This is a genomic window from Paenibacillus whitsoniae (assembly GCF_003955665.1).
GTDB classification, from domain to species: domain Bacteria; phylum Bacillota; class Bacilli; order Paenibacillales; family NBRC-103111; genus Paenibacillus_E; species Paenibacillus_E whitsoniae.
Window position 1 is genome coordinate 1 of the sequence record NZ_RXHU01000004.1, and the last position, 57671, is coordinate 57671.

Consider the following 57671-nt stretch of genomic DNA (forward strand, 5'->3'; position numbering starts at 1 on the left):
ATGCTTGGGTTCAAGAGCCGAACGCACTCGCACAGGCGGTACGGCGACTTCAAGGACGAGGGCGGCATGCTTGGGCATTCGGGTTCAGGAGCCGACCGGCAGCACCGCGATGCCGCTGCTTGCGAGCAGCGCGCGGATATCGCGCGCGAACTCCACTGCGTGCGCCCCGTCGCCGTGCAAGCAAATCGTGTCCGCATGAAGCGGAAGGTCCTCTCCATCCAGGGAGCGGACCTTCCCCTCGCGGACGAGGCGCACCAACTGCGCCGCCGCATCCGCGGCGCTCTCGATCAGTGCCCCGGCTTCACCGCGGGGCGTCAACACGCCGTCCCGCCGGTAGGTGCGGTCCGCGAACGCTTCGCTCGCGGTCCGCAGCCCCGCGGCGGCGCCCGCCCGCAGCAGCTCGCTGCCGGGCGGGCCGTACAGCGTCAGCTCCGCGCTGACGCTGGCAGTTGCAGCCGCAATCGCGGCCGCAAGCTCATGGCGCTTCGCCGCCATGTGGTAGAGCGCGCCATGCGGCTTCACGTGCTGCAGGCGTCCGCCTTCGGCGTGGACGAACGCCTGCAGCGCCCCGAGCTGATACAGCGTCAGCTCGTAAGCCTCGTTCGGCGTGATGGCCATCTCACGCCGGCCGAAGCCGTTCAGATCGGGAAGGCCCGGATGGGCCCCGATCGCAACGCCCTTGCGCACGCACAGCTGCACGGTCGTGCGCATCGTGGCGGGATCGCCGGCGTGGAACCCGCAGGCGATGTTGGCAGAGCTGACATAGTCGAGCAGCTCCGCGTCGCGGCCAAGGCGATAGGCGCCGAAGCCTTCGCCCATATCGCAGTTTAAGTCAATGCGCGACATATGGCTTCCTCTTTCCATCGTTTATTGTTAAGATCGAGCTTCTTCCCACTCAGGCGATGAAGAAAGTCGTCAAGCATAAGTTGGTTGAACTGGAATTCCTCCAGCTGATTTCGACCATTTCCAAGTAAACTAACAGCTGAACTGGAATTTCTCCATTTCATTTACCCCAAGAGGCCGATTTTGCGCAAAATGGCCCATATTCAACTGTAGGTTTTCCAGTTCATCGCGGCAAACTGGCGTTCATCACCACAATGAACAGGAGAAATTCCAGTTGAGCCCTTACCTGCAGTAGCGCTGTAAATTGCGGGTTAATACTTTTGCGAGCAGAAGTCATGTGTACTCAATTCCCGGCGCGGCGAGCTGATTTGACAAAGATAAGCACTTCGTGTGCTTAATTTCCGAAATCGGGCGCTCGACGGCTCAATAAGCCCACCGCATGTGCTTATTGACTCGACTCCTGATGGGCCGATTCGACAGAGATACTTTTTGACGAGTGCTTACTCCGGCGCGACACCTACACCCCCGCGTCCTTCCGCCACGAGCGGACGCCCGCGGCCAGGTGCCGCAGCTCAAGCTGCTGCACCAGCAGCGCTTCCTGCGCCTCCTGCAGCGTAACTTCTGCGAAGCGCGCTTGCCGCCTGGCCGCACCTGCGCGGCGAGCGGGAGATCGGCCGTGATGACGTGGCCGATGCGCGGGTAGCCGCCGGTCGTCTGGCAGTCCGCCAGAAGCAGCAGCGGCTGCCCGCTTGGCGGCACCTGCAGCGTGCCGGCGGCAACGGCCTCCGAGATCTGCTCGGTCTGGACGCCGTCCACTCGCTCCAACGCTGCTTCGCCTTCCAGCCGAAAGCCCATGCGGTCCGACTGCGGCGTCACGGCGTACGCTTGCTCCAAGAGCTGCGCCCAGCTCGCCTCGCGGAACAGCCGCTGCTCCCGGCCGCGCACGATGCGCAGGGTCGGCTCGTCCGCATACGGCGGTCTGCACCGCGTGCTGACGGCTCGCGTCTGTCGCACATAGCGCTGCATGGCTTCAGGCTCCCAAGTCGGCTCGTGGACAACGAGCCGGTCGCCCGCCTGCAGCCCCCTGCCGGCCAAGCCGCCGATGCCGGCGCGCAAGAACGTGCTGCGGCTCCCGAGCGCTTCGTCAGCGCGGAAGCCCCCGCCGACAGCGAGATAGGCCCGACAGCCTTGTACAGCGCGCTTCAGTTCCAGCGTGCTCCCGGCTCTAATCACCAAAGGCCGCCAAAGCTGAACCGGCTCGCCGTCCACACGTGCGTCCAGGTCCCCGCCGCATATCGCAAGCAGCATGTCCGAGCGAGCGATGAGCAGCGGGCCGTTCCATGTCATTTCCAGCGTCGCAGCTCCCGTCGGATTGCCGACGAGCACATTCGCGGTCCGATGCGCAAAAGCGTCCATTGGACCGGATACTATCACACCATGCTTGCGATGCCCGAAACGGCCTTCATCCTGCAGCGTGGATAACAGGCCGGGTTTGATCACGTCAAAAACCATGTCCCGCTAGTTCCTTTCACAAGCAGTTTCGTACTCATCCGGCGCAATTGGCACGAAGCGGACAACATCCCCCGCTTGCAGCAGGGAGGGCGGATCCGCGTCCGGCCGAAACAAAGCGAGCGGCGTTCGGCCGATCACGTGCCAGCCACCCGGCGTCATCAGCGGATAAATGCCAGTCTGCGCGCCGCCAATGGCGACTGATCCGGCCGGAATCTGAGTCCGCGGCACCGATCTGCGCGGCGTTGCCAGCCGCTCGTCCAACCCGCCCAAATATGGGAAGCCGGGAGCAAAGCCTATCATATACACGGGGTAATCCCGCGAGGTATGTAAGTCAATCACTTCGGCTTCCGATAGTCTTCGACAGGCTGCCAGTTCCCCGAGATCAGGCCCATATTCGCCTCCGTAACAAACGGGAATACGTACAATCCGATTCACAGCGGATGGCTCAACCTTGCGAGCTGCCGACGATTCGTAAACGTCCAATAAATGCTGCACCATTTGTGCAACCTGATCATAGGGGGACGGCACGGCGGCGGACATGAGCGTATACCCAATGGCATTCGCATTTGCATTTGCATTTGCATTTGCACCTGCACCTGCACCTGCACCTGCACCTGCACCTGCACTCGCACTCGCACCGACACTTGCTCTTGAACTTGCTCTCGCACTTGCACTGGCACTTGCTCTCGCACTTGCTCTCGCACTTGCACTAGCACCGGCACTTGCTCTCGCATTTACCCCAGCCGCATGCTCCGCCACGCCCAAGACATCATAATAGATCGTAATCGTCGTATACGCCGGAACCAGCTCGATAAACCCCGGAAAACGGTGCCGCTCCAAAAAGTCCGCCAACGTCCGAATCACCGGGAGCAGCGCAGGCTCAATCGTTTCGCCGAGCTTCACGACGATGGCCGAATCCCCCAGCGGATAACAGGTATAAGCGCGGACCATTAGACAAATTGCTGCTTGCGGAGCCAGTTCGCACAGACCTCAGGCCAGACATAGGCTTCCGAATGATTGGCCGCAATGCCGATGCCATGTACGCCCGATTCAAAAACATGCAAATCAAACGGCACCTTGTGACGGCTCAGCGCCGCCGCGAACATCAGGCTGTTTTCCACGGGTACCGCGGCATCGTCTGCCGTATGCCAGAGGAATGTCGGCGGCGTATCGGAAGTTACTTGCTGCTCGTTGCTCAAGAGTTGAATTAACTCTTCTCCCGCGTCTTCGCCGATGAGGTTGTTTTTGGAACCTTGATGTCCGAGCGCCATCATTGAAATGACCGGGTAGCAGAGAACCATCAAGTCAGGACGACTGCTTTGACGGTCGATCGGGTCTTCCGCTTCCGGATTGCCCGCGTCGTAATGTGTGCCTGCCGTTGAAGCCAGATGTCCCCCAGCCGAAAAGCCCAAAATCCCCACGCGCTGCGGATCGATTCCCCAGGCTTCGGCATGATGGCGTACGGTGCGGATAGCACGCTGAGCATCCTGCAAAGGAATCGGATGGCGATAAGGCGCCACGCGATAATTTAATACAAAAGCGGAAATGCCCAACCCGTTCAACCAGCACGCAATCGGCTCGCCTTCATGTGCGGCGCGCCCGCCATACCCACCGCCGGGACATACGATAACGGCGCCATACGGCTCCTCCCGTCCCTCTGCCAAATACAGTGTCAGGCTCGGACAGCCTTCATTTTTCTCCCCAATCGTGCCCTCTGTCGCACCTGGCCATAGCTCAATCGTTTGATTTTCCTGCAACTCTGAAACCCCCTTCATAAATTGGCGTACTACTCTTTATAATAACGAATCCCTTCAGGGGTGGAAAGCATCTATTTGATAGTAAAAGGAGCGAAAGCAGATGATCGTCGTCACAACGGAAAATATTCCTGGTTATGAAGTTACGGAAGTGCTTGGCAGTACATTCGGGGTCGTCGTTCGGGCAAGAGGCATCGGGGGCGACATTCTGGCTTCCCTCAAAGGGCTCGTCGGCGGAGAGGTCACGCAGTATACGCAAATGGTGGAGGACGGACGCAGACAGGCGATGGATCGACTGGTGAAAAATGCAGCTGCGATGGGCGGAGACGCCATCGTTATGATGCGCTTTGACAGCGGCGACATCGGTCAGAACATGACCGAAATCGTCGCCTACGGCACCGCGGTTAGGACGCGTCGTCTATGAGCGGGTGGGCCCCGGTCCTTATCTCTTATTATGCGTTCTGGTTTATCGGACTTATTGTTCTTTTTCTTCTCGGTTATCTTGTTTATGACAAACGGTATAAAAGCAGAGGCGCGCAAACGCCGGACACGCCGCCAAATGGCTACCTGCATACCTCCGAAGTGTTCATCGATCCTAAAGACGGCTACACCTATCGGGTATATTACAATCCTCGAACAGGCGACCGCGCCTATATACGTGAGCGCTAGAAGCACCGCGCACTCGTCTAACGGCCTGCCGGCACAACAAAAAGACGCCCATTCCACTTCCTCAGTGGCGATGTAGGCGTCTTTGCTTTTTACTCCCAAATAACTTTCCAGTTCCCGTTCACCGTAGCCTCAATCGTGCCGCGCTCCATAATGTAGCCTGCGAGCAATTCGGCAACGTCCGTCGGAATGTCTTTGACAACCGGCTTGTCCTGGAACATGGCGTAATTGCCGCCTCCCGCCGCGCGGTAGTTGTTCATGACCACGTCGAACTCCCCATCGGGATCGATCGGCACCCCATCATACAGCAGTTCCACGACACGTGAACCGAGCGGCCGGGTAATATTGAGCGTGTAGGTGATCCCTTCCCACATGTCATAGTTGTAATGCTGCGGCTTCGGCTCGCGGAATGATGCACTGATGCCGACTTCTCCATCCGGCGACAACTCGAAGTAACCCGCAGACTGCTCCAGCGCCGACCGAATATCCGCCCCGGATATCCGGATCACTTTCAACGTGTTCGGGTAAATATAGTTCGATACAATATCCCGCATCGTGATATCGGAAGGAAAGCCGGGCGAAATATTATCGAACAAAGCCGTATTCGAAATGCGCGCACCCGAAAGCTCCATCTGCACTTTATTGATAAACTCAATCAGGGCATTATCGCGAAGACGGGTCTGCATCGGGTCTTTCACAAGCATGTCGCCGGACAGCTTGCCGATTGGCTGATCCAACCAGACTTGGGCTGCCGATTCATACGGCGAGACCATCTCAACCAGCTTCGCGTCAGCCTCTACGTCTTGCACGGAGAGCAGCTCCGAGCTTTTAGAAGCTACGTGCCATTTGCCTGCCTCCTGCGTCAGCGTCAGGCTTACTTTGCCGAGCACCGCTCCCGCTACGCCCGGCTGCACGATTAGCACGCCGTTCACCTCGATACCGGCCAAGCTGCGATGCTGATGTCCCGTCAGCAGAACGTCGATGCCGGGAACCTCCATGCAGAGGCGGTAGCCTTGATTTTCGCCGGTCAGCGGTTCAGTCGGCTCGCCGGTCGCGAGATCCCGTTCAAACCCGCCATGATAGGAGACGACGATCACGTCGGCTTGCTCTTCCTCTTTTAACACACGAACCCACTGATGGGCCGCTTCCACCGCATCAATAAACCGCAGGCCCGCAATGTTCTTTGGCTCTTCCCAATTCGGTATGTATGGCGTCGTCAAACCGAGCACCCCAACGCGAACGCCTTCCGGCAGCTCACGAACGAGATAAGGTTTGCCGAGAAACGGCTCCCCGCTCTTCTCGTCCACAATGTTGGCGCACAGCCATGGAAACGCCGATTCCCCCACGGCTTTGCGAAGCGTATCCAATCCGTAGTTGAATTCGTGGTTGCCGACGACGCCTGCGTCAAACCCTGCATAATTAAGTGCAAGCACCATGGGATTCACCGGCTGACGATTCAGCTTGGCATGGTGATAAGCGAGCGGCGTTCCCTGAATCAGGTCCCCGTTGTCGATGACCACAACGTTCTGAGCAGCTGCGCGCTCAGCGGCGATGAGCGAGGCGATTGTGGCGATCCCGACCTGGTTCGGCTTGTTATTGGCATAATGAATCGGCAAAAAATTTCCGTGCAAATCGCTCGTTTCCAGGATCGTTAGCTGGCACTGAGGCCTTTTGTCCGCATGCAGCATGAGGCAGTATCCCCTCTATTCCAAAATTTGTATTTGACCACATAAAGGCTGTCATTTTTACAAATACTAAACACTATCTTCCATATCTCTTATGTTAATGTTATAGTACATCATAGATTATATGAAAATATTTAAACGGAGGTCAAATGAAATGAAAAAACTTACTGTCCTGGGCTTGTCCATGGTCGTGGCGGCAACAACGCTTGTCGGCTGCGCAAAAAAAGAAGAAACCAAACCATCCGCTTCTGCCGCTGCAACAACTGCAGCTTCCGCAGCGCCAGCAGGTGGAACTTTCGTCCCTAAAGAGCTTAAAGTGCAATTCGTTCCTTCCCAAAACGCTGAAACGCTCGAAGCGAAAGCGAAACCGCTGGAGAAGCTGCTTGGCGACAAATTGGGCATCCCTGTGAAAGTATCCGTATCTACCGACTACAACGTCGTTATCGAAGCGATGGCTTCCAAGCAAGTTGACGTAGGCTTCCTGCCTCCGAGCAACTACGTTGTTGCGCACGATACACGTAAAGCCGCTGATCTGCTCGTGCAAGCGACTCGTTTGGGCGTTGACGATGCAACTGGCCAATCCACGAAGGATCTGGTTGACTTCTATAAAGCTGAAATTCTGGTGAAAGCTGATTCCCCGATCAAATCCGTTGCTGACCTGAAAGGCAAGAAAATGGGCTGGCAAGGGGTTACTTCCGCAGCAGGTTACGTATACCCTGGTTATGTTCTGAAAAAAGCCGGCGTTGACCCTGTGAAAGACGTAACGGGCGTTCAATTCCAAGGTCACGATAAAGCGGTTATCGCGCTGCTGAACGGTCAAGTTGACGCTGTCGGCGTCTTCCAAGACATCCGTGCCAACATGACGAAGGACTATCCGGACGTATTCAAACAAACAAAAATCCTTGCGTTCTCCGATAAAATCCCGAATGACACCGTAGCGGTTCGTTCCGACATGGATCCAACTTGGAAGAAAAAGCTGACTGACGCATTCATCGCAATCGGCAACGATCCGGAAGGTCAAAAAGTTATTTTCGACGTATACTCCCACAAAGGGTATGTAGCTACAGACGATTCGAAATTCGACATCGTGCGCAGTGTCAACAAAGAAATGGGCTTGAAATAATAAAACTCCGCTCGATAGCGAATGCCTCATCCCGGTTGATCCAAGCCTGGTGAGGCTTTTTACATTCTATTCCTTTCTTTCCTTGCATATGATGAATGTGGCGTGCCGGATGGTCGTTTCATAACTCTGAGTGGGGTGAATGTTAGAATGTTTGAAAGGCTTATTCGCAGTAAACAACGCGTGAAAATCCGGTGTGGCAACGACGAGATCGACGGGGTGATTTCGCATTTTTATGCAGAATTCGGCCTGCTGCGCGTTGGCAAGCTGATGATCCCGATCGCCTGTATCGAGCAGATGGAGGAAGTGGAACCCGAACAGCAAGATCAGCTTCCTGTCCGAACAAAGCGCGAACCCTTTCTCCGTCTCGTATCGGACGGCAGACACACCCATTAGCGCCTGCTGGGCGCTTATATAAGCAGAAAAGGCTGTCTTCCTGTCCGTCTGAAACGGACGCGGAGACAGCCTTTTCTGCTTGTCTAGACGATACGCTTGCGCAGCGTACCTGAAATATAGTCGATGATCGAGACGGTTATGATGATCCCGATGAGAATGATGCCGACGCGCGGCCACTGTCTCGCGTTCAAGGCGAAGATCAGCGGCGTCCCGATGCCGCCGGCGCCGATAATGCCGAGCAGCGTCGCGGAGCGGACGTTGATCTCAAAGCGATACAGCGTGTACGAGATGAAATCCGGAATAACTTGCGGAATGACGGCGAACGACATCCGCTGCCAGAAGTTCGCGCCCACGGCGGTCATCGCCTCGGTCGGGCCCATGTCCATATTTTCGATGGCCTCCGCATACAGCTTCCCGAGCATCCCCACGGAATGCAGGCCAAGTGCCATAACCCCGGCGTAAGCGTTCGGGCCGACCGCTTTGATGAAGATGAGCGCCATGATGATTTCCGGGATCGTCCGAATGACGCTCAGGAAGAACTTCCCGGTGCCCGATACGGCGCGGAACCGGCTCATGTTCGCTGCAGCCCAGAAGGCAAACGGCAAGCACACAATCGCGGATACGAAGTTGCCGAGATACGAGATCGACAGCGTTTCGAGCAAGGTACGGAGCAAATCCTCGCCGTCCGCATTATAGATATAGCCCCAGTCCGGATGAAACAGGCCGGTGAACATCGCTTTGGTCAGCTGCCAGGTCGTCGGCTGGAAGCCGGTAAGCTCGAGACCGGTCAGCGCCCAAACGATTAGCGCGACGACAGCGAGAATGCCGATGATACGGTACGTGCGGGCACGGGATTCGGACAACGGCTTTTTGCTGCCTTTAAGCAGGTACGTACGGAAACGCGTGCTCACCAGGTCAATGATGACGACGACGAGCAGCGTATAGATCACGATTGCGCAGGACTGGTCGTAGCGGAACAGGTCCAGCGTGTTTTTGAGCAGCAAGCCGATACCGCCGGCGCCGACCAGACCGAGAATCGCGGATGCCCGGATGCTGACTTCGAACGTGTACAGGAAGTGCGCCAGATACGTCGGCGCCACCTGCGGCAGCACCCCGAAGCGAATCAGCTTCAGCTTGCTGGCGCCGACCGCGGTCATGGCCTCCAACGGGCCGGGATCGATCGCTTCGGTGGACTCATAAGCAAGTTTCGATAAAATGCCGAAGGTAAAGAAGATAAGGGCAAGTGTACCTGCCGTCGGCCCAAAGCCGACCAGGACGGCGAACAGCGCCGCGTACAGTAAATCCGGGATCGTCCGGATCAGGTTCATGAACAGGCGTGCCGGATAGAACAGCCATGACGAGCTCGTGACGTTGCGCGCCGCCAGCAAAGCCATCGGGTAGGCGAAGAGCGCGCCGATCACAGTGCCGAGGATGGACATTTGCAGCGTCTGCGCCATCGGCTTCCAGATGTCGCCGAAGAACGCCCAGTCCGGCGGGAACATTTCGCCGATGAATTTGAAAATCTCAGGCGTGCCTGAAGCGAGCTGCGTCAAGGTAGCGCCGGTTTGATAAATACTGCCAACCAGGAACAGCACCATCAGCAGCAGCGTCATGTAAAAGCGGGTACGTGGCGGCCTTTTGGCTGCGGTAGCACTCATCACGCCTGGCCTCCCAGCAGCTCGTCTTTCTTGATCGCGCGGCCGTAAATGCCGGAGAACACCTCATCCGTCGCTTCCGCAACCGGACCGTCGAACACGACTTTGCCGGCGCGAAGTCCGATAATCCGGGTCGCATATTCGCGCGCCAGATCGAGGAAGTGCAGATTGACGATCGTCGTAATGCCCAGATCGCGGTTGATGCGCTTCAGGTCGTCCATCACCTGACGTGTCGTCAACGGGTCAAGCGAAGCGACAGGCTCGTCCGCCAGAATGATTTTCGCTTCCTGCGCCAACGCGCGCGCGATCGATACGCGCTGCTGTTGACCGCCGGACAATTCATCTGCGCGCGCATACGCTTTTTCACGGATATTCACACGTTCCAGCGCTTTCAGCGCCAGCTCGGTATCCGCTTTCGGGAACAAGCCGAATATCATCCGGAGCGTCGAATGGTAAGCTACGCGGCCGGAGAGAACGTTGCGCAGTACTGTGGATCTTTTGACCAAATTAAATGTCTGGAAAATCATGCCGATGTCTCTGCGCATCCGGCGAAGTCCCGCGCCATTCGCCTTGGTAATCGACTGGCCGTCAATCAAAATTTCCCCGCTCGTCGTTTCATGCAGCCGGTTAATCGAACGCAGCAGCGTCGACTTGCCCGCGCCGGACAACCCGACAATGACAACGAACTCGCCGGGATGAATCGTGAGGTTAATATCATCCAGCCCGACAGTCCCGTTCGGGTACACTTTCGAAATATGTTTGAATTCAATCATTCAGCATCCTACTTTCCTACCACAGTCTAATGTACCTATATAGTATACGACAAAATACTTTCAACGAGCGACAATAAAATCCTTTTTTCTAGGATAACCTTTAGAAAAAATTCATATCCCGTTGTTCAACGTGACAAAAGATGAGACGAAACAACCCCGGTTCGCTGCCGCGAAGCCGGGGCTGTCTACGTTACGAAGGGGTTTTCGCGCCCCATCGCTCTTCAATCTTCATGCCTTTCCAGACTGCCACGGAGACGATCCACGCCACGATGAACAACGCAACAAGGATAAAACCGAGAATGCCGAAATCGATGTCCTGCAGCCACGTCCAGAAGCCGCCCTCCATGCTGAACTCTTCCGACAGCACCTGTCCCAGCTCAATGACGCCGATGATCAGCGCCGCGACGACCGCCAGCGCCGTAACCGTCAAGTTGTAATAGAGCTTGCGCACCGGAGTATGGAATGCCCAGCGGTACGCTTTGGTCATAAACATGCCGTCCGCCGTGTCGAACAAGCTCATCCCCGCCGCGAACAGCAGCGGCAGCGAAATGATGCCGAAAAACGGAATCGCGTCTTTGGCGGCATGCGCCGAAATCGCGAGCAGCGCAATTTCGCTGGCCGTGTCAAAACCGAGTCCGAACAGGAAGCCGAGCGGGTAGACGTGCCAGCTTTTGCCGATGAAACGGAAGAACGGCTTGATCAGACGCGCGATGAGACCGCGGGATTCCAGCAGCTCCTCGAATTCCTCCTCATTTTGCTTGCCGCTGCGGAATTTGCGAAACATTTTATAGAGAGAAATCAAGATGACAAGGTTGAGCACCCCGATGATGACTAGGAACAAGCCGGACACCGACGCCCCGATGATGCCGCCCATACTCTGCATCCAAGGCAATTCCCGCTCCGCCCACTGCACGGAGAATGCTGTGATGAGCGCCATCACGAACACGACCGAGGAATGGCCGAGGGAGAAATAAAAACCGACGCCGAGCGGGTTGCGCTTCTGCTGCACCAATTTGCGAACGGTATTGTCAATCGCCGCGATATGGTCGACGTCGAACGCATGCCGCATGCCGAGTGTATACGCCAATAGGCCGATGCCCCAGAAAGCCGGCGACGATTGGGCGACGGTAAAGAGGCCGATAATGCCGAGCACGTGCAGGAGAAGGATGAAGAGGACGTATCCTCCCCAGCTTTTACGCTGCGCAAAGATCGATTTCCACATGAGTATGTATCCACACCTTTCATTTCGTGTTACGATTCAGATCATATGTAACACACTTCTGAGATCAGTTTAGCACACGTGTGCATAGAAGAAAAGCATTTGTTTTAGGCAGGAAATCCAGCTTGCTGGTTGGAATCTGTTATAATGAGTAACGGTTCTTGGGAGAACCGCAATTTGGAGCAAAGGAGTCGATTCCGGCCTATGTCCCTTGGCAGATACAAGTGGTTCACGATTCTCGCACCCGTGCTGATTATCGGCGGGTTTGAATATATTCGGCACGCCTTTCTGCTGCGCTATTTGACGATGGAGGCGGGCAACTTTGTCATTACGGTCATTACGCTTCTGCTCTCTTTTCTTTTTGCCTCGTGGATGTTCGGCCGCATCGAGCGCAGCAACGAGCTGATGCTGCTCGGCGAGGCCCGCAGAGCCGTCTACGAAGAGCGCGAGCGGTTGGCGCAGGAGCTGCATGACGATCTCGCGCAGACGCTGTTCTTTTTGAATGTGAAGCTGAAGCAAGGCGATCTCGAGGAAGCGAAGGCCGCGGTATCGGAGATCGATCAATCGCTGCGGCAGGCGATTTTTAATTTGCGCACCGCTCCGGAGGAGGGGACGTCGTTCGGCCAGCGCATCCACAAGTTCGCGGCGAACTGGTCGTTGATTTCGGGCATTGAGCTGACGCCTGATCTGGCGCTTGCGCCCGGCAGCTTCACTTCGGGCGAAGAGGTGCAGCTGTTCGGGATCGTCCAGGAGGCGCTGACGAACATCCGCAAGCACTCGATGGCGTCCAACGCCACACTGAAGCTTACAGCGGACGAGGCGGGCTGGCGCCTCGAAATTACGGACAACGGCTGCGGGCTTCAACCTACAGCGAAGCGGTCCGGCAAGACGTACGGTCTGGATCTGATACGGAAGCGTGCGAAGGAGCTCGGCGCCACGCTCAGCTTTACAAGCTTGGGAGCAGCGGATGTGGATGGCGGCGGTACAGATCCAAAAACGGGCGCCTCCGCCGGAGGAAGTGCGGTTGCAGCCGTCTCCGCGACCGGCACGCGGCTCGTTGTAGTGTGCGAAAGGAGTGAAAGTTAGTGACACCGATCGTCCCTTTTCGAATCGTCATTGTCGACGATCATCCCTTGGCCCGCAGAGCGATTCGCAGCATGCTGGAGCCGGCCTCGGATTTTGAAATCGTCGGCGAAGCGGATTCCGGCGAAGCCGCGATTCGCCTGTGCCAGGACGTCGCGCCTGACGTCGTCCTCATGGACATTCACATGTCCCCGATGAACGGGCTGGAAGCTACGCGGCACATTAAACAAACCTATGCCGCCATTCGGATTGTGATGCTGACGGTATCCGACGATGTCGCCGATCTGTTCACGGCGTTGCAATTCGGCGCGCAGGGCTACCTGCTCAAAAACATGGACCCCGACGAGTGGCTGACGTATTTGCGTGCCTTGCTCGACGATAATTCCGAGGTTGCCCGCGGCATGGCGGACAAGTTGTTCGCCCGCTTCCGAGCGCCGGTGAATGCCGCCCCACCCGGGCCTGTGCCCGGTATGCTGACCGTGCGCGAGCAGGAAATCACGGCATATGTGGCGCAGGGCGACAATAACCGGCAGATCGCCGAGAAGCTGCTCATTTCCGAGCATACCGTGAAAAACCACATGAAAAACATCCTCGTCAAGCTCGGCCTCGAAAATCGTGTCCAGCTGACAGCGTTTGCCATTAAGCATGGCATGACACGAAAATGACATATTCAGTCGGAAAAATAGCCCACTCGAGTCATATGCGGTAGCTTGTCTTTGGGGTAAGATGGACAACGTGATACAGAGTTCAAATCTGAAAGGGGTCTATGCTTCATGTTTAAAAAGTTGCTCATTAACATCAGCTTGCTGATGATCGTGTCCATGCTGGTTGCCGGACTTGCCAGCGCCCACGTTGTGGTGTATCCGAAAGAAACGACGCAAGGCACTTATGAAGTGTTTACTGTGCGTGTACCTACCGAAAAAGATGTCCCAACTACAAAAGTCGAAGTCAAATTTCCTGCCGAGGTAGCCGTTTCCCGCTTCGAACCGAAAACTGGTTGGAAGTATGACATTGCGAAGGATTCCGCCGGCAAAATTACTGGCGTCACATGGACAGCCACTGGTGAAGGCCTATCTAGCACAGAGTTCGGTGATTTCAACTTCCAGGGCAAGGTAGGCGACACAGCGACGCAAATCGTGTGGAAAGCATACCAAACGTACAAAGACGGCAGCGTCGTGGAATGGGTTGGCGCCAACGGCTCCGACAAGCCTGCTTCGGTGACAACCGTGAAAGCGAAAGCAGGCGCAACGACAGACAGCCATGGCATGACAACCGGTGCAGCCGACGCAGAGAAATCCGAGTCCAATGCTCCGCTGATCTTGTCCATTGTAGCGGTTGTGCTTGGTGCCCTGGCGGTAGTTGTCGCGTTTGTAAGAAAGCGCAGCTAAGCTTGGCCCTTCCCTCAATTTGGTGCCTTCCAGTCTAGCCTCCAACGCGGGGCTGCCGAAGGGCACGCTACTAAAAAAAAGAGCCTCATCCCCGAAAATCGGCGGATGCAGGCTCTTTTCACTCACTACGCTTCGTTGCGCTCATAAATGCGGAAGGCGTAGTCGTACGGGTTCTTCTCATCGCGGACGCCCTGCTCGCTGGACACAAGCGTCCAGCCGGACAGGTCGAGCTCGCTCATAAACGTATCCGCTACGAACTCATGCTCGATGAACGTGATGTACATCTTGCTCACGCTCCCGCTGAATAGGCGGAAAATTTCCGCGCCGCCGATGACGAACAGCTCCTGGTCGCGGAACGCTTCGACCACTTCCTCCACGCTGTGCATGACGTCGCAGCCGTCTGCGGCATACGTGGCATTTTGCGTTAAAATGACGTTGCGTCTGCCCGGGAGAGGCTTGCCGATCGACTCGTACGTCTTGCGGCCCATCAGGATTGGATGCCCCATCGTAACCGCTTTGAAAAACTTGAGGTCAGCCGGTAAATGCCACGGCAGCTTATTGTTCACACCGATGGCACGGTTCCGATCCATGGCAAAAATAAAGGAAATGCTCATCCATCTCTTCTCCTTTAGCGATAATTATTTGACTGGAATGATAAAGGACACTGTCGTGCCTTCGCCGGGACGGCTGACAATGGACAAGCCCTGCCCGTAGTGCCGGATCAGTTTTCGGTTCGTATTGGCGAGGCCGATGCCTCCTTTTTCCCGGAAAGCAGGGTTCAGCAGTTCAGCTGCTTTATCAGGCGGCAAGCCGGGACCGTTGTCTCTGACTTCGACTTCAACGCCGGCGGCTTCGCGCACGACCTTCAACTGGACAGTTCCTCCGGTAACGCGGCCCATAGCGCCATGCCGCACGGCGTTTTCCACCAAGGGCTGAATGGACAGCGGCGGCAGAAATAGGTGCAGCTCCGGATCGATATTCAGTATGACGTCCAGCTTGTCTTGGAAACGCTCCTTCTCAATATACAAATAAGCTTCCACCAGCTCAAGCTCACGAGCCAAATCGACAAGCTCCCCCGAATTCAAATAATCGAAGGAGACCCGTAAAAAGGACGTAAATGCCTCGCCGAGGTTCCGCATTTTCTCCTGATCGATCTCGCTAAGCACCATGAGCGAATTAAGCGTATTAAACAGAAAATGCGGCTGAATCTGCGCCTGCAAATAGGAGGCCTCGATTTTCAGCCGATCATACATCGACTGCTTCAAGGAAATCAGCGCTCGAATTCTATAGCGCAATTCAACAGCATCCGCCGGCTTAACCACGTAATCGTTCGCCCCCGACAAAAATCCCGTGTAGATGTCCTCAGGCTGGCTGCGCGCCGTAAGCAGCAAAATCGGCAGTTCCGATATGGTGTATCGTTCCCGCACACGCTGGGTCAACTCGTACCCTGACATCCCCGGCATCATGACGTCGGCGATCAGCAGGTCCCAACTCTGCGTTGTCAACAAGTTCAGCGCCGCTTCTCCCGTCCGGGCCGTCACCACATGATAAGAATCGGCAGAGAGAATGCCCGTCAGCACGTTCAAGTTACTCACATCGTCATCCACAGCTAAAATATGAACGGGAGCATCCTTCAACAGATTAGGCAGCTTATTCGGGACAGGAGAATGCTGGGTGACGATTTCGTCCGAGTTGCGCAAATATTTTTTGAACCAGTACAGGGAAAAAGCGGAGACGGCAATCAGGAGGTCGATGGGATAAAAGACGCTCGTGATATCCATAATAGTTTCCAGTATACTCCAAGCTAGGCTGGAAATGATGCTGATTCCCGTTATCAGCAAATAAGGAACATCCGGCTCGCGCTTCTCCCGGAGCGACATTTTCGCCACCGTCCAGATAAACCACGCACACGTAAATAGATAAAGACCAGGAAATATGAACCAATCATAAATGACGTTCACATAAGAGACGGGTCCCACCAGGATCACGCCGGTAAGCGCGGATAGCCGCATCGTCTGCAGGATACTTGAGAACATGCCCAACAACAGCAGACATAATAGAAAGTAGCGATACTGGCTTACCAATCGCCTGCCTCCACTCATGCGTGAGCTCCTCCCGCAACTTTCCACTGTCTGTACCAATCCGAGATTTCTTCGCTCAGCGGAAGCTCCAATTCCCGCTCCATTCTTTCTTTGAGCAGCCAGTACTGCTCCTCAACGCCGGCCTGATGATGAAGCGAATGATACAATTTCATAAGGGCAAAATAGCTGTCTTCCTCATCCGGGCACATCTTCTGAATCGTTCTGAACACCTCGATCGCCTTGTCTGCATGGTCATTTCTCTCGTAAAACTCGCCCAGCATCTTCATATGATGGCGCCACAGGAGCCGCAGCCGTTCGCGCTCATGTTCCGCCCAAAGATAAGCATAGTTTCCCATGTAGTCTTCCGAATAGCCTTCAAGCGCACTCTCGTAGCGACTCACCGTTCCCTTATCTAGCACGCCGAGCCCTCTCATCTCCTCTTCCCAAACGTCTACGTCCACGCGTGTATTGCCGAGATCCAGCCGATACCCTGTCTCCAAATCGCCAATGCGGATCGAAATCGTTTCTGCCAGACCGCAGGTTTTCAAGGTTTGGCGGATATGATAAATCGTTGTGTACAAGTGCGAAGCCGCCTTCGCCTCGTCGACATCCGGCCACAACAGCTCAAGCAGCAAGCTGCGATAAACCATTTGACTTCGGTGATGGAGCAAATAAGCGAACAGCTCCTGCGCTTTGCTTGTCCGCCACTTGGGCACGACCGGTTCCGAACCCGGAAGCTGAAACCGAATCGGTCCGAAGCAGCGAATCACCGGGACGTTCGCGTCTGGCGCTGCTCTCAACATTTTTTTCATCTGCAGCTTTTCCTGCACTCGCTGTATGGTTTGCCGCAGGCGCTGGCTTTGTATGGGCTTCATGATGTAGTCTAGCGCATAGAGCTGAAAGGCCCGCACAGCGTAGTGATCGTAGCTGGTCACGAAAATAATTTCAATCCCCGGCACAGCCGCCTGGAGCTGCCAGCCGAGCCTCAAGCCATCGACTTCAGGCATGTGAATATCGAGAAATACCGCATCGGGGCGATGCAGCAGGGCCCCTGCGATCACTTCTTTCGGATTGGTAAACGAAGCCGCGATCTCGATGTCGCGCGCTTCACGTTCAAGTGCTCTTTGAAGTCCAATTAACGCTAACGGTTCATCGTCGACCAACATGACTTTCACAACTTACGCCTCCTGCATTTCTTCTACACGTTTCCTGGAAGTTCTCTTTCTTCATGTTGCTGACCATATCTCTTTATTAACTGCCCGGGAAATCCCGCGGAGCTCCGCTCCAAGCTTGTGTTTTTCAAGCCTCTCTCCTTCGAAGTGTAAAGCACGTTACGGGCAAAATCAATAAGCGCACCCACTAACTGGACTGCCGTGCCAGCGCGTGTGACGGTTCCTCCTTAGGGAAAGCGTGAAGTACAAGCCGCGTATCGTCGGTTTCATTGCTGCACGTCACCAGCGTAAGAAGGCGGTCGGGGTTGTGAGGGAAAGGCGGCGCTGGAAACAACGATTTCTCGCGATAGCTGAGCGCGGCCTGAAGCAGCCCTTGTTCATTTGCGTAAGCCACATCGACTCGATCTTTCTGTGCATTAATCGTATAGACCGAGAAAATTTCCCACTCCGTCTGTTGAGACGGGGTCTCTAGCGTAATCACCCGATGCTCGTTGAAAAAGGCCCGGCTTTTATATCTTTGTAAACTGCCGAACATGGAGCCGTCGAGCATGTTATGCCCGTAAATGACGATATTTTGCTGTGATCGTTCGAAATCGGAACGGTAGTCCATGAAAATACTGCCGTACATCGATTGTCTGCCTGCCGCATCGACATTCAGGTAGTAATCGTTATCCGCATGCTGCAGGATCGGATAATCGACTTCGGTGCCATCGACATGCAGCCAGCCGACCACTTCTTGATTTATCGTACGCAGGCGTTCCCAGCGTTCCGGCTGCGCTGCTTCGGAGGAAACTGCGCGTTCTGACGGCGCTGGATCGCCTGCAGGGATTGGCGTAGTTAATGAAGAGACAGCCGCAGGCGAATCTGCTGCCGCCGCATGGACTTGCAACAGTTCTTTTTTTAACTGTGCGGCTTGTTTTCTTTCTGTATGCTGCTTATGGGTATCCACCGTAATAAGTGCGATGCCGCCCGCTAACAGCAGCACGGCCAGCCAATACAAGCGTGTATAACGTTTATCGGTTACAAACAAACTTCTATGCAAGGTCATCCCTCCCGGGCGTGATCTGAAAAGAAGCAGGGACACCCTCAAGTGCCCCTGCTTGTCTTATTTCTCTCGGCGTGAGCGCCAATAGGTCGTGCCCACCACGGCTAGACTTGCGAAAATCATCGCTAAGCCTGCCAGATAAGCTTTGCTGTAAGGCGCTTGTCCTGTTTTTGGTACAAGCGAGGCAACCGGCTTGGCTGCTACGGCTTGCCCGTTTTTCGGATTGACGCTGACAGCTACGCCTTGATATTCTTTGCTGCCGTCCCCATTGCCAACCGCAACGGTAAACGAATCATCGCCTGTAAATCCTTCGTTCGGGGTATACACCCAGTTGCCGTCTTCCGTAAGCTGAACGGTGCCGTTCTCAGGCTGCTTCTCAACCGTGAAGGTCGGAGGAACTTCTCCCACTTCCTTCTTCGGATCGGTTGGAATCGAGCCTTGAACAGGCGTATCCTCATCTGTTGTTACAGCTTTCGGCGGTGTCACTGGCGGTTCTACCGGAGGTGTCACAGGTGGTTGCACTGGCGGCGTTACCGGTGGTGTTACCGGTGGTATCACCGGCGGTGTTACCGGTGGTTTCACCGGCGGTGTTACCGGTGGATCTACCGGCGGTTTCACCGGCGGCGTGCCTCCGTCGTCGTCATAAACATAAATCCCGGCATCAATCGTGCGATTGTCGTCACCGGACTGCAGAACAATACTGTCCGTACGACCGGATGCGTTCGCATTCGAATCGACCGCCATGTCGGAACCTTTGTTCTTGTAGGTAAGAGCATAGCCACTCGGCGTGATGAACTGAACAACGTAAGATCCCGGGACCAACTGATTGAACAAATAATTGCCGTTCGTATCTGTTGTCGTCGAAGCCAGCGGTGTCAATAAGTCATCTGCTGCGAACAGCTTAACCGTTACGTTCTGTACGCCGGCCTCCGCCAGGTCCTGAATGCCGTTCATATTGGCATCGAGAAAAACCTTGTCCCCTAGTTGCGCCGGGATGTAGAAACCGGCATCCACCGTCAGGTCATTCACGACAGTTAACAAAGATACCGTGTGGCTGAATCCTGTAGTGAGATCACGGTCGGAATCCACGCTGTCATCCGAGCCGACGTTAGCACGGCTTCCTTTATAGCCGGAAGGCACAAGGAATTTTACCTTATAGTTGCCAGTAAGCAAGAGGTTGGTAAAGAGATAATGCCCGTCGACGTCAGTCGCCGTGGTTTTCAGCAGCGCATCGGTGTCGGCGTCATACAGTTCAACCGTTGCATTCGACATGCCCGGTTCTCCGGCGTCTTGAACGCCATTGCCGTTTCGGTCGTGCCAGACGAGATCACCGATCTTGCCAAGATAGAAGCCGGCATCGATCGTATTGTTCGTTTCGTCTGAACGCAGAACTACCGTATCGCTAAACCCGGTGATTGCATCCCCATCCGAGTCTCCGGAAGGTTCCCCTTGGTTTTTCACCGTTGGCTTGTACCCCACAGGTTTGATGAATTTCACCTTATAAGTGCCGGGCACCAGGTTCGTGAAGCTGTAGTTCCCATTCACGTCTGTTGTCGTACTTGCAAGCGGTGAGATCAGATCAGCCGCAGCATACAGTTCGACTGTAACACCGCTTATGCCGGATTCACTAACATCCTGCCGACCGTCTGCATTATCATCAAGAAACACCTTATCGCCCAGTTGTGCCAGCTTGTAGAAGCCCGCATCCACCGTCAAGTCATTGACGACAGTCAGCAAAGATACTGTGTGACTGAATCCCGTTGTGAGATCGCGGTCGGAATCCACGCTGTCATCCGCACCGGCATTCGCCGGGCTTTCCTTGAAGCCGGCAGGCTTCAGGAATTTCACCTTGTAGTGAGCGGAGAGCAGCAGATTGGTGAAGAGGTAGTGGCCTCCTGCATCCGTCGTCATTGTGTTCAACAGCGCATCCGTATCAGCGTCATACAGCTCAACCGTTACGCCCGATAGCCCAGGCTCACCGGCATCCTGAATTCCGTTGGCATTGAGATCATGCCATACGATGTCACCCAGCGTACCATTCGTGAGCAGGAACAGCCCGGCATCCACTGTCGTATTGTTATCCTTCGACAACAATGTGATGGTGCTCGTACGACCTGTTACCAGATCCGCGTCCGAGTCTAGCGTATCGTCTCCGCCTTGATCCTTCGAGGTCATGCCATATCCGTCAGGCGGCGCAAATTCTACGATATAACTGCCGGGATCCAGATTTGTAAACTGGTACAGCCCTGCCGGATCCGTGGTCGTTGATGCGATCGCGACGGCAGGCGCCGAAGCGTTATAGAGCTTCACCGCTACATCCGGCACACCGGGTTCACCCGGATCTTGAATGCCGTTCTTGTTCACGTCAAGGAACACTTTGTCTCCCAGACTTGCTGGACCATATACGCCTGCGTCGAAGGAATAGTCCCTGCCGCCGTCAACCAGCGTAATGCCGCTAACGACGGCCTCGCTATCCGTGCGCACGGTAAAGACGGCATCGCTGTCTTTGGTATCATCGGCGCCTTGATTGCTTGGCGAGAAGTACGCGTATCCCGCAGGACGTGTAAATTTGACGACGTAGTTGCCCGGCATTAATCTCGTAAATTTGTAGTTGCCGCTGGCATCGGTCGTAGTCGTTTTAATAACCGTGTTCAGATCTCCCGCATCGTACAGTTTCACGGTTGCCCCGGCAATGCCCGGCTCGCCGGCATCCTGTACGCCATTCCCGTTGCGGTCATGCCAGACCCGATCGCCGATCTCGCCGAGATAGAAGCCGGCATCGATGGAGTTGTCCGTTTGGCCCGAGGTAAGCGTGACGGTATGACTGAAGCCCGTTGTCTCATCCCGATCGGAATCCTTGGCATCGTCTCCGCCTTGATCCTTGAGCGTCGGCTTGTACCCCGTAGGGTTAAGGAATTTTACTTTATAATTGCCAGGGTCTAAATTCGTAAAGCTGTATTTGCCGCTGGCATCGGTCGTCGTCGTCCCACCTGGAAGCGGCGTCGTTAGATTCGCTGCATCGTAGAGTTCGACCGTTACACCGCTAATGCCCGGTTCCCCGGCATCCTGTATGCCGTTCGCATTAAGATCTTCCCACACAAAATCGCCAATGGAGCCTTTCGTATAAATGCCGGCATCCAGCGTCATGTCCGTTTCTCCGCTACCAAGCGTTTTGTTCACGCGATAGGTACGAGTAGCGGTGTCATACAACGTAAAATCGCTGTCCTTGGTGTCATCTCCCTGATCGTTCGGTGAGAGATAATAGCCGCTAGGCATCACGAATTCCACTGTGTAATCGTCCGGAGGCAGGTTCGGGAACTCATAATAGCCCGGCTTGCCAGAGATATGATCGTTGAACGTGCGCGTATACGAATAAGGGGTCGAGAGATCGACGCCTTTATACAGGTTAACCAGAACGCCGTTAAGACCGTTCTCCCCTGCCTCCTGAATGCCGTTCGCGTTCGTATCAAGCCAGATAAAATCGCCTAGATTGCCGGTTCCAGCCGGATCCGTATTTTGAACGAGGAAGCCGACTTTAATCGGTTCCGACGGGAGGAATGCTTGCGGACCGCCTTCATCCGGATACGTCGCACCGTAGCCGAAGGAGTTCCACGCAATCTTGTTTCTCGGCGCGTTCACCGGCGCACGCATATCCCATTCCAGCGTGACCGATTCGCCTTGATTCAAGGTAATATTGCCAAAATCAAACTTAAGTGCCGTCACCGTTGTAATATCCGCCGGCACCGTTGTCGTCCAGTTGCTGTGGTGTGTCCGGTGCAATGGATCGGTAAGGTCGCCTAGATCTGGCGTATTCGATGTAGAGTAGTACACCTTGATCTGTGGATCAAGTGCCGCTCCGCCCGGTCCCGTTACCTTATTCACCAGATACGGCCGCCAGTCAGAGTTTCGCGGGTTGGTGTCTATAACGCCGATATCGCTAATGCGCGGCAGCTTATCGATAATGACAATGTTGGAAATCGGCCCATTGGAGTCGGTGTTGCTCACCACTAACTGGTACATCGCTTTCCCGCCGGGCAGCGTCACGCCGTTCGCCGGGTATTTCGTGAACACGCCGTCCAGCTCCCCTTTTACCCACTTGACCGATTCAAGGGAACCAGAGAACTTCACGTAGACATTTGCCGTGGATGTCACAAACTTATGCGTAGCCGCATTGTTGTCCCGATCATCGGTCGTGTCGTCAATCGTCGTCCCTTTGTAATCATCCGTAACCGCCGTCGTGGCAAACATCGTGTTGCCGAAGCTGCCGTTCGGCGCTCCATGCTTCACTGTGCCTTTAACGGTCACGTCGATGTACTCGCCAGGGAGGAGCACCGCACTTGCAAACGTCCACAGCTTCGCTTTATACGTCGTCGAACCGATGGCCTTATCGTATTGCGTAGCTACAGGAGCCATATCCTTTGTGGTGACATGCGTCTGATCGACGCTGACTACCGAGTAGTTGTCCAGCTTATCCTCCGGGAAAAAATCCAGAATCTCCGGCGCCGTCAGATTGCCTGTCGCGAACGGATGATTTTGCACTCTCAGCTTGTACGTGACTGTATCGCCTTCCCGCACCGATGCCGAGCCGACAACCGATTTCTCGGCAACGACCCATGGCTTAGGATCGACAACCTTGATTACCACGCTGTCATTGCTGGTCAGGGGAGTCGCCCCATACGCTGCGTTCAGAGTAGCCGTGTTCGTAATCATGCTGCCCACCGGCACCGCCGCACTTGCATGGTCGACGCTAAGCAGCGTCCCGTTCACGCCAATGTCTGAAGCGATGCGGAATCCGACCGGCACCGCGCCGAACACCCAGCGCACTTTGGATACGTACTGTCCGCCCCCCAGGCCGAGCGCAGACACATCCAGCGTCTGATTGCTGCTCGTGCTAAGGCTTGTCCCTCCAGCCCAGTCATACCAAGTATTCACCTCGTTAAGCTGGTATTGCACTGTGACGTTAACGTTCGTGTTATTGGTATAAGAGCCTGTCGATACACTCGTCAAATCGATCTGTTTCGGAATCGCATCTTCAACCGCAATCGTGTCCAGATCGACGTTCCCTTGGTTGCCAAAACCGTTGATCTTGTACTGCACGGTTTGTCCCAGTGCGTACTCGTCGTTGTTTTGACGGGAATCCTTGTTGATTCCGTAAATGCCCGGTGTCGCCGCGGCAAGCTGGTGAGTGGCTGTGGCCGTATTCGTCACCAAGGCTGTGCCGGTAAGCGATGTCCCTGTAGCATAAACGGAGTTGGTGACCGTATCACCGACATGAAAGGTCGTACTCGGATAGCTCAGTACTACGTTGTACGAGACGTTCTGTCCTGCATTCAATACCGGCAAATCCCAATAGACGCTGCCGTATACGGAATTGTACACCCCGCCAGCGGAAGCCGAGACGAAAGCAGCGCCAACAGGCAAGGTGTCAAACACGCGAACATTCTGAATGTTCGTTCCGCCCAGCGCGCTGTTTCCCTGCAGGTTCACCTGATACGTGACATTGCTGTCCAGAATTGGATCAACGACAGGAGACACTTTGCTTTTGGAAATCGACCAGTCAGCCCCATTCACCTGAGCCGTAACGATCGGCGCCGTCGAAGATACCAGCGTACTGTTATCCGCTTTAGCCGTAGCCGTATTCTGAGCCGTATCTCCTTGCTGCGTCGTGCCTGATTTGAACTTCGTTTTTAGCTTGAGTACACCTGTCTTCCCGGCAGCAAGCGGCGTTACCATTACAAACTTAACCGTACCCGGTGTACTGGTATCGACGCTGGCCACATCGGGTGTCGTATCCACGCCTACATAATCCAGCGCAGCAGGCAAAACATCCGTGATCACCATGTTGACCGCATCGTCCGTTGTGCTCGGATTCGCATACTTGATCGTATACGTAATCGTTTCACCCGGCAATGCCGTCGTCTTGTCGACTGTTTTCTCAAGCGTCAGAGAAACTGCCCCTGCAGCCGAAACAATGAAGTTGTAATAGGGCAAGACAGAGAGCGATATGGCCAGCATCAGGAACAGCACTCTTTTACCAATCGATAAAAGGTTGCGTCTGCTGCTCGGCGATCGCCGCATTCTTCTCATACATTGCTCCCCCAAATCTGTCGACATGAGCCGGCCATGTATGTTCTTTGCAAAAATAGTCCACACTCATGCCTTACCATAAAATAGATCAACCATTCTTCTTATGGCACCAGGTAAACCCTCTATCGCCAACACATCGGCAACTTTTTTCGACAAATCCCCCCCGCACAAAAGTGTTTACCTTGTAAAATTTTGTCATAAAAAGAACCTTTTCTAGCATATCATAGGGACCTAGACAGAACCTATACAACTAAAAACTCCCTGTTCCGCAAATGGAAAGGGAGCTTGATCTTCTTCTATGCGTTCTCAATATGGATAGGTAAAACGATAAGTACCGGAACCAATCGAAACACAAACGCCATTAACTGTTTCTTTATGGGGCAATGCTCCAGAAATTGCAGTCAATCCGATACCGCTCTCTCTGACTGAATTCATGTTTGCCCCAGGCAGTGTTATCTCTGCCGTCGTATTGACCGGAATACTTACCTGAACCTCAGCTACGCCGCTTGTAATGTTCCACTGGGATTCAATTTTCCCATATGGAGACTCAAACGATGCATTCGCTGAAGTCAATGCCCCTTCAAAATGAGGTTGAATCCGAATGCGCTTATAGGCCGCTGCTGTTTCATCCATTTCCAAGCCAGCGATATATCGATACATCCATTCTCCAATCGCGCCATAGGCATAATGATTGTACGAATTCATATCGTCGCTCCAAAAGGAGCCGTCAGGCTTAATGCCATCCCAATGCTCCCAAATCGTTGTGGCTCCTTTGGATATAGCGTACAGCCAGGAAGGATACGTCTCCTGAAGGAGGAGCTTAACAGCTGTTTCATGGTATCCGTTTTCCGACAACGCTAAGCAAAGATAAGGAGTGCCAACAAAGCCAGTGTTCAAGTGATAGCCGCTGCCTATAACCAACATGTTTAGGTCACTAGCGATAAGCCTACGTTCCTCTTCCCTTACCAATCCGAATACAAGCGGCAAAATTTGTGCAGTCTGGGTCTGTGCCTTCATTCGTCCTTCCGAAGTAAGGAACGTTTCGCGGAAATTCGCGATGATCCCGTCCAATAAATTACTGTATTCGCGCGCATCCTCTTGCTTGCCCAGCACCTTTGCCGTATCACGAAGAATGCGAGTCGACAGCGCATAATAGGAAGTTGCTACCAAATCAACCGGCGTAGCTCCGAAGTAGCTGCCTTCATGCGCATCCAGCGCCAGCCAATCTCCGAAGTGGAAGCCTGTGTTCCACAAGTGTTCACTTTCTCCTTGACTCCGAATAAATTCAACCCATGCCTTCATACTGCTATACTGCTCCGCCAGTAGTCGCTCGTCTCCATAAACAAGATAGACCGTCCACGGGCAAACAGTCGCCGCATCGCCCCATGCCGAAGAGGTATACGTCTTATCTCCCCACATTGAAGAGATATAATCTTCAAGCGCATTTGGAATGACAAATGGAACGCTGCCGCTTTGCCGTTGATCAGCCTTCAAGTCGCGAAGCCACTTGGTAAAGAAAGGCCCTACGTGGTAATTGAAGGCTGCCGTCCGGATGAATACCTGGGCATCGCCCGTCCAACCGAGCCTTTCATCGCGCTGCGGACAGTCCGTTGGCACATCCAGGAAGTTGCCGCGCTGCCCCCACACGATATTTCGCTGAAGCTGATTCACCATGGGATCGGAGCATTCAAAATGACCCGACCGCTCCATGTCGGAATGGATCACCTCTGCCGTGAAGCTATCAAACAGACACTGATCCTCTACGTCCGGGAAACCTTCTACTTTTACATAGCGGAATCCTTGAAACGTAAAGTATGGCGCATACGATTCAGTTCCTTCGCCTTTAGCAACATATTCAATCGTTGCTTTGGCTTTACGGAGATTGGCGGTGTAGAAATTACCTTCCCTATCCAACACTTCCGCATGCTGCAAGCGAATCCGGGTACCGGCAGGCGCCTCCACGGTAATGCGAATCCGCCCTACCAGATTTTGTCCCATATCGAGCACCAGCTCTCCCATAGGAGTGCGGATGACTTTCACGGGATGAATCGTTTCGGTGACGCGGCAGGGCCAATTTTCTTGCGCAACCAATTGGGTTAGAGGCAACTCTGCAAGCGTAACGGGCTTCCAATCCGCATCTGGATAATCCGCTTCGCTCCATCCTTCCTTCTCCAATCGGGCGTCATAAATTTCTCCTGCATATAATTCGGATAGAAGGATCGGGCCTGTTGAACACTTCCAACTCGAATCGGAAACGACCCATTGCTGCGAGCCGTCTTCGTACTGAATGTGCAGCTGCAAGAGCGCCGCCCTGCGGTCGCCGTAAATGTTCCTTTTGCTGAGCCAAGTCAGCTCTCCCTTGTACCAGCCATCACCGAGTAAAACACCTATTCCGTTCGCTCCGCTTTGAAGCTGTGCAGTGACATCGTAGGTTTGATACTGATGGCGAGTAGTATAGCTAGTCCAACCCGGAGCCAGCAGCTCGTCACCAACACGGTGTCCGTTCATATACAGCTCGTAGACCCCAGCGGCTGTCGCATAAATACGGGCCGAACGAATCCCCTTTCCCGCCTCGAACCGATTGCGCAGCATAAAGACCTCTTTGGCATGCGGATCGAGATCATTCGAATCCGGAGTAATCCACTGGGCTTTCCATTCGCCCGCCTCGAGTAACCCGGTTTCCCACCAAGTCGGTTCGCTCCATGCAGACTCCCGATCGAAGCCGTCCCATACCTTTACCCGGTAATGGTAACGTGTGCAAGAATGCGTCTCCGGGCCGGCATACGCCACCTGAATGGACTGCTCCGTATCGATGCGTCCGGAATCCCACCACAAGGATTCAAAATCGGCATTCGGACCGGCAACCTGAATCTGATAAGCCTGTTGAACCGTACCGCGGCGTTCTGAGATGATTTTCCATCCTAATCGCGGTGCTTTCAAATCCGTCCCAAGCAGATTGGCTCTATATTCACATGTCAATGATCCCACTCGTAATTCTGTCATTTGTACAGTACCTCCGTTAATTTTAGTTCCGGCACCACATGCTTGCTAAACCTATCTTACTCCCACACGGAGTACATTAACTTTAGCGGTTCTGGTATACTATCTTTAGATGTTTGGAGGCAGGAGGACGATCGATGCTTTTTCGCACCATTAGAACCAAGCTGTTTTTTGTATTTTTGGCCATCTCGGTCATTCCTGTGTTTATTATCACGTACATCTCCTACAATTCGTATACAAAACTAGTTGGCAAACAGGTCTCGCTCGTCGCCTCGAATACGGTCAGCAATACGGTCGAACGGATCGATAATATCTTTCAAAATATTGACCGCATTACACTCAGCTTTCAACAGTTCTCTACCCAGCCTGGTGCCATCACGGTATCGCAGGAACTGAATAAATTGATCAATAAGCCGAATATCGATCAATATGATTTCTTTCTGGCTCGGACAAGAATGCTCTTCTTTTTTAATAATCTGGTTCTGAGCAACAGTTACCTAAATGGGATTTATATATTTCTTCCGAGCGGGAATGCGATCAGCTACGGCAACGGGACCGATCTCGCGATCAATTATCAGCCGATTGAAGATGAATGGTATAAGCAAACCCTGCAAAAAGGCGGCGGACTGTATATCAGCGATACCGATACCAAGCCTTTTATCATCAATGCCAAGCCTTCCATTACATTTTCACGTGCACTTTACGATCCGGATACTCGGCAGCTCCTGGGTGTACTCATGCTGGATTGCGATCTGAACATTTTTAAAGGGATCGATAAAGACATTGTTCCGAATATCACGAACATGTTCCTTGCAAACGGGAAAGGCAAAATCCTGTACGATAATTCGAAAAGCCGAATCGGTCAAATGATTCCCGATGACCTCAAGGCATTGATGACGGAGAACCCCGATGGAACGGTTGAGCAAACCCGCGGCGGTACGTTATCCGTCATCAAGCCGTTTCCAGACAACGACTGGCGGATCATCGCCTCCCTGTCCTTGAACGAGCTCTATAAACAATACGGCGTTTCACAACGGTTGATTATTTATATCGCGCTCTCGTGCGCCGTTATTTTTCTTCTGCTGTCCGTCGTTCTGTCAGGACTGATTACGAAGCCGATTATCGAACTAAGCAGGCTCATGCGAAAAAATAAATCCCTGCATTTTGTAACAACCAAAAAGCATCTGGAACGTGACGACGAGATTGGGATTCTATACATGGAATATAACAAGATGATCAAAGATATTGATCTTTACATTAAAGAAAGCTATCAAAACAAGCTGATCACCTTGGATTCCCAGATGAAGGCTTTGGAAGCGCAAATCAACTCGCATTTTTTGTATAATACCTTGGAGGCCATTAACAGCATCGCCGAAATCGAAGAGGTCGAGAGCATCTCGATCATGACCAAAGCGCTCGGGGATATGTTCCGTTACAGCATTAAGACAGAGAGCGAGCTTGTCGCGGTTGAGGACGAGTTGGCGCATGTGAACAACTACTTATCCATTCAAAAGATTCGTTTCGAGCACAAGATCGACTTTCACTTCTACATCCAAAGCGATTTATATGCTATGCGCATTCTGAAGCTTATACTGCAGCCTGTGATTGAGAACGCGTTATATCATGGACTGGAGAAAACGAGGAACAAAGGTACGATCGCCATAACCGGTTATACCTCCAACGCGCACATTATTTTTGAAGTCACCGATAACGGGGTTGGGATGTCGGAGGAACAATTGAGTGAACTCCAAAAGCTGTTAAGCGAACCTCCCGAATTCCATGAGCTTGGTCAAAGAAACAAGCGCAGTATCGGACTCAAGAACGTACATTCCCGAATTGTTCTTTATTATGGAGTCGGCTATGGATTAACTTTGGAAAGTGAAAAAGATAAAGGAACTAAAGTCACCATTACTGTTCCGAATATTTTTCAGGAGTGAGCCTATGTATACATTTATTATCGTTGACGATGAAGCGCTGATCCGGCGCGGGATGCTGAAAAAAATACAAGCGGTCCTTCCGGAGGAGACATTGACGTTTGTCGGGGAAGCCGATAATGGCGAATCCGGACTTGAATTGATCAAGCAGGCAGATCCGGACATCGTCATAACCGATATGAGAATGCCGGAAATGGACGGGAAATCTTTTCTCAAGCTGCTGCAGCAGGAATACCCTGATAAAAAAATCATCGTTGTGAGCGGCTACTCGGATTTTGAGTATATGAAAGAAGCGATCTCCGCTAAGGTGGTCGGCTATTTGTTAAAACCGTTCAGCAAAGAAGAAATCAGCGAAACGCTCAAGAAGGCCGTTCAAATCATCGAAGCTGAGCGTTCAACACAGCGAAGAATGGCATACAGCGAAATTGAGAAAGAAGAGATCAGCTATCATGCTGATCTTCAGACGTTAAGCCATTGGATCATGGGCCTTCAGCATAAGGATAAAGCTCCTGTCCTACGCTCGATTAAGCTGCAAGCGCTGTCCGAGGCAGATCAATATGTGCTGCTGACCCTTTATACGTCTGAAAAAACAGTTCTGAAGCCCGACTTGCTTCAACAATGCGATGGCGTGAACGTTCCCAGTACGCAAAATGATCAAATCAGCTTCCTACTTTTGTATCGCTTAGATCGAGACCGCGATCTACAGAAGCTGGCCCTGAGCACCGCAAATCTCATACTGAAAAACACCTCACCATCCTGCGCGTGCATCGGAATCAGCAGTGGGAAGGCATCCTTAACGCAGCTGTCCGAGGCTTTCGAAGAAACCGTAGGGACAATGAACGAAAGAACTATCGCGTTCGACAGCCCCCGAATCGCCGTCTATCAAGGCGACCTTCAGCCAGCTCCTACTTTCACATGGGACAAGCTGGACGAGCTGCTGTTTTTCCTGGAGTCGGGGAACGCATCTAAAGTCATCGAATGGACAGAGAAGTTGTTCGATCATTTCTATTCGGATCCCGGTACTACGCTCGGACAAGTAAAGAGTACCTGCAAGCATCTGATCCATGAGGTAAGAGATATTTTGAACCGCTACTATGACAACGGCAGCAGCCCAACGTCCTCATCCAGCTTTGAAGCCGTTTTGGCCGCATCCTTCGACGTCCAGTCCATTCGAACATACTTGCTCCAAGTGCTTCCGAATCTGGCTGATATGCTCGATGAGCGCAGTGTATACACGGCGGAACACGTGGTCGAGAATATAAAGCTCTATATTGAAAATCACTTCAACAAGGAATTAACACTTGAAAAGATCTCCTCCCTCTTCTTTATGAATCCAAGCTACTGCAGCTACTTATTTAAAGAGAAGACCGGCATCAACTTTATCGACTATGTTAATAAAACCCGGATTGAGAAAGCGAAAGCGATGCTCAAGGGCAGCGATGCCAAAGTGTACAAGATTGCCAAGGATCTGGGATATGACAATGCCAAATATTTTTTCCGTGTATTTAAAAAAGTAACAGGGCAAACGCCGGAGGAATATCGGCAATCGATCCTGGAATAGAAAAACGACTAACTTTCCCAAGTGGCATGGGGGTTAGTCGTTTTCATTTGGACCATTATTCCAGGAAATATTTCCGAATAAAGTAGGTGGGCGTGCAGCTCCAAGCATGGCAATAGCTGTTGATCAGGTTGCTGCCGTATGGGGAAAGCCGTTTATCCGAAGGGTTGTACAGTTCCCAGAAACAATCCGCTCCATCCTTGACCATCTCGCCCCAGTAGGCCCTCATCTGCTCCAAAGCCATATCTTTCAGGCCGCTCAAGATCAATGCTTCAATGAGATGATGGTACATGTAAGGTGTGGTCATCCCGATGGCCGGAGGGTTACGGAATAAACTCCGAAGCAGCTCTGCATGACTTGCCGTATCCAGTACTTCAGCTAACACCATCCAGACCTGTGAAGCCCAGGAAACTTGTCGTTCCGCACCGCTAATGAATACTTTTTGCTCTGCATCCCACAGATGAGTAACAGCTGCTGCCGATGCCAGCTTGATCGTCACATCGATCCAAGCTGCTACTTCGTCTTGTTGCAGCTTCCTGGCCAGCCTCTCACCGCGCTTCAGCGCATAGATCAGAACTGCTTGTGCTGACGCTTGCTTATTGAGATCGTCATGCCAGTCGATAAAGCACCACCACGTCGTATCATCTCTCACGATTCCCCGTTCATCCAGCCGATCAGCGGCTAGCTTGAGTTGGTCCAAGGCAATCTGCCATAAGTCCTTAAGGGTATCCCAATCCCCCGTTGCTTCAAAGTAATCGTACAACGTAGCAACGAAGAATAGCGAATAGTCATATAAAAGCGTATCGTCAGCAAGCGGATGCGGCTTCTCGAACACGCAAGCACTGACCTCGCCGTTCTTAAGCGTCATCCCGCCGAACAGATACAAGCATCGTTTGACCAAATCTGCGTTTTGGAACGTCAGATAGTTCGCCTGCGCTTGCAGCCTCAGGTCCCCGATCCACAGCCGGCGGTCCCTCTTGGGACCATCCTCGAACACAGTCTGCATGCAGTCCTGCAGCGTCTTGATCGCGATGTTGTCCATGACCCGCAAATCCTCAGCAAGACAGGCCGGAAGCGGCTTAATGACGGAGGCATCCCCTGAAGTCACCGCAGTCACATGAATATCCGGGAAGGCAATGCTATATTTTCTCGACGTATCGAGCACTTCAATTTTCAAGTATCGAAAGCAATACCGCCGCGGAAGACGGATTTGTGCTGGCAGCACATCGACATTGATGATTTCGTCCTGTAGCCAGGAACGGCTGAGCCATCCTTGATAATCGTCGAAGGACTCTCCGATTTCACAAGGCATTTCGCCGAAAGTCAGTTTCAAACGCAACGGCGCATCCGGCGGGCTGCCTACCGGCATCAACGACAGATTCAAATACCCGACTTGATGATCGCCAAAATCGAGAACAAAGCTGTCATTCTTGACAAAAGTCCGATGCAGCAAGTTTTCTACGGTGTCTACCGTCTTCACGCTCCAACCCTGAAAGGCATCTTGCTCCGGAACCATCTCCACAAGCTGTACGGGGTAAACCTTGGTAGTGCTTAATTCCGGTGTTAATGTTTGTGCGATTTCAATTAGCTTCAAATTATTCGGCATCTCGATCACCCTTTAACTGCACCAACAGTCATACCGCCGATGAAGAACTTTTGTAAGAACGCAAAGATAACAAGCAGAGGGAGTGCGCACAAGAAACAAGCAGCGAACAGTACGTTCCACGCCGTAGGATTCGTCTGATCCCCCATGAAGCCCAGCATTGCCAGCGGCAGAGGTGACTGCGCGGCCTTCGAGATAAAGATCATATTGAAGAAATAGTCGTTCCAGATCCACACGCCTTGCGTGATGATAACGGACACTGTGACTGGAAGCAGCAGCGGGAATACAATTTGCCAGAAGCGGCGCAGCAGCCCCGCTCCATCGATGAGTGCAGATTCCTCTACCTCGACCGGTACGCTGGATTTGATGAACCCCGTGTACAAGAAGGAGGAGAACGGTATACTGCACGTAATAAACATGAGGATTGGCGTGTACTGCGAGCTTGGAATATGAAGCCCTTGAATCGTTTGTACAATTGGAATAATGACCATTTGACTCGGGATGACAAGACCGGACAAAAAGAAAATATAAAGAAATTTGCTGATTCGGTTATTCATACGAGCAACTGGATAGGCAGCCATAGCCGTAAAAATAACAACAATGATAACGGAAGTCGCTGTTAATACCAAGCTGTTCGTTAGCGCCTGCATAAAGTGCATTTTCGTGAAAGCCGCCTTGTAGCTCTCCAGTGTAAACTCATTGAAGAGCAGCAGCGGGTTGGTCATATTCTTGATCGAACGGAACGAGCTCGACAAGGCAATAATCAATGGCAGCAGGTTGATAATTAGAAGCGCGGAGACCAGCACATGAGTGACGGATTGCTTGGCCAGTTTCATGCCGATACCTCCCTCTTATTGAGCTTAAGGACAAAGTAAGTCGTGATCATGATAATGACGGCGAAGGAAATGACGGCAAGCGCCGATGCTTTGCCGAATTGCTGCTCTTTGAATGCGATATTGAAAATATCGACAAGCAGCGTCGTCGTTGCCCGTCCCGGACCGCCATTGGTCATAATGAACGGGTAGTCGAAGGCTTTGAGGCCGTTGATGATGCTTAACGTGAAATTAATCGTAATCGCGGTAGCCAGCATCGGCAGGCGAATCAATCTCGTAATTTGCCAGGAGCTCGCGCCATCCATTTTGCCTGCTTCAATCATATCTTGCGGAACTGTCTGAAGCCCGGCCAAGAAGATCACAGTACTCGTACCGATATGTTTCCAAATCTCTACGGTCGTAATGGCGTATAAAGCGGAGTTATAGGATCCAAGCAAATTCAAATCGCTGCCGTTAAGGTGGAACCAGTTCAGAACGGTGGCTAACAAGCCGCTTTCCGGCATGTAAACGTAGCTCCAGATGAAGCCTACAACAATCGCGCTAAATAAAGTTGGAATATATGCTGCTGTACGATAAAAGCCAGTGGCTCGTATTTTCATATTTAGAAGAAACGCTAGACCAAGGGATACCAGGTTGCTGAAAATAACGAATACGACGGTATAAATCAAGGTATTGGCTAACGAAGACCCCGCTATGCCATCTTTAAACAGCTGCTTGAAATTATCAAATCCGATGTAGGTATAGCTTTGAACAAATCCGTTATAATCCGTAACGCTATACTGGAAGAGCTTGAGGATCGGGACGATCCAGAATACCAGGTAAAAAGCCAACGCGGGGACAACGAACCAATACATCGTTTTCTTCATGACGGCTGAGTTCATGTGGGTGATTCCTTTCTCACTAATAATTAGGGGGAATCTGATTGGCGATTCCCCCTGGGCAAGATTTACTTTTTCCAAAGCTCGTTAAACTTGTCTTGCATCGCCTTCGTCACATCTTCTGGCGTCGTATTTCTTCCGCCGATGATCTCGCCAAATTTGGACTGCAGCACATCAGCTACACCATTCGGCCACATCACGTTAGCAAAGTAGATGGAATTGCCTGTTTTCTGATAATCCGTATAGGAATCTTTATAGAGGTCATTCGTCAAAGGCACACCGTTGAAGGCGCTAATCGAAGGGTTGTTCTTCACCCAAGCATCGAACAGATCGGATTTTGTATCAAACCAGTAGTTCAACACTTGCTTCACAGCATCCATGTTTTTGGTCTTCGCGTTAACAGCCCAGCCTGCTGCAGTGGAAACAGCTTGCCATGTTGGTTGACCCTTCTCATTTCCCGGCAGTGGGAAGAAACCGCGTTGGAAATCTACCGCACCTTTCGCCGTCATCGTTGGGAAATCCCAAGTGCCGTCGAACGCCATAGCCGCTTTGCCGTCAACGAACATTTGTGTTGCTTGCGCTCCCCCGAGACCAAGCGTGTTTTTTGCGATATAGCCTTTGGCATAGAGCTCTTTATACATCGAAACGGCTTTCACCCATTTCGGATCTGTCAACTGTTTTTCACCGGCTTGCAGCTTCGTATCAAAATCCTTCTCACCCGAGTACACCGTATTCGCAGCCAATTGGTACATACCAAATTGAATCCACCACGGGTCCTTGTCGCCCATTACAATTGGCGTGATTCCCGCATCTTTCAGCTTCTGACAATCGGCCAGGAAGGTATCCCAGTCCCTTGGAACTTCTGTGATGCCGGCTTTCGCGAACAAATCTTTGTTGTAGTAAGTACCCAAAATATCGATACCTTTGGCCACGCCGTAGATTTTGCCGTTAGCAGACATATCTTCCTTTGCACCGGTGCTGATGTTGCTCATGAACGGCAGGTCAGACAGATCCGCCAGATAACCTGCTTTGGCTAGATCGATCACCGCTGCAGCCGAGCCCATTCTAGGCCAAACGCGGAAAAAGTCAGGCGCTTCGCCGGCTGCAAGCTTGGTTTTAATCGATGTTTTATATTGATCGTCAGGGAGTTTCTGCACTTCGAGCGTGATGTTCGGGAACTTCTCATGCACCATCTTAGGCAGAATGTCCAGCTCGAAATCCTGGCCGTCCGCCGCTTTATTCCCCGATACAACCATCGTCAAAGTAACGTTCGAACCGGATTTCGCATCCTTGCCGCCAGCGCTAGCTGATGTGTTGGACGCATTGTTTGAAGCGCTGCCGCAGCCGCTGAGCAAGACGAGAACCGAAGTTATTGCTGCCGTACCGGTTAGAATTGTCTTTATTTTCTTCAAATGAACCATTCCCCTTTTGTTAAAATGATGATCTTTCTTGTCTCTAATCATAATGGGGTTATGAGTATATTTACTTTAGCAATTAAAGTGCACTATTTTTAGATTAAGATACTTTATTTCTTATAAAAAGATAAAAAAGACAGCCTCGACTTTTGTCGAAGCTGCCTTTCTTTCGTACAGATCCTAGATCGCAATCGGCGCTTTAATCCCCGGGTGATAGGTGTATCCTTCAAACACGAAGTCTTCAAATTGATAATCGAAAATCGAGTCCGGCTTGCGCTGAATCGTCAACTTCGGCAGCGGGTAAGGCTCTCTGGTCAACTGCAGCTCCACTTGCTCCAGGTGGTTCAGATAAATATGCACGTCGCCGCCTGTCCAGATCAGATCGCCGACTTCGAGATCGCACTGCTGCGCCACCATATGTGTGAGCAGCGCATAGGAGGCGAGGTTGAAAGGGAGCCCCAGGAATGTGTCCACGGACCTCATCTGAAACATACAGCTCAGCTTGCCGTCCGCCACATAGAACTGAAAAGCATAATGGCAAGGCGGCAACGCCATGTTATCTACTTCAGCCGGGTTCCAGGCGCTGACAAGATGACGGCGGGAATCCGGATTTCGCTTGATCTGCTCGATCAATTTCGCGATCTGGTCAATGACCTCGCCGTTCGGACCTTGCCAAGTCCGCCATTGGGCGCCATATACCCGGCCGAGGTTGCCTTCTTCGTCCGCCCACTCATCCCAGATCGTCACGCCGTTGTCGAGCAAATATTTCACGTTCGTGCTTCCGCTGATGAACCACAGCAGCTCGTGTACGATGGATTTGATGTGCAGTCTTTTGGTTGTCAGCAGCGGAAAGCCTTCTTGCAGGTTGATCCGCATTTGCCGGCCGAAAACAGAAGTTGTGCCTGTGCCGGTCCGGTCTTCTTTACGAACTCCATGATCCATTACGTCACGGAGAAGATCTAGGTACGCTTTCATGGTTCACCTCATACATTTTTTCGCCGCGGGGCCTATCTCTGCATTATATAACGAATCTCTTATTTTCACTATGATTTCATGGGTATTGCCATAAAAAACAAGCAGGAGCCGCTTAATCCTCGGCTCCTGTTTCATTCTTCACGGATGCTTTGCGGGGACTGCTTTCCGGTAAGTTAACAACTCGGATACAGTAACGAACCGATAGCCTCTCTTCTCCAATTCGGGCAAAATCCGCTTCAACGCCTCGATCGTTTGAGTACGCCCCTCCACATAATCGTGGAACAATACGATGTCGCCGTTTCTCGAATTGTTTAAAACTTTATTGACAATTTTATCGACCCCTGGCGTGCTCCAATCCTTCGTATCCAAATGCCAAGACCACATAATCATCTTGTAACCTTCTTGTTTGACAATACTGACTAAGCTTTCGTTATAAAATCCGCCAGGCGGCCGAAATAATTGACATCGAATCCCCGCTACGTTGTAGATGACGTCTTCGGCTTTTTTAATTTCCGTTTTCATATTCGTTCGTTTGGAAAGGTAAGCATGGCTATATGTATGATTGGCGATCTCATGTCCTTCGCTTACTTCTCGTTTCAGCACGTCAGGATACAGGTTGATCTTATTCCCCACTACAAAAAAAGTCGCTTTCGCATGATATTGCTTGAGCAAATCCAGGATCTCGGGGGTATACCTTGGGTGTGGGCCATCATCGAAAGTTAAGGCGATCACTTTCTCATCAGTACTGATTTCCCATACGACCTCCCCGCGTGTTTCATAATAAGATCTGTCCTTGGGAGAAGCGGCATAACCAACGGACTGAAAGAGTAAAAAGAGTAAAGAAAAGGTGACTATCTTGCGCATTGTTGCCTCCTAATGTCAGTACTTTTGTAAACCTTAGGATGCACCAATTCATGGATTTAACTCATACTTTAGAAAGTGTTCACACTTGTGGAAGATTCGACAATACCTCCCCTTTTCCACCCGTAGACAAGCCACCAGGGAAAATTCATAATGATAGATGAATGTCCACTTATTCCCAAGGAGTGATTGTCTGCCATGTCCAAAAAGATCCTGCTTCTAACCGGCGATGCTGCCGAAGTGCTGGAAATCTATTACCCTTACTTCCGTGTATTAGAGGAAGGGTACGATGCGGTCATTGCTTCACCTACGAAAAAAGTGCTTCGCACCGTCGTTCACGATTTCGTGGAGGACTGGGAAACGTATACGGAAAAACCGGCGCACCAGCTCCCTTCGCATATCGCGTTTGCGGATGTGGACCCGAGCGAGTATACGGGTCTGATCATTCCCGGCGGCCGCGCGCCGGAATACATTCGCGGAAGCGAAGATGTGCCGCGCATTCTTCGCCATTTCATTGAGGCAGACAAGCCGATCGGCGCGATCTGCCACGGGGCGCAGGTCTTTGCCGCGCTCAAAGACAGCCGCGTCTTCGAAGGCCGCACGATGACGGCCTACAACGCATGCCGCCTGGACGTCGAGTCCCTCGGCGCAACTTACACAACGGACACGCTGCACGTGGACGGCAAGCTTGTGAGCGGACACGCATGGCCGGATCTGCCGGGCTTCATGCGTGAGTTTTTGAAGCTGCTGGCGTAGAAGACGCCGGCAGAACGGACGAAAGGCTGCCCCGAGAGGCAGCCTTCTTCATTGATAAATGTGCAGCAAATCCTCTTCCGTTTCCTGCAAATGGCGCGCCATCGCTTCCCTCGCATCCGCTTCAACCTGATTTCGGATTGCCTGCAAAATCGCGTAATGCGCGCGCATCACCCGCTCCATATTCTCCATCCCGCGAAAAGAAAGCACTCGACTCTCGTACAGGTAGTCCGACAGCGAGTTCAACACCATCTCAAGCGCCGGCTGCTTCGCTGCGGCCACAATCGCCCTGTGAAAGTCGACATCCGCGTTCGCGTAGCCTTTCTCTTCACTGTAGTGTTTCTCCATAATTGTCAGGCATTCCTGCATGCGGGCGAGATCCGCCTCGGTAGCCCGCTTCGCCGCAAGCCCGGCGGCTTCAACCTCGAGCAGCTTGCGCACCTCATGCACATCGAAGACAGAGATATGGTTTCTTTTAAAAGCAATCATCACCGACTCCGCCATTTTGTCATGGGACGGCGGGCGAATCGTAATGCGTTTGCCGTGCTGAACGTCCAAAATGCCGCGGGAAACCAGAATTTGCGTCGCTTCGCGAATGACCGTGCGGCTGACGCCGAACGACTCGCTCAGCTGGTTTTGCGATGGAAACGGCTCCTCGGGACTGATTTTGCCTTCCAAAATCGCATCCATAATATATTGCGCCGTCGTTTCCGATAGCGAGGCGGAAGTGAGACGCGTCGCGTTCACTTTGGAGCCGTCAAACGCTTTTGTCATACGCGCCCTCCTCTACTGATCCTCAAGCTCGGCCACAACCTGGCATGGCCCACTGTCGACGCCCGCCACAAGCAAAGGTAGCGCTGTCACCTTGCGCAGCCGGTCAGCCGCAACCCCATCAAACGTCAAATCTTCGATGATGACCATCGGAACCTTCCGTTCAGGATTCAGAAGCTGCAAATGCGCTCGATGCCCCTCTTCCTTCAGCATGTAGCAGGACAGCGACAGCCAGTCCAGAGCAACGCCCTTTAGCTTAGGGCATTCCTCGGCCAAGTAGCGGCAGGCTTCCTCGCTCACACCCGGTCCGCGTTCCGAATAACCTTGCGGATCGACCGTGCGCTTCTCTGAGAAGCCGCTGCGAATCAGCAAAAGATCGGCCTGCTTGAGCTCCGTTTCGTAAGCGCGCAGTTCATCGGCAGTCACGAGCTCGCCGTAGGATTTGGGGATGTCCAAGAGCAGCGGGCGATCGTAGACGAAGGCGTCAATGGCCATGTCCGATAGGGTAAGACCATTATCATAGACATGCTTTTGGGAATCCATATGGGAGCCGAAGTGGTTAAACAGCGTGATGCGATACTCGTTGCAGATATCCCCCTTCGGAATGGAGGAGTATTGTGAAAACTCTACTTTCGGATTGCCGGGCCAAACCGGGTCCTTCGCATCGAGCAAATAGGACAAACGTTGATAGACTGGCATGACAGCACCTCTTTTTTAGGATATATGGTTATCATATATAATCTTATATTACATGTAAATCCCTGGAAGGGTGTCGGCCACATTCTTGCTCTCTTTCTCGTAATCGGAAGCATTCACAGACTTCTCACGTGTGGAAGGGCTGCCCCGCAGGGCAGCCCTCTTTACGTAACGCTTACTCCGCCACCATGCGGTTCGTCAGCGTGCCGAGCTTTTCAATTTCAACGGTGACGACGTCTCCATCCTTCAAATACACCTGCTTCTCCGGCGGATAGCCAAGCACAACGCCTTCCGGCGTCCCCGTCAGGACGATGTCCCCCGGCTCCAGCGTCATGTGCTGTGACAGGTACGAGATGATCTCATCACAGTGGAAAATCATATCCGACGTGTTCGATTTTTGCCGCTCTTCGCCGTTGACCAGTGTCCGAATCGTCAAATCGTTCGGATTGCCTACCTCATCTGCCGTTACGAGATACGGCCCGATCGGCGCGAACTTGTCGCAGGTTTTGCCAAGCAGCCACTGCGACGTGCGCATTTGCAGATCGCGCGCTGACAAATCGTTCGCGTTGCAGTAGCCGAACACGTAGTCCAGCGCTTCCTGGCGGCTGACGTACTTCGCCTTGCGGCCGATGACGATGGCGAGCTCCGCTTCGTAATCGACCTTCTCCGACGTGCGCGGCAGCGGCACGTCTTCGCCATGCGCAGCAAGTGCGTTGCTGAACTTGTTGAACAGAATCGGCGATTGCGGGATCGGCGCATTCGTCTCTTCCGCGTGGCGGCGGTAGTTCAAGCCGACGCAAATGATTTTGCCCGGCGCCGTGACGCAGGGGCCGAGGGTGAGCTGCGCTTCCTCCAGCAGATAGGAAGCGTGGTCTTGCCCCGGCGCCAGCGCACGGTCGGCGAGCGCCTGCAAAGCGAGGAGCGCGGGAGCGCCGCCCTCCAAAAGCTGCTGCACCGTAACCGGCGTCGCCGGATCGGCCGCTATCTTCGCGAACGCTGCTAGCACGTCGATGATACCTTGCTCTTTTGCCACACCCAGCCGGTACGTTCCTTGCCATTCAAACGTTACAATTTTCATGTGCGGTTCCACTCCTGTTCCTATTTCACGATAAGTTCCTTCAGCACACTCTCAATGATGTCCAGCGTGTTCTCTATGTCCGCATCCGTATGGCTGTACGAGATATGATTGCGTTTAATATTCATCGGCATCTTGAAAATCCCTTTATCGATCAACTTTCTCCGATACGCCACATACAGCTCGGCATCGTTCTGCTGCAGCTCCGCATAATGCTTCGGTTCCGTCTCCATAAAATACGTCGTCCACACCGAGCCGAAGCCCGCGACGTAGGCTTTGATGCCAAGCCGCTCGTGGATCGTACGGATGCCGGAACGCATTTTCTCCCCTAAGCGGAAAATGTGCTCATGCACCGGCTCGTTCTCCATCAGCTCGAGCGTCGCAATCGAGGCGGCCGTGCCGACCGCATGCCCGTTGTACGTGCCGGCGAACCAGACATCGCCGCCCGGATACGTATTGAAGCGCTGCATATATTCGCGCTTGCCCGCCACCGCGGCGATCGGGTAGCCGTTCGCCATCGCTTTGCCCATCGTGGTCAGGTCCGGCGTCACGCCGGCGACTTTTTGGAATCCGCCGATGCTGTGACGGAAGCCGGTAATCACCTCATCGAAGATGAGCAGGGCACCGTACTTCGTGCACAGCTCGCGCAGCCCTTCGAGGAAGCCCGGCTGCGGCATAATGCAGCCAATGTTGTGCGGGATCGGCTCCACGATCAATGACGCGATCTGCCCCGGATTCTCCTTGAACGTCCGTTCCACGTCGTCCAAGTCGTTATAGGTGCAGATCAAGGTATTGTCGATCGCTTCGTCCATCATGCCCGCGGAGCCCGGATCGCGCTTGCCGATCATATCCCAGGCGCTCAGCATGTTGCGGGCGACGTAGTCGTGCCAGCCGTGGTAGCAGCCCTGGAACTTGATCAGCTTCGCACGGCCGGTGATCGCGCGTGTTAATCGGATCGCGTGGTACGTCGCCTCCGAGCCGGAGTTACAGAACAGCACCTGCTCCGCCGAGGGGACGTGCTGACAGATTTTGCGGGAAAGCTCCACTTCCAGATCGGTACAGCCGACGCCGTACAAATCCGTCCGCTCGATCGCTTCAATGACCTTGCGGTTCACATAGGGATGGCTGTGTCCTAGAATAATAGGGCCGAATGCGGCCTGATAGTCGATGTATTTTTTACCTTCGGCATCGTAAATGTAGGCGCCTTCCCCTTTCGTAAACACCTTCATTGGGTTCACGTTGCGGATTGACGTATGCACGCCGCCCGGCGCGTATCGTTTGGACTCTTCGTAGAGCTCTATGTTTTTAGACATGGAAATACCTCCTTAGGATTCACAATGTTAGGTTAACCCGAGAATGTCCGGCGTGTTGCGGTGAATAATGTCTTCAATGATGTGCTCGGGAATGCGCGGCAAATTTGTGCCTTCCACCAAATGATTGATGTTCCGGGTCGCGTCAATCATCCCCTGCGTGGTGAAGAACGGGAAGTCGGAGCCGAACAGGATTTTATGCGTAACACCGTACTCCATCGCCGACACAAGCGCATTGTAAAACTGCCACGGCCGCGAGCCGAGCGCGGATAAATCCATGTACATGTTGACGTTTTTGCGGACGACGGAAATGCATTCATCCACCCAGGGATGGCCCATGTGGGCGATAATCATTTTGAGCTGCGGAAACGCCCGTGCAATCGGATCTAGATTAGCCGGACGCGAGGCGTCGAGGTAGCCTTCCGGCACGAACGATGTCCCTTGATGCCACAGAATCGGCAGGTTCAGCTCCGCGGCTTTGGCGTATAGTTCGAAATGCTGTTGGTCGGTCGGGTAAAAGTTTTGATAGATCGGGCCCAGCTTCAAGCCTTGCAGCCCATATTCCTTGATCGCTTCCTCCAGCAGCCGCGCGGCGTTCGGGCGATTCGGGTCGACGCTGGCGAAGCCGAACAATCTGCCCGGCGCGGTGGCGACATACTCGGCGACCGTTTGGTTCGGGACGGCGATACCGGTCGCCGGCGCATCGAAGGCGAGCACGATCGCCCCGTCGAACGGGCGAATATTCGCCTCGTGCTGTGCCTCCGTTGCGATAATGTCCATGTGCTCGCCCCAACTGCGCTTCACGGCTGCACGGAACGGCCCGCTCGTCTGACCGGGCAGAAATAAATGCGTATGGCAGTCAAAAATCATCGTAGGTCCCGCCTTTCATGGAGTGTCATGCCGTTTACAGGCATGGGGAAAGAACCCCTTGCTGATCGCGATTTACTGAGGAATCGCGGTCGCGCGAGGCTGATGCTTGTTGTATGCGTCATTGTGCAGATAATTGAGTTTTCTCATACACAGCAAGGTGGCGGCGTAGTCGAGGCATTGGTTTGACCACCGCCATGAATTGCGAAGCAACGTGCTTCCTACGATTCGCTCTCGCTGGGAAAGGGCTGATTGGTCGCAGCTGAGCTTCTAGAGTTGGGATCGAGGGTCAAAGCCTGCAAAAAAGCAGGAATTCCCCTCTTCCCCCGCATGATTTTAAGAAATTCCTGCGATTTGGCAGGCATTTCCGGCGAAAACTCGGATCTGGAGCCGATCCGGCCCAAAAAGCTGCGTTTTCGCAGGCATTTTGCTGAAAACGGCAATTTGGCGGGAAATTCCTGCATTTTTGCAGGAATCGTCCTGCTGACGTCGATGATGGGGACGCGTGCTACAAGCGTTGGCTTGAAGCCTGAGCACATGGCTTGAGTGCGGGCAGCAGTTTGCACTGCCCGCGTTGGCTTGGCCCGAGGCTAGGGCAGTCCTTGTAAGTTTGCGATTCTCCATCTCCACGTCAACCGCCGCTACATCGTCTCCACAACCGGCCGCTTCTCAATCTGCGCGCACAGCGCTTCTTCCGTCTCCAGGCCGGCCCAGTACATCTTTAGCTCCTGGTTGATGTCAGCCAGCTCGCTGGCGCCAATCGCCAGGTCGGTGAAGTAGCGGAAGCCCGGAATCGTCTCGCGGAACAGCGAGAACCGGGACGGCCGGTAGCGTTTCTCGTCGCCGACCCATTCCGCCGCCGCTTTGCGGGCAGGCAGCGTATACGTGTGCTGACGCACAAACAGCTGCGCCTGATAACCGGTCAAAAACTCCACCAGCTTGACCGCTGCGTCTTTCACCTGCGACTGCCGGTTCACGGCAAGTCCGGTGTTCAGCAGCATCGTAATCGGCGTCCCCAAGTGGGGCACCGGCGCAATATCGAACGACAGCCGTTCGCCAAGCAAATAATTTAAATAGAAGTAACTCGTCATGATGATCGAGGCTTTGCCTTTAGCCAGCAGCAGCTCCGACTCGCCGGTTGTGACCCCTTCCAGCAAAGACGGGATACTGTGCCGCATTTCGCCGCAGTAGCGCAGCGCATCCATCATCGCCGTGCCTTCCAGCTTCAGGCGGCCGTCCTCGTAGCGCTCGAACTTTTTTCCCGTTTGCAGCAGCAAGAGCGGCCAGCGGTTCGAGGAGTACAAGTCACAGTGGAAACCCAGGCGTTCACCCGGAATCGCCAGCTTCGACGAGTAGTCGATAAGGTCCTTCCACTGCCAGGAGCTGTCCGGCTCCGGCAGATCCGCTTCCCGAAAATGCTCCCGATTGTAGCACAGAATGAGCGGAGAGAAAATGAACGGCTGCACAAGCTGCTTCCCTTCTGCCGCAAAACCGTCCGACAAGAAGGCGTAAATCTCCTTATTGCGCTCCAGCGGCTCAAGCATGCCGGTATCGCCGGCTTCCACGCATTCCTGAAAGTTCGTGAAGTTCATCATCACGACATCCAGAATGCCGCTGGACAAATATTCGCTGATGTAGCTGTATTTCGTCGAGGAGGTCGGCACCGCCTGTACGCGGATATGCGGGTTTTCCTTCTGAAACGTCGCCAATAGCCGGTGAATGTCCGCCTCATTCGTCACGGAGCTGTGAAAGCCCAGCTTCACGGTCACGAAAGCGCCTTCGGAAGCGCCGACAACCTTCGTGCCGACACGCGGGATTTTCTCAATCAGCCCCTCGGCGACCAGAATGTCCAGCCCTTTGCGCACCGACTGATTGCTTAAATTGTAGTCCGTGGCGAACGTTTTCTCGGAAGGCAAATAGTCGCCGACAGGCCGCTTCCCGGTTAAAATATCTTCCCGCAGCGTGCTGACAAGCTCGCTTAACCGTGTGCGGGACGAACTGCGCGTTGTCCTTTTCTCCATTTGCTAACCTCTCTTCGTTCCGATACATTGACTTTATTGTCCATTATAGCAACCATCCACCAGCCCATGTCAATGTACCCAGGAGGCCGTGTCAACATGAAATTTCCGCGACCGGATCAAGGCAGCAGCAGATTGCCTTCCACATGCTTCACCGTAACGGATTCCGCCGGCAGCATCGAGCGGTTCACGCCTTCTTCTACGCAGGACGCCATGTAGAAATACGCAGCTCCACCAAACGCAACTTCCACACCGTACTTCCCGCCTGCAAAATGAGAACCGACCGCCTTCAGCTTATGCACCCCGCCCTGCAGCCCAAAATGCATCATATTCGCATCCGGGGCCGTGCTCGTGCAGTTGCCGAATTTCCAGGTGATCACATTCCCGGGATCGACGCTTTTCAAATAAGCTCCCTGCGGATTCGCCCCGCTGAAGACAGCCCCGCCATCGATCGTTACCCATTGATCTGGCTTGCCTTGCGCATTGTTGACATCGCCGACTTTATCCCAAGCGCCCGTGAACAACAAGCAGCAGTCGACGAGGCCGCCGCCCAGCATCACGACTTCGCGCGTGCCGACCTTGACCGTGCCGCCGACGCCGGGAACGCCTTTGAACCACGTATTCACCAGCGTCAGCTTGTTGATACTCCCCAGGTTCACATCCTCCACGCCCGTAAACTCGCTATTCACGATGGTAAGCTCGCCGTTGCTCGGCGTATAGCCGACCTGCGTCGTCCCTGACCGAATGGGTCGAGCCAGCTCGTAACCTGCCAGCATGCCGAACGAGCAGCTGTCGATGATGTTTTTCCTTTTGCCCCGGGAGGAGCCTTTGGAAATCGTAATCATCTCCTGCGCCGTACAGCCTCGCATCTGAAGGCCGTCCATATTGACCCAGATGGAGCCGGAGTTCGCCATTTTCACGCCAGGCTTCGTGTACGTCACCACCGCATGGCAATCTTCCAGCGTCAGATCAGTCAGCCGCTTGTTGGCGACAATGCGCGAAGCGATATGCTTTTTCACGGTGATCCGTTTGGCGCTGTCCCCCCACGTCGTCCCACTGTTCGCAAACGAAAGCAAACCAGAGTTATTGATATAGGTCAAATCATGCTCAAACTGCCCATGCGTCACAAACGGACCATACTCGTCGCCATCCCCGTGGCAGTTCTCCACCATACAATAAGCTGCACATGTAAAATCGTTCAAATGCCGCGCATTGCTCGTATTGCAGTCGCGGATATGCCCGTACAGCACATTGATCTGCTGCGTCATATAGCCGGTGCCACCCCAGTCGCGCTCTTCCGGATTCATAAGCTGGCAGCGCTCCGTCACATAGTGCGTGTTATAGCGCCGCATGACGACCGGCCAGAATACCTTGGTCGCCTTGATGCCGGAAGCATCGCATTCCACGGCAAATTCATACGCGACCGGGTTCGAGCCGATTTGATCCCACGTCGGAAAAGGCCGTGTGCTCGTGCCGTTCGGCGGCACCGGGATGCCCACAAAATTCATATTACGCACGTTGCAGCGAAAAGCGGGATTCACGCGGGTATACGTGATGGAGCGCCCTTTGGCGAGCAGCCAGCCGGATTTATAATTCAGCCTTATATGTGTCGCATCGAACACTTCCGTGACCTTCACGAGATAATCCAGCTCCCGCTGCGCGCTGCCGGCGGCATTGTTTTTGATCTGCGCGTGCCACCAGCTGTCCACCTCGAACATCGACGAATTGGCCACTTCGTAAATATCCGAATACTCGGGAATATCCTCGCTCAGCGTCACGGTTTGCGTCACGCCAGGATTTTTCACGCCTTGGAAAAACATCACCGCACCGAACGGGTTATCCAGCGTGTTCAACTCAATCCCCTCGGTCGTCACCGTGAAGTTATGAAAATCAACCTCAATATCACTGCGGTGATACACGTGACGTCGCACAAAGTTCAGGTTGGAATGCCCCTCCACGCGATAAAAAGCAGGATCGCCTACAAGCGCGTCGAGCGCGTCATCCGCATTGACGTTCGGCCCAAAAACGCCGAACCACCGCAAGTCGCCGACGCCGCTGTGAACGACCTCGAACGCGCCGTCGCCCCGATCGGGCTTACGGCCCTTGTCGTCGGCCTTGTCGCGCGGCCGGCCGTTCTTTATCGGCTTGTGCACGGTGCCGCCGTTCTCGGCTTTTACACTGCCGGCCACGTAGCGAACCAGCTTGGCTCCGCCATCCCCGGCAGCGTTGTGGCCGGCGACAAAGACATACAGACCGTCGTACAGCTGGCCGAGTGGGATCGCTTTCAGTTCGGCAACGCTGCTCACACTTTGCACCGGATCTTCGTTGTCACCACTGCCCTTGCCGGCATCGCTGTCCGCCGAAGCCACGTGCGGCGCAATCGCGTTGCCCGCCAGCATCGCGCCGGTCGCGCCGAGGGCGGCGAGCATTTTACGGCGGCTCATTTTCGTATTAGCTTGGCTATCTTTCTCTTCACTCGGGAAGAACATCGTGTCACAGCTCCTTTATCGTCTTAGGGATAAGTGCAGTCTGTCTTCACTTGGTGGTTCGCAGCTCGGGTGGCAGCAGAAAATCAAAGTCGCAGCCTTCGTCCGCCTGAAGCACCCGCTCCAGGAACAGCAGGCCATAGCCGCGATCGTACGCCGGAGGCGGCGCCTGCCACTGCGCGCTCCGCTCCCGGAGCGTCGCTTCGTCGACGTGCAGCTCCAGCTTGCGGCCGTCGATGTCGAGCTCGATGAGGTCGCCGTCGCGCACGAGGCCGAGCGGGCCGCCGATCGCCGCTTCCGGCGCGACGTGCACGATCAGCGTGCCGTACGACGTGCCGCTGATGCGGGCGTCAGAGATGCGCACCATGTCGCGCACCCCGCGCAGCAACAGCTTCTTCGGAATCGGAATCTGGCCGATTTCCGGCATCGCCGGCGCGCCCTTCGGACCTGCGTTCTGGAGGACGAGCACGCTGTTCTCGTCCACGTCCAGGTCCGGATCGTCGATGCGCGCGTTCAGATCGGCCGGTGAGGTGAACACGACGGCGCGCCCGGTATGCTTGCGCAGATGCGGCGACACCGCCGTCTGCTTGATCAGTGCGCCGTTCGGGGACAAGTTCCCCCGAAGCACAGCGATGCCGCCTTGCGGCGCGATCGGCGCCGCAAGCGGGTAGATGAGCTCGCGGTCCGGCACGAGCACGCCCTGCAAGTTGTCGGTCACGGTGCCGCCCGTGACCGTCAGGCAGCCGCCATGCAGCAGCGGCTCGATTTCCTTCATCAGCGAGGGCACGCCCCCCGCTTCAAAAAACTCCTCCATCTGGTACTTACCCGATGGACGCACATTCACAATAAACGGCGTGGTCGCGCTGATCTCGTCGAAGCGCTCCAGCGGCAGCCGGTAGCCGAGCCGCCCGGCAATCGCCACAAGATGGATGATCGCATTGGTGGAGCCTGCGCACGCCATCGTCACCCGAATCGCGTTGTCGATCGATTCGGGCGTAATGATGTCCCTCGGCCGAATGTCCCGGTGGACGAGTTGGACGATCTGCTTGCCGGTCAGCTCCGCCATATGCCGGCGTCTGGAATCCGGCGCCGGGATGGCGGCGCAGCCAGGCAAAGCCATGCCGAGCGCCTCGGCGATCGCCGCCATCGTGGAGGCCGTGCCCATCACCATGCAGTGGCCGTCGCTGCGGCAGATCGCATTTTCCGCGACCGTCAGCTGCTCATCGGTGATGTTGCCCGCTTTATGCTCCAGGGTGAACTGGTAGCAGTCCGTGCAAGCCCCCAGCGTCCGGCCGTTCAGCTTGCCGTTCAGCATCGGCCCGCCGGTCAGCACAATCGCCGGAATGTTGGCGGAGACGGCCGCCATGAGCTGGGCCGGCACCGTTTTGTCGCAGCCGCCGATGAGGACGACGCCGTCGATCTGATGCGCTTTGATCATTTCCTCGGTGTCCATCGCCATCAGGTTGCGCAGCAGCATCGTCGTCGGCTTCACATAAGGCTCACCAATGGAAATAGTTGGAAATTCCATCGGCAGCCCGCCGGCCTGCCACACCCCCCGCTTGACGTACTCCGTCAGTTCCCGAAAGTGCGAATGGCATTTATTCAGCTCGCTGAACGTGTTGCAGATGCCGATCACCGGCTTTTTCAAATCGTCGTCCGTGTAGCCCATCGACTTCGTAAACGAGCGGTGAATAAACCCCCACAGCCCGGTATCGTTAAAAAAAGCTTCCCCCCGGCGCTGTCCTCCCCGCTCCGAGCGATCATCTTGCTCTGACATGGCTGCAAGTCCTCCTCTGGATGTGTCCTGTTCCTCTACAAATCGCACGCATTCGCCAGATGGCCGCCGTCGACGACCAATGTCGTGCCAGTAATATAAGAAGCTTCGTCGGATGCCAAAAACAAGAACGCATTCGCGACCTCCTGAATGCTCCCCAGCCTGCCCATCGGCGTGCGCGCCGTCAACTGCAGCGTCCCCGTCGCCTGCTCTTTCAGCTCGCGATCGAGCGGCGTGTCGATGAATCCCGGCGCCACCGCATTGACGCGGATGCCGTGCGGGGCAAGATCGACCGCCATCGACTGCGTCAGCAGCACAACGCCGCCCTTCGAGGCGTTGTAATGCGCAAGGACGGCGCTGCCGGCAAGGCCATTCTTCGACGCCATATTGACGATGGCGCCAGGAATGCCCTCGGCGATCATGCCTCTCGCCATCCATTGGCTAAGCTGAAATGTCGCATTCAGGTTGACGTCAATGATTTTCTCCCAGCGCGCCAGCGGGATGTCGACGAATGCCTCACGCTGGGCGATACCGGCGTTGTTCACGAGCAGGTCGATGCCGCCCCAAGTGCGCCATACCGCTTCCGCCGCCTGCTCCACCTGCGCCGGCACGCTGAGATCGCAGACAACAGTCGCGACCTCCACGTCGCTCCCCCGCTCGCGGGCAGCCTCCCGCAGCCGTTCCGCTGTCTGTACCAGTTCATCCGCCCGATAATCGAGCAGGGCGACATAGGCGCCCTCCTGCAGGAACGTTTCGGCGATGCCTAGGCCAATCCCGCGGGCGCTGCCGGTGATGCACGCTCTTTTTCCTCGCAATCGCACGTCAACAACCTCCTTAGTGACCGAAAAAAGGGATAGCGAAACCGTCAGACCGGCGGGCGAGAGGAGCCTGCCAGCCTGACTTGGTTTTCCTGCCCTAGGCTTTGGAACGATCGCCTAGTTGTCGGATTTGAACTTGATCGTTTTGCCTTTCGCTGCGGTTGCCAGCTCGGCGTAGTTGTCAAAAATCGCTTTGCCGCCGAATTTCGTCATAATTTCTTGACGGTATTGCGGCCAGCCCGATGCATCCTTGTCTTTGAACAAGATTTGTACGTGAAGCTCGTTCATCCGCTTGCGCATCGCCGCCAAATCCATGCCTTCTTTCACCGTCAGCGCCGTGCCGACGGAAGGGAGGATTTTATAAGAATTGATTTTCTCAATGATCTTCTTGTCACGCTCTGTAATGTTAGGGTCGATCACGTTCAGGCCATACACTTCCGGTTTGCGCGGTGTAAACCAGCCGTACACTTCCAGAAAGTTGTTGTTGTCGACCACATCTTTCTTATAAGCCTCTTGATTCACTTCAATGTTCTTGCCGTTGCGCTTATAGTCCACGCCTTCTTTGCCGTAGCGCGTCAACAGGAACCCTTCTTCGCCGGCGAGCCAGTCTAGAATTTCGATGGAACGCTGAACTTTAGCGTCAGAAGATTTGGAGGAGATCATGAACGGGTTGCCCGGGATCGTTTCGACCCATGTGCCCGTTTTCTCCCACGGATGGAACGGCTCCCAATCGGCCGTCGTTTGGCCCGCTTGCTTGGACTTCATTTGCAGGCCTGCCGGATTGTTGTCGAACGCGAGGTCGCGCCCTTGGCCGATGACGATACCCGCTTTGCCCTGCGCCGCCTTATCAAAATGCTGGCCGTATTTATTCAGGAACCAGTCCGGATCGACGACCTTCAGATCGAGCAGCTTTTTAATATCGTCCAGCACACCTTGCATGCGAATGTCGGTACGCACATCGATAAATTGATCATTGCTGTCCACATACGTATCGCCGACAAAACCATTCTTCAGGAATTCAGGAAAATCCATCGACACGCTCGTGCCGCCGCCCGCTGCCGTGAAACCGTACGTATCGTTCTTGCCGTTGCCGTCCGGATCGTTGAACGTGAAGGCCTTCATCACATTGACAAGCTCATCGTAATTCGTCGGCATTTTCAGATTCAGCTTATCCAGCCAATCCTTCCGAATATAGAACGTACGGTAGTAGTTCGTTTCGTAAGGCACCGGTGCGCGCTTGAATGCGCCCTGCACTTGATACGTTTTGAGATTGGCCTCGGTCACCCAATATTTGAAATAGTTCGGCATTTTCGCCGGCGTCACGATCCCGGTCAGATCACGGGCCACACCGTCGCGAATATAGTTATTGGAAGAAATTCCGTCCGCATAAAAGACATCGGGAATATCGCCGGACGCGATCATGGTATTGAGCTTGGTCGTGTAATCCTGCCCGTTCGGCAAGTACGTCCAATTCAGTTTGACATTGAACTTCTCTTCAATGACACTTTTTACAAAATCCTTGTCCGCCGCAGGAAGCTGGGCGCTGGCATCGGCGATAACCATCCATTTCAGATCAAGCTTTTCCTTCTTCGCGTCCGAGCTGGCGGATGTCGCCGCAGAATTAGCCGGAGCTGTCGACGACTTCGACTCCTTCTTCGAATCCGAACATGCGCTGAGCATGAGCGAGGACGCCACCAGTGAGATAGCTACTTTTGATAACGTTTTCATATAAAAGACCTCCCTGTTCGTTGTGCTGAATAAGTATGATCATGAAACATTACATCGCGTACACTTGCCTCTGTCTGAATCGGATTACAGCGTCGGTCTGCCTTTATGCGAAACCTTCCAGCCCGTCACCTCCCTGGATAAAATAAGCGGATCAGCTTTCCCCTGCCGAACCGGGGCCGCTAAAGGTCATCCCTTCACGGCGCCGAGCAGCATGCCTTTGACAAAATATTTTTGCAAGAACGGGTACACCACCAGCACCGGAACGATTGCAACAACGACAGTCGCCATTTTGATCGTTTCCGGCGGGAGCGTGTTCAGTGCGGATTGCGGAACCGCAAGCTCTTGCGAGACGGCCGGTGAGACGATCATATTGCGAAGCACCACCTGCAGCGGATACAGCGAGCGGTCATTCAAGTACATAACCCCGCCAAAGTACGCGTTCCAGTGATTCACGCCGTAGAATAAGCCGAGCGTCGCCATAATCGGAAGCGAAAGCGGAAGCACGATGCGAAGCAGGGTGGCGATGTCCCCGCAGCCGTCAACTTTAGCGGCCTCTTCCACCTCATGCGGCAATCCTTCAAAGAATGTCTTCATAATGAGGATATTAAAGGAAGACACAAGTCCTGGAATGATCAGCGCCCAAATAGAGTTCATCAACCCGGTTGCTTTGACCGTTAAGTAGGTCGGGATAATCCCACCGGAGAACAGCATCGTAAACACAATGCCCATCAGGACGACATTGCGTCCGGGGAGGAACTTTTTAGATAGCGGATACGCGAGCATCGTCGTTACCGCCAAGTTGCAGGCTGTCCCGACGACGGCGAGAAAGACCGTCACTTGAAGCGCCTTGGGCACCGTGTTGCTGGAGAAAATCGTTTTAAACGCTTCGAACGTCACGGAATGCGGAACGATAACGAAGCCGCCGTTCTTAAGTACTTCCGTATACGGCGTGACCGACATGATGAACACGAAGTAAATCGGAAATAAGGTCGCCAGGCAGAACAGCCCGAGCACGGTATACAGAACGGCATCTACGATGCGGTCGGATTTTGTTTTTTTGAGTACGAATGCCATGTCGATGCCTCCTTTACCAGATGCCGGATCCGCCGACTTTTTTGGCCAGCTTATTGGCCCCAACCACAAGCACGAGACCGATGACGGATTTAAAAACACCCATCGCCGCCGGCACGCTGAATTCCATCTGCTCAATGCCTCGCCGGAAAATCCACGTATCGAGAATGTCGCCGACATCGTAAACGCGGGCATTCAGAAAGATGTATACCTGTTCGAAGCCGGCGTCCATAATATGACCGATCCGCAGAATCAGCAGCAAAATAAACACTTCACGGATACCCGGGAGGGTAATGTGCCACATTTGCCGCCAGCGCCCCGCCCCGTCCACAACCGCCGCCTCATACAGCTCATTGTTGATGGAGGCCAGCGCAGCCAAGTAGATGATGGCGCCGAAGCCTGTGCTTTTCCAAATATCCGAGGATACCAGCAGCGTTCGGAAATACTCCGAATTCTGCAAAATATCGAGATTACCCCAACCCATATCACGGAACAGCGTTGTCACCAGTCCGGCGCCAGGCGCAAAGAATGAGAAGACAAGTCCGTAGACGATAATCCAGGATAAAAAATGAGGACCATACGTAATCGTTTGGACAACTCTTTTGAACCAGGGCGAGCGAATTTCATTTAAAATCAACGCCAGCATCACATCCGGCAGCATATTAAAAAGGATGCGGTACAAAGAGATTAGGAGCGTGTTGCGCACCAGACTGGGAAATTCCGGCGAAGAAAAGATCACCCGGAAATTATCGAATCCGACCCAATCGCTGCCCCACATGCCTTTCATGAGGTTGTATTTCTTAAAAGCAATGATCAGCCCGAGCATGGGCACGTATTGATACACAATGTAGTAAACAATGCCCGGCAGCATAAGCAGGTACAGCCATTTGTAGCGAAGCAGCGTTTTCCATACGCGTGTTGCTAAAGGTTTCTTGGCGAACGTATCGCCGGTCAGCGGTTTAGCGCTGGCTCCCATGATCCTTTCCCCCCTTTATCGTGTGCCAAAGGATGCGTGCTGTGTAAGCTGAGCGGGTTCAGGTTGTTGATAGCGAACGACGATTCCCATCGAGGCTTGCGGTGTGTCAAAACACTGCTTATACATCGAAGGCAAATCATCGATCATGCATTCATTCGTAATCAAGGAACTGATGTCGAGGCGCTTCTCTGCCACCAATCGGATGAACTCGCTCATGTTGCGGCCTTCCGTCCATCTGACATAGCCGATCGGATAGTCGACGCCTTGCTGTTCATACGTATCCTCGTACCGGCCGGGGCCGCCCGCCCTTGAAATATGTACACTCGCTTCCTTCATAAAAAGCAAATCCCGATCGAAGTCCGTGCCGGTATCGCCGACAATAACGACGCGTCCGCGGTCCCGCAGCCAACCTATGGCATCATCCATCATACTAAACTTTCGGTTGCTCGCACATAGGAGAACGGCATCAGCCCCTTTGCAGTCCGGATCGGCTTCAATCGCCCGTCTCAATTCTTCGGGCGTGCGGCACGCTTTGGCGCCGATCTGTTCGAGGATGCGGCAACGCTCTTCCATCAGCTCGAGGCCGATGACTTTGTAAGAGGCCGCATGGGCGATGCGGGCGATGACCTGCCCCAGTATGCCTAGCCCCGCGATAATCACCGTCTCGCCAAAACTCAGATTTGCCTGGCGCAGCGCGTGGATCGCAATCGCGCCGATGCCGACAAAAGCGGCCTCAGGTTGGGAGACATCGTCAGGCACCGGCACGACCAAGTGCTTCGGTACGAGCAGCACCTCCCGGTGCGCGGGAACGCCGTAGCAAGCTACGCGTTGTCCAGGCACCACACGCGTAACACCCTCGCCAACCTCTTCCACGATACCGCTGGCGCTGTACCCCAGATTCGCATCTCCGCTATTGGATATCATCATTAACTCTGTCCCGACGCTCACGACAGAGAACTGGGTTCTTACCTTCACGAATTGCGAAATCATGCTCGGGTCGGGAAGCTCCAATAATTGCGCTGAGCCGTTGATGCCTTTGACTGCCTTCATAACCCTACCTCTTTTCTGATTTACATCTGATTTGTAATTTAAACCACAATTGTGCATGTTTTTTGTTTTGTGATTTGTTTCTGATGTTTTTCATTATAAAGAGGCCGGGGTAGGCTGTCAACGATTTTTTATTTTTGGAATCGTTTTCAATGTTATGTTATATGACTTTAAATAGAGAGTAATTAAATGAATTGAAATAATTGTTATATTATATGACATATATATGACGCAGAATAGGTTGCCATTTGGGATATTTCTAACCCTGAGGCAACCTGATATAGTGACATTGCATAGAATCTGGTTAGTTTCTGGAGTAATTTGTAACAGGTAAGGTTTCCGGTTGAATTGCTCGGATGAATGGGAGTGGGATGGGATTGGTGAGGCGTTATTGCGCCTCTGTCACCTACCTAATAAATATTTGTATAAATTATCCATTTAAAGTGCAAAATGCTCATATATCTAACAAAACAGCATTTTCGCGGAGGTTAGAAGGATGACTCAAAACGAAATGGAATCTATGCAATCTCAATTAAATAGTTTGAATACAAGTCATTGGTACAACCATGAATTATTCACTTCAAATTGGTGGATCATTTTACTTTTTAACTTTGTTTTATTTGGGTTATTAATCTTACTTGCAGATCGGAGAAGAACCTCAACCATCGCAGTTGCTTTTTTAATTGCTTTGGCAATTGTTGGAACGTTTGATGAAGCAGGTACTTATATGGGTAGGTGGTTTTACCCCTACGAATTCTTACCGTTCAGCGCTAGACTCAATGCCGTAAATTTTTTGGCCATTCCAAGCATAATCGCATTACTGTACCAGTGGTTCACACGATGGAGTTATTTTTTATTGGCGACCGTAATTTATTCAGTTATAAACTCCTACATTGGTGAACCGATTTTCGTCCACTTGGGTATTTATAAATTAACGAATTGGACATATACCGGGTCATTTTTAGTAATGCTTTTAATACCTATAGTTGTTAAGTACCTTACGGATGTCATATCACAAAATAGAGCAAGTAATAAGAATGACCTTGATTTAAACATTAACTGGTTAAGCCGGAAAGAAAAAATACATTAGGTTTGTACCTATTAGCCCCCACTTCTAAAATGGGGGTCTTAGTTATGATCCTCAGTCGGTGTTCCAAATTTACCGCACCAACATCTCCCTATTTCGGAGCCTTCACGTTTACAACTATCCACCGAGCGCGCATTTTCTTTCAGAACCTCAGCATCTTCTGCAGCAACTCTTTTATCTCTGTCATGCGCAGCTGCCACACTTTCCAATGAAGCCCAACAAATACTTATCGCCGGTTCTTTTATCGAGAACCCGAAGGCGATTAAGATTTCGATAATAACCCTCAGTCATAACCATCGTTATGCCTCCCATGTCCTTGGCTATTCAGTCGCCTTCTCTTTCTCCAGCATCTGCCTTGACTGTATGTTTCTTTTGCATCACAATACGAAGAAAATAATATGATGCGAGGGAATGATTATGTCATGGATTGTCTATATTGGGATTCTGGTGCTTGTAATGACGTTCATCTTAAATCTACGAACAAAGAAAAATAGTGAAAAAATTAAGAAGTGCAAGGTAGTTAAACTTAGTTCGAATCGTAGTAAGTCAAAGTATCAGGCCTGTACTTATTGTCGTAAAAAATTCAATCGACTTTCTTTTTATTCTGATGAGCAAGGAAAGGTCATTGGTCTTTGTGACTCATGTAAACTACAAGCAGAAAAAAGGCAACTATTTCAATTATGATGAAACCTCGATGTCTGATCGATGTTCTTCAATATTCATTATGTTACTTTTCTAGACTGCGACTTTTTGGGGTGCGATGATGCTGCTGTAAGTAGTAAGTAGTAGACTGCTACTGTTGCCGAGTCCCCTTCCCCCATCCAGCTAACTATTCTCCTGCTTCTCTGCTTCTGCTCCTGCTCCTGGTTCTGCTCCCACGGGAAATTCCTGCGAATTTGCAGGCATTCCCCCAAACCGAAGGACTTTAAAGAAAAAACCTGCGATTAAGCAGCTTTTTGGGCACGTTTGCCCCAAATGAGGCCATTCTGCCAAAAATACCTGCTGAATCGCAGGCATTTCCCAAAATCGAGCGCGATTTGGGAAAATTCCTGCTTTTTTGCATCTTTGTAGCGAGATAGCCCGGGCCTGGCCACAAGTGACGTATCTGCTGGTCTGCCCCGCTTCGGCCATTATCCCCTTTACTCAGGAGTTTGGTTTACTCCCCCGGAACGGCTACCGATTATTCAGAAGTTTTGCCTCCCCGCCTGAAGCGGCTACCAGTTACTTAGAAGTTTAGCCACTCCGTCTGGAGCCGCTACCGTTTACTCAAGAGTTTAGCCACCACATCTGGAGCCGCTACCGTTTACTCAGAAGTTTGACCACTCCACCTGGAGCGGCCCCGTTGGAGCCTACTCCAGCAGCAAATTCCCTGCCGTGTGCCGCACCGTCTCGCATTCAGCCGGCAGTGCAGAGCGGTCGACGCCTTCTTCCACGCACGACGTCATAAACAGATACGAGCCGTGCTCCAGCGCGCCCGGCTCCACGTCGAACCGGCCGCCTGCGAAGCCGGCGCCGACCACGCGCATGCGGTTGCGTCCCGCCCGCAGGCGAAAGTGCGCCGTATCGGCGCCTGCCGCTTCGCTCGTGCAGGCGCCGATGCGCCACGCCACAAGGCGGCCCGCACCGCCGCCTTGCAGCAGCGCCTTCTCCGCGTTCGT

General features: G+C 53.3%; 46 protein-coding genes (1 of these 46 running past the window's edge). 12 read left to right on the forward strand and 34 right to left on the reverse strand.

Translation table 11 applies throughout. The features are described 5' to 3' along the window. Nucleotides 1-84: 84 nt before the first annotated feature. The 4 genes from EJQ19_RS00515 to EJQ19_RS00530 form a co-directional block, all read right to left on the reverse strand. Nucleotides 85-846, reverse strand: coding sequence for a LamB/YcsF family protein (locus EJQ19_RS00515; protein ID WP_126139257.1), 762 nt, complete (start codon nucleotides 844-846; stop codon nucleotides 85-87). A gap of 420 nt (nucleotides 847-1266) precedes the next feature. Beyond that, nucleotides 1267-2355, reverse strand: coding sequence for a 5-oxoprolinase subunit C family protein (locus EJQ19_RS00520; protein ID WP_241242664.1), 1089 nt, complete (start codon nucleotides 2353-2355; stop codon nucleotides 1267-1269). Nucleotides 2356-2361: 6 nt separating this feature from the next. Then, on the reverse strand, nucleotides 2362-3306 hold the full coding sequence (gene pxpB / locus EJQ19_RS00525) for a 5-oxoprolinase subunit PxpB (RefSeq protein ID WP_126139258.1): 945 nt from the start codon (nucleotides 3304-3306) through the stop codon (nucleotides 2362-2364). Then, a complete protein-coding gene (locus EJQ19_RS00530; RefSeq protein WP_241242665.1) occupies nucleotides 3306-4112 on the reverse strand; it encodes an alpha/beta hydrolase in 807 nt (268 codons plus the stop codon). The genes pxpB and EJQ19_RS00530 overlap by 1 nt, the downstream gene beginning before the upstream one ends. Nucleotides 4113-4212: 100 nt before the next feature. On the opposite strand from EJQ19_RS00530, the gene EJQ19_RS00535 reads away from it, so the two are divergent. Both EJQ19_RS00535 and EJQ19_RS00540 read left to right on the forward strand, forming a co-directional pair. Beyond that, on the forward strand, nucleotides 4213-4533 hold the full coding sequence (locus EJQ19_RS00535; protein ID WP_126139260.1) for a YbjQ family protein: 321 nt from the start codon (nucleotides 4213-4215) through the stop codon (nucleotides 4531-4533). Then, the gene (locus tag EJQ19_RS00540) at nucleotides 4530-4778 is read left to right on the forward strand and encodes an HD family phosphohydrolase (RefSeq protein WP_126139261.1); all 249 of its coding nucleotides are present in this window, start codon (nucleotides 4530-4532) and stop codon (nucleotides 4776-4778) included. Before EJQ19_RS00535 ends, EJQ19_RS00540 begins: the two co-directional genes overlap by 4 nt. Before the next feature lie 89 nt (nucleotides 4779-4867). Here EJQ19_RS00540 and EJQ19_RS00545 read toward each other — a convergent pair whose 3' ends face one another. Next, the gene (locus EJQ19_RS00545) at nucleotides 4868-6463 is read right to left on the reverse strand and encodes a bifunctional metallophosphatase/5'-nucleotidase (protein ID WP_126139262.1); all 1596 of its coding nucleotides are present in this window, start codon (nucleotides 6461-6463) and stop codon (nucleotides 4868-4870) included. 151 nt (nucleotides 6464-6614) lie between these two features. Here EJQ19_RS00545 and EJQ19_RS00550 point away from each other — a divergent pair, with 151 nt between their 5' ends. Together EJQ19_RS00550 and EJQ19_RS00555 are read left to right on the forward strand one after the other, a co-directional pair. Further along, nucleotides 6615-7583, forward strand: a complete 969-nt coding sequence (locus tag EJQ19_RS00550; RefSeq protein WP_126139263.1) for a phosphate/phosphite/phosphonate ABC transporter substrate-binding protein — start codon at nucleotides 6615-6617, stop codon at nucleotides 7581-7583. A 147-nt stretch (nucleotides 7584-7730) separates the two neighbouring features. Then, nucleotides 7731-7976, forward strand: coding sequence for a hypothetical protein (locus tag EJQ19_RS00555; protein WP_126139264.1), 246 nt, complete (start codon nucleotides 7731-7733; stop codon nucleotides 7974-7976). Nucleotides 7977-8059: 83 nt separating this feature from the next. On the opposite strand, the gene phnE is transcribed toward EJQ19_RS00555, so the two are convergent. From phnE to EJQ19_RS00570, 3 genes are all read right to left on the reverse strand, one after another. Further along, nucleotides 8060-9634, reverse strand: a complete 1575-nt coding sequence (gene phnE / locus EJQ19_RS32985; protein ID WP_420901652.1) for a phosphonate ABC transporter, permease protein PhnE — start codon at nucleotides 9632-9634, stop codon at nucleotides 8060-8062. Beyond that, a complete protein-coding gene (gene phnC, locus EJQ19_RS00565) occupies nucleotides 9634-10404 on the reverse strand; it encodes a phosphonate ABC transporter ATP-binding protein (RefSeq protein ID WP_126139265.1) in 771 nt (256 codons plus the stop codon). The genes phnE and phnC overlap by 1 nt, the downstream gene beginning before the upstream one ends. Before the next feature lie 190 nt (nucleotides 10405-10594). After that, nucleotides 10595-11626, reverse strand: a complete 1032-nt coding sequence (locus tag EJQ19_RS00570) for a HoxN/HupN/NixA family nickel/cobalt transporter (RefSeq protein ID WP_126139266.1) — start codon at nucleotides 11624-11626, stop codon at nucleotides 10595-10597. A 201-nt stretch (nucleotides 11627-11827) separates the two neighbouring features. On the opposite strand from EJQ19_RS00570, the gene EJQ19_RS00575 reads away from it, so the two are divergent. From EJQ19_RS00575 to EJQ19_RS00585, 3 genes are all read left to right on the forward strand, one after another. After that, nucleotides 11828-12709 carry a sensor histidine kinase gene (locus tag EJQ19_RS00575; RefSeq protein WP_126139267.1) on the forward strand — a complete coding sequence of 294 codons (882 nt, stop codon included), beginning with the start codon at nucleotides 11828-11830 and terminating at the stop codon, nucleotides 12707-12709. An 8-nt stretch (nucleotides 12710-12717) separates the two neighbouring features. After that, on the forward strand, nucleotides 12718-13371 hold the full coding sequence (locus tag EJQ19_RS00580; RefSeq protein WP_126139315.1) for a response regulator: 654 nt from the start codon (nucleotides 12718-12720) through the stop codon (nucleotides 13369-13371). Between the two features lie 108 nt (nucleotides 13372-13479). Then, nucleotides 13480-14094, forward strand: a complete 615-nt coding sequence (locus EJQ19_RS00585) for a YcnI family copper-binding membrane protein (protein ID WP_126139268.1) — start codon at nucleotides 13480-13482, stop codon at nucleotides 14092-14094. 125 nt (nucleotides 14095-14219) lie between these two features. On the opposite strand, the gene EJQ19_RS00590 is transcribed toward EJQ19_RS00585, so the two are convergent. From EJQ19_RS00590 to EJQ19_RS00615, 6 genes are all read right to left on the reverse strand, one after another. After that, nucleotides 14220-14708, reverse strand: coding sequence for a dihydrofolate reductase (locus EJQ19_RS00590; protein WP_126139269.1), 489 nt, complete (start codon nucleotides 14706-14708; stop codon nucleotides 14220-14222). Between the two features lie 24 nt (nucleotides 14709-14732). Beyond that, entirely contained in the window at nucleotides 14733-16196 is a 1464-nt protein-coding gene (locus EJQ19_RS00595; RefSeq protein WP_126139270.1) for a sensor histidine kinase, read from the reverse strand. Beyond that, entirely contained in the window at nucleotides 16193-17341 is a 1149-nt protein-coding gene (locus tag EJQ19_RS00600) for a response regulator (protein WP_241242668.1), read from the reverse strand. Before EJQ19_RS00600 ends, EJQ19_RS00595 begins: the two co-directional genes overlap by 4 nt. Before the next feature lie 193 nt (nucleotides 17342-17534). Then, nucleotides 17535-18389 carry a class B sortase gene (gene srtB / locus EJQ19_RS00605; protein ID WP_164716241.1) on the reverse strand — a complete coding sequence of 285 codons (855 nt, stop codon included), beginning with the start codon at nucleotides 18387-18389 and terminating at the stop codon, nucleotides 17535-17537. Nucleotides 18390-18452: 63 nt separating this feature from the next. Further along, nucleotides 18453-24479: an SdrD B-like domain-containing protein gene (locus EJQ19_RS00610; RefSeq protein ID WP_164716242.1), complete on the reverse strand. Its 6027-nt coding sequence runs from the start codon at nucleotides 24477-24479 to the stop codon at nucleotides 18453-18455. Nucleotides 24480-24785: 306 nt separating this feature from the next. Further along, a complete protein-coding gene (locus tag EJQ19_RS00615) occupies nucleotides 24786-27482 on the reverse strand; it encodes a glycoside hydrolase family 78 protein (protein WP_126139274.1) in 2697 nt (898 codons plus the stop codon). Nucleotides 27483-27616: 134 nt separating this feature from the next. Here EJQ19_RS00615 and EJQ19_RS00620 point away from each other — a divergent pair, with 134 nt between their 5' ends. Together EJQ19_RS00620 and EJQ19_RS00625 are read left to right on the forward strand one after the other, a co-directional pair. Next, nucleotides 27617-29416: a sensor histidine kinase gene (locus tag EJQ19_RS00620; protein WP_126139275.1), complete on the forward strand. Its 1800-nt coding sequence runs from the start codon at nucleotides 27617-27619 to the stop codon at nucleotides 29414-29416. Between the two features lie 4 nt (nucleotides 29417-29420). Then, on the forward strand, nucleotides 29421-30974 hold the full coding sequence (locus EJQ19_RS00625) for a response regulator transcription factor (RefSeq protein ID WP_126139276.1): 1554 nt from the start codon (nucleotides 29421-29423) through the stop codon (nucleotides 30972-30974). A 55-nt stretch (nucleotides 30975-31029) separates the two neighbouring features. On the opposite strand, the gene EJQ19_RS00630 is transcribed toward EJQ19_RS00625, so the two are convergent. The 6 genes from EJQ19_RS00630 to EJQ19_RS00655 all read right to left on the reverse strand — a co-directional run bounded on the left by EJQ19_RS00630 (nucleotide 31030) and on the right by EJQ19_RS00655 (nucleotide 37539). Next, nucleotides 31030-32577 (reverse strand): alpha-L-rhamnosidase-related protein, encoded by a 1548-nt coding sequence (locus EJQ19_RS00630; RefSeq protein WP_126139277.1) that lies wholly within the window; start codon nucleotides 32575-32577, stop codon nucleotides 31030-31032. 5 nt (nucleotides 32578-32582) lie between these two features. Beyond that, nucleotides 32583-33410 carry a carbohydrate ABC transporter permease gene (locus EJQ19_RS00635; protein ID WP_126139278.1) on the reverse strand — a complete coding sequence of 276 codons (828 nt, stop codon included), beginning with the start codon at nucleotides 33408-33410 and terminating at the stop codon, nucleotides 32583-32585. Further along, nucleotides 33407-34288: a carbohydrate ABC transporter permease gene (locus tag EJQ19_RS00640; RefSeq protein ID WP_126139279.1), complete on the reverse strand. Its 882-nt coding sequence runs from the start codon at nucleotides 34286-34288 to the stop codon at nucleotides 33407-33409. The genes EJQ19_RS00635 and EJQ19_RS00640 overlap by 4 nt, the downstream gene beginning before the upstream one ends. 65 nt (nucleotides 34289-34353) lie before the next feature. After that, nucleotides 34354-35697 (reverse strand): ABC transporter substrate-binding protein, encoded by a 1344-nt coding sequence (locus EJQ19_RS00645; RefSeq protein ID WP_241242666.1) that lies wholly within the window; start codon nucleotides 35695-35697, stop codon nucleotides 34354-34356. Between the two features lie 183 nt (nucleotides 35698-35880). Continuing rightward, the gene (gene thyA / locus EJQ19_RS00650) at nucleotides 35881-36675 is read right to left on the reverse strand and encodes a thymidylate synthase (protein ID WP_126139281.1); all 795 of its coding nucleotides are present in this window, start codon (nucleotides 36673-36675) and stop codon (nucleotides 35881-35883) included. A 138-nt stretch (nucleotides 36676-36813) separates the two neighbouring features. After that, on the reverse strand, nucleotides 36814-37539 hold the full coding sequence (locus EJQ19_RS00655; protein WP_126139282.1) for a polysaccharide deacetylase family protein: 726 nt from the start codon (nucleotides 37537-37539) through the stop codon (nucleotides 36814-36816). A 195-nt stretch (nucleotides 37540-37734) separates the two neighbouring features. Here EJQ19_RS00655 and EJQ19_RS00660 point away from each other — a divergent pair, with 195 nt between their 5' ends. Continuing rightward, nucleotides 37735-38292 carry a DJ-1/PfpI family protein gene (locus tag EJQ19_RS00660; RefSeq protein ID WP_126139283.1) on the forward strand — a complete coding sequence of 186 codons (558 nt, stop codon included), beginning with the start codon at nucleotides 37735-37737 and terminating at the stop codon, nucleotides 38290-38292. Between the two features lie 48 nt (nucleotides 38293-38340). Here the strand turns inward: EJQ19_RS00660 and EJQ19_RS00665 are convergent, their stop codons facing one another. The 5 genes from EJQ19_RS00665 to EJQ19_RS00685 form a co-directional block, all read right to left on the reverse strand. Beyond that, entirely contained in the window at nucleotides 38341-39063 is a 723-nt protein-coding gene (locus EJQ19_RS00665) for a FadR/GntR family transcriptional regulator (RefSeq protein ID WP_126139284.1), read from the reverse strand. Between the two features lie 12 nt (nucleotides 39064-39075). Continuing rightward, nucleotides 39076-39759 carry a cyclase family protein gene (locus EJQ19_RS00670; protein WP_126139285.1) on the reverse strand — a complete coding sequence of 228 codons (684 nt, stop codon included), beginning with the start codon at nucleotides 39757-39759 and terminating at the stop codon, nucleotides 39076-39078. Nucleotides 39760-39931: 172 nt separating this feature from the next. Further along, nucleotides 39932-40834 carry a fumarylacetoacetate hydrolase family protein gene (locus EJQ19_RS00675; RefSeq protein ID WP_126139286.1) on the reverse strand — a complete coding sequence of 301 codons (903 nt, stop codon included), beginning with the start codon at nucleotides 40832-40834 and terminating at the stop codon, nucleotides 39932-39934. Nucleotides 40835-40854: 20 nt separating this feature from the next. Then, nucleotides 40855-42144, reverse strand: a complete 1290-nt coding sequence (locus EJQ19_RS00680; RefSeq protein WP_126139287.1) for an aspartate aminotransferase family protein — start codon at nucleotides 42142-42144, stop codon at nucleotides 40855-40857. A 27-nt stretch (nucleotides 42145-42171) separates the two neighbouring features. Continuing rightward, nucleotides 42172-43011, reverse strand: a complete 840-nt coding sequence (locus EJQ19_RS00685) for an amidohydrolase family protein (RefSeq protein ID WP_126139288.1) — start codon at nucleotides 43009-43011, stop codon at nucleotides 42172-42174. A 351-nt stretch (nucleotides 43012-43362) separates the two neighbouring features. On the opposite strand from EJQ19_RS00685, the gene EJQ19_RS00690 reads away from it, so the two are divergent. Then, nucleotides 43363-43554 (forward strand): hypothetical protein, encoded by a 192-nt coding sequence (locus EJQ19_RS00690; protein ID WP_126139289.1) that lies wholly within the window; start codon nucleotides 43363-43365, stop codon nucleotides 43552-43554. Nucleotides 43555-43649: 95 nt separating this feature from the next. Here EJQ19_RS00690 and EJQ19_RS00695 read toward each other — a convergent pair whose 3' ends face one another. The 8 genes from EJQ19_RS00695 to EJQ19_RS00730 all read right to left on the reverse strand — a co-directional run bounded on the left by EJQ19_RS00695 (nucleotide 43650) and on the right by EJQ19_RS00730 (nucleotide 54929). Continuing rightward, on the reverse strand, nucleotides 43650-45029 hold the full coding sequence (locus tag EJQ19_RS00695) for an extracellular solute-binding protein (RefSeq protein ID WP_126139290.1): 1380 nt from the start codon (nucleotides 45027-45029) through the stop codon (nucleotides 43650-43652). A gap of 116 nt (nucleotides 45030-45145) precedes the next feature. Next, nucleotides 45146-47515, reverse strand: a complete 2370-nt coding sequence (locus EJQ19_RS00700) for a peptidase C14 (protein ID WP_126139291.1) — start codon at nucleotides 47513-47515, stop codon at nucleotides 45146-45148. Between the two features lie 46 nt (nucleotides 47516-47561). Further along, nucleotides 47562-49289, reverse strand: coding sequence for an IlvD/Edd family dehydratase (locus EJQ19_RS00705; RefSeq protein WP_126139292.1), 1728 nt, complete (start codon nucleotides 49287-49289; stop codon nucleotides 47562-47564). A 35-nt stretch (nucleotides 49290-49324) separates the two neighbouring features. Continuing rightward, complete coding sequence (locus tag EJQ19_RS00710; RefSeq protein ID WP_164716243.1) at nucleotides 49325-50107, reverse strand: SDR family NAD(P)-dependent oxidoreductase; 783 nt, start codon at nucleotides 50105-50107, stop codon at nucleotides 49325-49327. 114 nt (nucleotides 50108-50221) lie between these two features. Further along, entirely contained in the window at nucleotides 50222-51832 is a 1611-nt protein-coding gene (locus EJQ19_RS00715) for a type 2 periplasmic-binding domain-containing protein (protein ID WP_126139294.1), read from the reverse strand. Between the two features lie 186 nt (nucleotides 51833-52018). Then, nucleotides 52019-52906, reverse strand: a complete 888-nt coding sequence (locus EJQ19_RS00720; RefSeq protein ID WP_126139295.1) for a carbohydrate ABC transporter permease — start codon at nucleotides 52904-52906, stop codon at nucleotides 52019-52021. A gap of 13 nt (nucleotides 52907-52919) precedes the next feature. Further along, a complete protein-coding gene (locus tag EJQ19_RS00725) occupies nucleotides 52920-53879 on the reverse strand; it encodes an ABC transporter permease (RefSeq protein ID WP_126139296.1) in 960 nt (319 codons plus the stop codon). A gap of 15 nt (nucleotides 53880-53894) precedes the next feature. After that, nucleotides 53895-54929, reverse strand: a complete 1035-nt coding sequence (locus EJQ19_RS00730; RefSeq protein ID WP_126139297.1) for a zinc-dependent alcohol dehydrogenase — start codon at nucleotides 54927-54929, stop codon at nucleotides 53895-53897. 493 nt (nucleotides 54930-55422) lie between these two features. Between EJQ19_RS00730 and EJQ19_RS00735 the strand changes: the two genes are divergently transcribed. Next, nucleotides 55423-56016: a CBO0543 family protein gene (locus EJQ19_RS00735; protein ID WP_126139298.1), complete on the forward strand. Its 594-nt coding sequence runs from the start codon at nucleotides 55423-55425 to the stop codon at nucleotides 56014-56016. A 1346-nt stretch (nucleotides 56017-57362) separates the two neighbouring features. On the opposite strand, the gene EJQ19_RS00740 is transcribed toward EJQ19_RS00735, so the two are convergent. Next, nucleotides 57363-57671, reverse strand: partial view of a hypothetical protein gene (locus EJQ19_RS00740; RefSeq protein ID WP_206438342.1) — the end only. The gene runs 1728 nt beyond the window's last position; 309 of the gene's 2037 nt are visible here — the last part of the coding sequence; its start codon lies off the right edge, out of view; its stop codon occupies nucleotides 57363-57365.

Coding starts and splice junctions, on each gene's coding strand:
- EJQ19_RS00515 (WP_126139257.1), bottom strand. CDS start 846: ATGTCGCGCATTGACTTAAACTGCGATATGGGCGAAGGCTTCGGCGCC.
- EJQ19_RS00520 (WP_241242664.1), bottom strand. CDS start 2,355: ATGGTTTTTGACGTGATCAAACCCGGCCTGTTATCCACGCTGCAGGAT.
- pxpB (WP_126139258.1), bottom strand. CDS start 3,306: ATGGTCCGCGCTTATACCTGTTATCCGCTGGGGGATTCGGCCATCGTC.
- EJQ19_RS00535 (WP_126139260.1), top strand. CDS start 4,213: ATGATCGTCGTCACAACGGAAAATATTCCTGGTTATGAAGTTACGGAA.
- EJQ19_RS00540 (WP_126139261.1), top strand. CDS start 4,530: ATGAGCGGGTGGGCCCCGGTCCTTATCTCTTATTATGCGTTCTGGTTT.
- EJQ19_RS00545 (WP_126139262.1), bottom strand. CDS start 6,463: ATGCTGCATGCGGACAAAAGGCCTCAGTGCCAGCTAACGATCCTGGAA.
- EJQ19_RS00550 (WP_126139263.1), top strand. CDS start 6,615: ATGAAAAAACTTACTGTCCTGGGCTTGTCCATGGTCGTGGCGGCAACA.
- EJQ19_RS00555 (WP_126139264.1), top strand. CDS start 7,731: ATGTTTGAAAGGCTTATTCGCAGTAAACAACGCGTGAAAATCCGGTGT.
- phnE (WP_420901652.1), bottom strand. CDS start 9,634: ATGAGTGCTACCGCAGCCAAAAGGCCGCCACGTACCCGCTTTTACATG.
- phnC (WP_126139265.1), bottom strand. CDS start 10,404: ATGATTGAATTCAAACATATTTCGAAAGTGTACCCGAACGGGACTGTC.
- EJQ19_RS00570 (WP_126139266.1), bottom strand. CDS start 11,626: ATGTGGAAATCGATCTTTGCGCAGCGTAAAAGCTGGGGAGGATACGTC.
- EJQ19_RS00575 (WP_126139267.1), top strand. CDS start 11,828: ATGTCCCTTGGCAGATACAAGTGGTTCACGATTCTCGCACCCGTGCTG.
- EJQ19_RS00585 (WP_126139268.1), top strand. CDS start 13,480: ATGTTTAAAAAGTTGCTCATTAACATCAGCTTGCTGATGATCGTGTCC.
- EJQ19_RS00590 (WP_126139269.1), bottom strand. CDS start 14,708: ATGAGCATTTCCTTTATTTTTGCCATGGATCGGAACCGTGCCATCGGT.
- EJQ19_RS00595 (WP_126139270.1), bottom strand. CDS start 16,196: ATGAGTGGAGGCAGGCGATTGGTAAGCCAGTATCGCTACTTTCTATTA.
- EJQ19_RS00600 (WP_241242668.1), bottom strand. CDS start 17,341: ATGTTGGTCGACGATGAACCGTTAGCGTTAATTGGACTTCAAAGAGCA.
- EJQ19_RS00610 (WP_164716242.1), bottom strand. CDS start 24,479: ATGAGAAGAATGCGGCGATCGCCGAGCAGCAGACGCAACCTTTTATCG.
- EJQ19_RS00615 (WP_126139274.1), bottom strand. CDS start 27,482: ATGACAGAATTACGAGTGGGATCATTGACATGTGAATATAGAGCCAAT.
- EJQ19_RS00620 (WP_126139275.1), top strand. CDS start 27,617: ATGCTTTTTCGCACCATTAGAACCAAGCTGTTTTTTGTATTTTTGGCC.
- EJQ19_RS00625 (WP_126139276.1), top strand. CDS start 29,421: ATGTATACATTTATTATCGTTGACGATGAAGCGCTGATCCGGCGCGGG.
- EJQ19_RS00630 (WP_126139277.1), bottom strand. CDS start 32,577: ATGCCGAATAATTTGAAGCTAATTGAAATCGCACAAACATTAACACCG.
- EJQ19_RS00635 (WP_126139278.1), bottom strand. CDS start 33,410: ATGAAACTGGCCAAGCAATCCGTCACTCATGTGCTGGTCTCCGCGCTT.
- EJQ19_RS00640 (WP_126139279.1), bottom strand. CDS start 34,288: ATGAACTCAGCCGTCATGAAGAAAACGATGTATTGGTTCGTTGTCCCC.
- thyA (WP_126139281.1), bottom strand. CDS start 36,675: ATGAAAGCGTACCTAGATCTTCTCCGTGACGTAATGGATCATGGAGTT.
- EJQ19_RS00655 (WP_126139282.1), bottom strand. CDS start 37,539: ATGCGCAAGATAGTCACCTTTTCTTTACTCTTTTTACTCTTTCAGTCC.
- EJQ19_RS00660 (WP_126139283.1), top strand. CDS start 37,735: ATGTCCAAAAAGATCCTGCTTCTAACCGGCGATGCTGCCGAAGTGCTG.
- EJQ19_RS00665 (WP_126139284.1), bottom strand. CDS start 39,063: ATGACAAAAGCGTTTGACGGCTCCAAAGTGAACGCGACGCGTCTCACT.
- EJQ19_RS00670 (WP_126139285.1), bottom strand. CDS start 39,759: ATGCCAGTCTATCAACGTTTGTCCTATTTGCTCGATGCGAAGGACCCG.
- EJQ19_RS00675 (WP_126139286.1), bottom strand. CDS start 40,834: ATGAAAATTGTAACGTTTGAATGGCAAGGAACGTACCGGCTGGGTGTG.
- EJQ19_RS00680 (WP_126139287.1), bottom strand. CDS start 42,144: ATGTCTAAAAACATAGAGCTCTACGAAGAGTCCAAACGATACGCGCCG.
- EJQ19_RS00685 (WP_126139288.1), bottom strand. CDS start 43,011: ATGATTTTTGACTGCCATACGCATTTATTTCTGCCCGGTCAGACGAGC.
- EJQ19_RS00695 (WP_126139290.1), bottom strand. CDS start 45,029: ATGGAGAAAAGGACAACGCGCAGTTCGTCCCGCACACGGTTAAGCGAG.
- EJQ19_RS00700 (WP_126139291.1), bottom strand. CDS start 47,515: ATGTTCTTCCCGAGTGAAGAGAAAGATAGCCAAGCTAATACGAAAATG.
- EJQ19_RS00705 (WP_126139292.1), bottom strand. CDS start 49,289: ATGTCAGAGCAAGATGATCGCTCGGAGCGGGGAGGACAGCGCCGGGGG.
- EJQ19_RS00715 (WP_126139294.1), bottom strand. CDS start 51,832: ATGAAAACGTTATCAAAAGTAGCTATCTCACTGGTGGCGTCCTCGCTC.
- EJQ19_RS00720 (WP_126139295.1), bottom strand. CDS start 52,906: ATGGCATTCGTACTCAAAAAAACAAAATCCGACCGCATCGTAGATGCC.
- EJQ19_RS00725 (WP_126139296.1), bottom strand. CDS start 53,879: ATGGGAGCCAGCGCTAAACCGCTGACCGGCGATACGTTCGCCAAGAAA.
- EJQ19_RS00730 (WP_126139297.1), bottom strand. CDS start 54,929: ATGAAGGCAGTCAAAGGCATCAACGGCTCAGCGCAATTATTGGAGCTT.
- EJQ19_RS00735 (WP_126139298.1), top strand. CDS start 55,423: ATGACTCAAAACGAAATGGAATCTATGCAATCTCAATTAAATAGTTTG.